The following is a 57,671-nucleotide window of genomic DNA, read 5'->3' as shown; positions in this document are numbered from 1 at the left end:
GCTGGCCGACAGCTACCGGCCGGCCCGGCAGGCGCCGCACCTGACCATGTCACCGCCCAGCAATGACGGCGCTGCCCTGCGCCTTGGCCAAGCCGTGGCCGCTGCCCAGGGTGAGGGCCTGGTGGCCAACTTCTTCTGGGCACCGGTTTCGGAACTGCGCCATGCCAGTGGCGAGCGTGAGCGCTTCCCGCACCTGGTCACCGACCGCGCCAAGCCGGGGGTGATCGCGGTGGGCCCGGACGGGCGACGCTTCGTCAACGAGTCCGATTCCTACCACCATTTCGTGCAGACCATGTTCGCCAAAGGCATCGCCAGCTGCTGGCTGGTCTGCGATGCCGAAGCGATGAACCGCTACGGCCTGGGCCTGGCGCGGCCAAAGCCGGTGGACAACCAGACATTGATCGACGCCGGCTACCTGTACCGCGCCGCAACAGCGCAGGCCCTGGCCGAGGCCATTGGCGTCGACCCACAGGTGTTCATGCAGACCCTGGAGCAGTTCAACGCCGACGCCCGCAACGGCATCGACCGCGCGTTCGGCAAAGGCGGCAACAGCTACAACCGCTACATGGGCGACCCGCAACACACGCCCAACCCATGCCTGGCGCCGCTGACCAGCGGCCCGTTCTACGCCATCCGCATCCACACCGGCGACCTTGGCTCAGCCCGCGGCCTGGTGACCAACGCCCAGGCCAACGTGCTGAACCGCGATGGCCAGCCGATTGCCGGGCTTTATGCAGTGGGCAACGACATGAACTCACTGATGAAAGGCACCTACCCCGGCCCCGGTATCACCTTGGGCCCCGCCCTCACCTTCGGCTGGCTCGCTGCCAACCACATCGCCGCGCGCCTGCAGGCGCCAACCACCCAAATGGAGACCCCAGCATGTACTACGAACTGAGAACCTACACCCTGGACCCACTGAAAATGGCCGACTGGCTGAGCCTGTACCAAAGCCACGCGCTGGAGGTGCAAAGCGAGCATCTCGGTAACCTGGTCGGCTTTTTCACCAGCGAGTTCGGCGAGGTCAACCAGGTGGTGCATATCTGGGGCTATGCCAGCCTCGACGAACGCATGGCACGCCGCGCAGCCATGGCAGCGGACCCGCGTTGGGCAGAGTTCTCAAGGCGCAATCGCGAGCTGGGCGCGGTGCTGCGCTTGCAGTCGCGAATGCTGCGGCCCACCGGCTTTTCACCGCTGCAGTAAAACTAAAACCTTCCTCCAATGCCTGAGCGGAACCCCACGATGCAACCCCTCGAATGTGACGTACTTGTCATCGGCTCCGGTGCCTCTGGCCTGGCTGCCGCCGTTACTGCCGCCCATCATGGCCAGCAGGTGATCGTCGCGGAAAAAGCCAGCCAACTGGGCGGCACCAGTGCCTGGTCGGGGGGCTGGCTGTGGATACCGCGCAACCCGCTGGCCATTGCCGAAGGCATCGTCGAGACCGACGATGCCCCGGAGCGCTACCTGCGCGGGCAAACCCACGTCAGCGAACTGGACCCGCGCCAGCGCGCCTTCCTGCATTATGGCCCGCAGATGGTGGCGTTCTTCCAGCAACACACCGCCGTGCAGTTCCAGTGCGGTAGCCGCATGCCCGACATGCGCGAGGGCGATGGCAGCACGCGCGGTGGTCGTTCGCTGTGCGCCCTGCCATACGACGGGCGCCTGCTCGGGCCCTGGCTGCACAAGCTGCGCCCACCGCTGGACATCGTCAGCCTGGCCGGCATGGGCATTGCCGGCGGCGCCGACATGGCCGCCTTCTTCAACGCCAAGCGCTCGCCCACGGCCGCGCTGCATGTAGGCAAACGCCTGCTGCGCCATGGCCGCGACCTGCTGCTGCACCGCCGCGGCCTGCAACTGGTCAATGGCAACGCCCTGGTGGCACGGCTGCTGCGCAGCGCCCTGGACCTGGGCGTGACGCTACTGACCGACAAGCCGGCCAGCCGCCTGCTGGTCGAAGGCCGGGTCAGCGGCGCACAGTTTGCCGACGGCCAGATGATCCACGCCCGCCGCGGTGTGGTGCTGGCCTGCGGTGGCTTTGCACATGATCGCCAGCGCATCGCGCACCTGATGCCGCATGCGCCGGACGGTACCCAGCATTACTCCGCAGCCCCCAGGGAAAACAGCGGCGACGGCCTGCGCCTGGGCGAACAGGCCGGTGGCATGGTCCAGGCGACTGCGACCCATGCAGGTGCCTGGGCACCTGTGTCGCGGGTGCCGCGCAGCGATGGCAGTTTCGGCCATTTCCCGCACTTGATCGATCGCGCCAAGCCCGGCTTCATCGCCGTGCGCGGCGATGGCCGGCGCTTCGTCAACGAGGCCGATTGCTACCACGACTTCATGAACGCACTGTTCGCCGCCACGCCAAAGGGTGAAGCGCCGGAAGCCTGGCTGATCTGCGACCATACCGCGCAACGTCGCTATGGTATCGGCTGGGCCAAGCCCTTCCCTTTCCCCACCCGTCACTATCAACGCTGCGGTTACCTGCACAGCGGTCGCACGCTGGAGGAACTGGCGCAGCGCTGCGGGATCGACATCGAGCAGTTGCAGCGCACGGTGGACGGCTTCAACCGCCATGCAACCCGGGGTGAAGACCCGCTTTTCCAGCGCGGTGTATCGGCCTACAACCGGGCGCAGGGCGAGCCGTCGCAAGCCCCCAATCCGTCGCTGCGGCCACTGCTGCACGGGCCGTTCCACGCAGTGAAACTGTTGCCGGGCAGCCTGGGTACCTTCGCCGGCCTGGGCACGGATGCCTCGGCCCGGGTACTGGACCGCAATGCGCGGCCGATCCCCGGGCTGTATGCGGTGGGCAACGACATGCACAGCGTGATGGGCGGGCATTACCCGAGTGGCGGTATCACACTGGGGCCGGGGATGACATTCGGTTATCTGGCTGGTAGAGCGTTGAGTACCTTGACCACCTGAATTCACGTTGCCCCTTGCCTCGCCCGCAGGCCCAACGCAACCGTTCGGTAACCGAACACTAGCCCCTCCCTTTAATTGACGCTGCCGCCTTCACTGCTCACCATGCACCGGCCTTGCGTGCCCCCTGCCTGGGAACCGGTCACGTACTCGTAGCACCGCAGCTGAATACAATTTCAAGAATCGAGCAGTTTATGAACCACTCCAAGATCACCCCCGCCGCCCCCCGGATGCCCCAGGGTTCGATCGGCGACAAGCTTCGCGGCGCCTTCGGCGTCGGCAAGACCCGTTGGGGCATGCTCGCCCTGGTGTTCTTCGCCACCACCCTGAACTACATCGACCGTGCCGCGCTCGGCATCATGCAGCCCGTCCTGGCCAAGGAAATGAGCTGGACGGCGATGGACTACGCCAACATCAACTTCTGGTTTCAGGTCGGCTACGCGGTCGGCTTCCTGCTGCAGGGCCGGCTGATCGACAAGGTCGGGGTGAAGCGCGCTTTCTTCTTCGCCGTGCTGCTGTGGAGCCTGGCCACCGGCGCTCACGGCCTGGCCACCTCGGCCGCTGGCTTCATGGTCTGCCGCTTCATCCTCGGCCTGACCGAGGCCGCCAACTACCCGGCCTGCGTGAAGACCGTGCGCTTGTGGTTCCCGGCTGGCGAGCGGGCCATCGCCACCGGCCTGTTCAATGCCGGCACCAACGTCGGCGCCATGGTCACACCGGCCCTGCTGCCGATGATTCTGGCCGTGTGGGGCTGGCAGGCCGCGTTCATCGCCATGGGCAGCCTGGGCCTGGTGTGGGTGGTGCTGTGGGTGTTGAAGTACTACAACCCTGAAGATCACCCGCGCGTGCGCCAGAGCGAGGTGGAGTACATCCAGCAGGATGACGAGCCCGAGCCAACCCGCTTGCCGTTCAGCCGTATCCTGCGCCTTCGTGGCACCTGGGCCTTCGCGGTGGCCTACGCGATTACCGCACCGGTGTTCTGGTTCTACCTGTACTGGCTGCCACCGTTCCTCAACCAGCAATACAGCCTGGGCATCAACGTGACCCAGATGGGCATCCCGCTGATCATCATCTGGCTGACGGCGGACTTCGGCAGCATCGGCGGCGGCATCCTGTCTTCCTGGCTGATCGGCCGTGGCGTGCGCGCGACCACCGCGCGGCTGGTGTCGATGCTGATCTTCGCCTGCACCATGGTCAGCGTCACCTTTGCCGCCAACGCCAGTGGCCTGTGGGTCGCGGTGGCGGCCATCTCGCTGGCGGTGGGCGCGCATCAGGCATGGACGGCGAATATCTGGAGCCTGGTGATGGACTACACGCCCAAGCACCTGGTGAGCACGGTGTTCGGTTTCGGCAGCATGTGCGCGGCGATTGGCGGGATGTTCATGACGCAGATCGTCGGTAGCGTGCTGACCGCTACCAATAACAACTATGCCGTGTTGTTCACCATGATCCCGGCGATGTACTTCCTGGCGCTGGTGTGGATGTACTTCATGGCACCACGCAAGATCGAGAGCGCCTGAACACGCCGGCCACTTTCCTCTACGGGGCCCTTGCGGGCCCTTTTTTTTGGCCAGTCAGCAAACAGCAGTTCTTGCCTGCCCGGCCTCATGGCCGGCAAGCCAGCATTGGTTCGGCGAGGTTCTGTAGGAGCAGCCTTGTGCTGCGAAGAGGCCGGGGCTGCCAAAGCCTGTCTATTGGCTGTACCGGCCTCTTCGCAGCACAAGGCTGCTCCTGCAAAGGACGCGTCAGACGAGCGATATTGGTTCTCTGCGCGACAGCGCAGCCCAAAGGGCTGGGCAATCTCCCACAGTTACCTGTGGGAGCGGGCGTGCCCGCGAACACGGGCGTTAGCCCGTGCCATGCGCCGCGTACTATCAATCAGACTCTGGCCAGCACTGCCATGGCCTTCTCCAGCGCCATGCGCGCACGCTGTTCGCCGCTCATGCCCTGTTCCAGCAACTGCCGCGTGGGGATCTCCAGGCTCAACGGCACACTTGGCGGCAAACCGCGCAGCAGGCCGACCAGATCGGCATCGCCCTCGCCCGGGAAGCGCCGCTCGTTGCGTGCCTGGCGCAGGATCTCGTCCATCTCGGCCGGCACCGGGCCGGCAACGTCGCACAGCTGGGCATAGCGCATGCGCTGCGGTGCCAGTTGCGCCAGATCGTCCAGCGAAGAACCGGAGCGGTTTAAGTGGAAGGCATCCACCAGCACACAGCCATTGGCGCGGTCGGCGTTGGCCACCACCCGCATGGCCTGGCGCAGATCACGCACATCAGTCCAGGGCATGAACTCCAGATGCGGATAAATGCCATACCCCGCCGCCAGGTCACACAACGCAGCAAAGCGCTCGGTCAGCCGCGCTTCATCCGGGTCGTTGCCAGCCACCAGCAGCTCCGTGCCGCCCAGCTCGGCGCCCACCGCCAGGATCGGCTCGAAATCGGCGACACAGGTTTCCGGCTTCAGCCTCAGGATCTCCAGGTCGAGCACCTTGATGCCCGTGTCGCGCAGGCGCGCCTGGGTCTGGCGGCGCAGGCCGGCATCGGCCACCAGCGGGAAATGCTGCTCCTGCTCGGTGGCGGGCACCAGGCGCAGGCCAACGTGGCTGTAACCGGCGCGGGCTGCTGCCTCGACCATGTCCGGCGGGGACAGCTCGAGTACCGTCAGCGCTGCCAGGGAGAAAATTCGATCAGTCATTATCGTCACCCGACAATTCAAGCAATGTGCTCGGGCGCACAGGCCCGGCCAGTTTCCGCGGCCTGGCGGATCGCCTGGACCAGCGCCAGGGTACGGCCACCATCGGCGGCATCGATCAGTGGCGCCTGCTCACCCCGGGCAACCCGCACGAAGTGTTGCAACTGCAAGGTCAATGCCTCGCCGGCGGGGATGCTTTCCTCGCTCTGCAACAACGGCGTGTGCCAGCCCGACCCGACCTTGGCGTAGTGCCAGCGCTTGAGTTGCGGAATGCTCAGGGCCCCCTGGGTGCCGGCCAGCAGGTAGCACGGTTGGCCATCCTGGCGCGGGTAGACCGGGCTTTCGCCGGAGTCCAGCTCCCAGCTCCACGGCGCGGCCACCGCGTCGGAGCCAGTCAGGCTGCCCAATGCTCCATTGGCGAACTGCAGTAGCACCGCGGCACTGTCCTCGTTGGCAAAACCGCGCACATCGTTGCGGGTGAATGCCTGCACCTGTACCACCTCGCCGCACAGGTGGCGCAGCAGGTCGAGGTCATGGATCAGGTTGGTCAGCAGGAAGCCAGCGCCCGGCTCGCGGCGCCAGGGGGTGTCGAAATAGCTGTCGGGCTTTTGCAACTGCCACAGCGCGGTGACGTTGATCAGTCGGCCCAGCTTGCCGTCGGCAATCACCTGGTGAGCCTTGGCGATCAGCGGGTTATGCCGGCGATGATGGCCGACCAACACCGGCACATCGTGGCGGCGCGAGGCTTCCACCAGCGCGCGGACTTCATCCAGGTGCACGCCCACCGGTTTTTCGACCAGCACCGGTACACCGGCCTCGACGCAGTCCAGGGCGGTGGCGACATGCAGGTTGTTCGGATTGGCGACGATCACTGCCTCGGGGCGCGCGTGCTCCAGCATCTGGCGGTGGTCGGCAAAACAGGGCACGCCGCATTCGGCGGCAAAGGCCTCGGCCTGCGGGCCCGGGTCGGCCACAGCGCACAGCTGGGCCTGCGGCACATTCAGCAAATGCTGGTAATGCTGGCGGCCCATGCTGCCGGCGCCAATCAAGGCAATACGAAGGGGTGCGTTCAACAGCCTGTCCTCTTGTCATTGTTGTCATGCGGATTCCGGAATCCGATTCCACAATCCACATTCGACAATTTAGAACCAGGTTCAGCTTTTAAGAAGAAGCCGCAGGACAGAGTGTGCGGTAATCGACCGGAAATGCACCTTCAGGCGAACAACTCACTGGCCCGGCTGGCCGCCGACAGTTCCTCTGCCGCCGCCAGCAACAGCGGCGCCAGTTCTGCCAGGCGGCTTTGCGCCAGGCGCGCACTGGGCCCGGCGATGCTCAGCACACCGATCACCTCGTCACTTTGCGGGCGGCGCACCACCGCAGCCAGGGCCGAGGTGCCAATGGCCGAGGTTTCCTCGACCCAGGCATAACCGCGCTCGCGAGCGCGGCGCAGGTAGCTGAGCAACTCGTCGGTGGAGCGTGGCGCATTCGGGCCGAACTGCGCCGGGTCGGCAATGCCCTGGCGCAATACCATCTGCAGCGCCTGCTCATCGTCCAGGCTGGCCAGCCAGGCATGCCCGGACGCGGTGTAGAACAGTGGCGCGTCGCGGCCCATGTCCGGGTCATAGCGCAGCCCGGAGCGGGCGCCCTGGGACTTGGCGATCCAGGTCTGGCGGGCACCGTCGATCACGCCAAGGCGCACCAGTTCGCCGCTGTCCTGGGCCAGGCGGTCGAGAATCGGCTGAATGATGTCGGCACCGCTGCTGGCCAGGTAGCGGAAGCCCAGCGCCACCAGCTTGGCCGACAGCTGGTAGCGGCTGTTATCCCGGTTCTGCCGCACATAGCCCAGCCGCACCAGTTCGGTGAGCATGCGATGGGTGGCGCTCTTGGGGATATCCAGGCGCTCGGCCAGGGTTTGCAACGGCAGCCCTTGCGGCTCACCGGTAAGGCTTTCTACAAGACTGAAGGCGCGTTCGATCTGACTACCAGCCATGACACAGGTCCCTGAAATTTCTGCGAATTCTAGAAAATGATTCCACACTGCCGATAGCCGCCGCAGCCAGGGCGGCACGAACCGTCCGGTTATCGCCCATTACTTGCCCGACATGGCCGCGACACACTTGCGGGCCGATTCGCTGCCATTAAGAATGTGGAACCTTGTTCCAATAACAATACAGGAATCCCGCAATGCTTTCCGCTCCCTACGAAACCGAATGCGATGTGCTGGTCATAGGTTCTGGTGCCGCCGGGCTGGCTGCGGCCGTGACGGCGGCCTGGCATGGGCAGAAGGTGATAGTGGTGGAGAAGGAGCCAGTGTTCGGCGGCGCCACCGCCTGGTCCGGTGGTTGGGCCTGGGTGCCGCGCAACCCGCTGGCACGCCGGGCCGGCATCGAGGAAGACATCGAGCAGCCGCGTACCTACCTGCGCAATGAACTGGGGGCGTATTACAACGCCGAACTCATCGACGCCTTCCTCGAAGCCTGCCCGCACATGGTGGCGTTTTTCGAAAAGCACACGGCGCTGCAGTTTGCCGACGGCAACAACATCCCCGACATGCATGGCGACACACCGGGCGCGGCCCAGGGCGGGCACCAGGTGATTGCCGCGCCCTATGACGCCCGCGAGGTGGGTGCGCTGCTGCCACGCCTGCGCAAGACCATGCGCGAAACCTCGTTCATGGGCATGCCGATAATGGCGGGTGCCGACCTTGCCGCGTTCCTCAACATGACCCGCTCGCCCAAGGCCTTGCTGCACGTGTGCAAACGCTTTGGCCGCCACCTGTACCACCTGGCCCGGTATGGCCGGGCGATGCACCTGGTCAACGGCGTGGCGCTGGTGGCCCGCCTGGCCAGGTCGGCACAAGACCTGGGCGTGCGCCTGCAGGAATCGGCGCCGGCCAAACGCCTGCTGGTCGAGGATGGCCAGGTGCGGGGCGCGCTGGTGGCTACACCGCAGGGCGAGCAACTGATCCGTGCCAAGGCCGTGGTGCTTGCGGCGGGTGGCTTCCCCAACGACAACGCCCGCCGCCAGCAACTGTTCCCGCGCGATGCCAGTGGCCATGACAACCTGGCCCTGCCCCCCAAGGGTTGTTCGGGTGACGGCCTGCGCCTGGGCGAGTCGGCCGGCGGTGTGGTCGCTACCGACCTGAAGTCACCGGTGGCCTGGGCGCCGGTTTCGCGCGTGCCGCACCGCGACGGCAGCGTCGGCCATTTCCCGCACATCATCGAACGCGGCAAACCGGGCATCATCGGCGTGCTGGCCAACGGCAAGCGTTTCGTCAACGAAGCGCATGGCTACTACGACTACGTGTCAGCGATGATCGCGGCGGTGCCGCAGGGCGAAGAGGTGTGTTCGTGGCTGGTCTGCGACCACCGTTTCCTGCGCCGCTACGGCCTGGGCCACGCCCGCCCGGCGCCACTGCCGGTGTGGCCGCACGTGCGTAGCGGCTATCTCAAGCGGGCTGCCACCCTCGAGCAGTTGGCCCAGGCCTGCGGCATCGACCCGGTAGGGTTGCGCGCCACGGTCAGCGACTTCAACAACCATGCCCGCAACGGCCAGGACCCGGCGTTCGGCCGAGGTTCCACACCGTTCAACCGCAAGCAGGGTGACCCGCAGCACAAGGGGCCAAACCCTTGCGTGGCGCCTATCGAACATGGGCCGTACTATGCGGTGAAGGTGCAGCCCGGCTGCTTTGGCACCTTTGCCGGGCTGCGCACCGACGGGAATGCCCGAGTGCTGGATGAAGCTGGGCAGCCGATTGCTGGCCTGTATGCGGCGGGTACCGACATGGCCAGCGTGTTTGGCGGCTGGTATCCGTCGGGTGGTATCAACCTGGGCCCGGCGCTGACCTTTGGCTATGTGGCCGGGCGGCATATTGCCGGGGCGCAGGGGTATGAATGAGGTGAGCGGGTCACTGATGGCTGTGCCCTGTGGGAGTGCTGAAACATCTCGAGTGCCTGAGCCGGCCCTTTCGCGGGTAAACCCGCTCCTACAGGTACTGTGCAAGTCTTGAAGACTGTGGTGATCCTGTAGGAGCGGGTTCACCCGCGAAGAGGCCAGCCCTGGCGACACTTCAATAAAGCCTTACTGCAAAGTGCTGGGCCCATTGGCCTACAAGGAAGGGGCTGAATCTGATTTTTCGCTCAAGCCGGGCAACGCATCTGCCCCAGCCAGTACGCCACGTCCACCTCGTCGATCTGCTCGGCACGCAGGAACCGCTCGGCATACTGGCGGTACACCCCACTGCTGAGGAACAGCTCCAGCAACTGGCCGTCGATGTGCCCGCCGCGGGCCATGCCCACCAGGATCTTCACCGACTCGGACAAGGTCTTCGGCGCCTTGTAGGGCCGGTCGGCCGCGGTCAGCGCCTCGAAGATGTCGGCAATGGCCATCACCCGCTCGGCAATGCCCAGGTCCTGCTTGCCCAGCCTGCGCGGGTAGCCGCTGCCGTCCATTTTCTCGTGGTGGTTGCCAGCGATGTCCGGAACCCGCTTGAGCTGGCGAGGGAACGGCAAGGAACTGAGCATGATGATGGTCTGCACGATGTGTTCGTTGATCTTGAAGCGTTCCTCGTCATTCAGCGTGCCGCGGCGGATCGCCAGGTTGTACAGCTCGCCGTAATTGCTGGCACAGGCCGGCAGGCGCATGTCGAAGCCCCAGCGGTTGCGCGGGTCGTCCTTGGCCACCGGCGGCTTGCGGGGGCCCCAGGGTACGCAATGCTCGGGGCGGTCGGCCAGCAGTGGCTCGTCAACCGGTAGCGCAGGTGGAGGCACGTCGGCAAAGCGCTCCAGCTCATCACGGGAGATGCCCAGGCGGTTGTCGAAATGGCGCTGCCAAAGGCGCTGGCCAATCTGCTGCAGGCGCTCGATGTCGGCGTCCTGCATGAACTCGCCGCCGATGTTGGCCTGGGCGACGAAGGCGAAGTCGTCCTGCAGCTGCGCCTGGCTGCGCACCAGGGTGGCTTGCAGCGCCTGCTGGTCGCCACCGCTGGCCAGGCCTTGCCAATAGGCCATCTCGGCATCCCGCCAGAGCACCTCGAAACGCATGCGCACCTCGTGGATACGGTTGTACAAGGTTTCCAGCTTGGTCGCCTTGTCCACCACATACTCGGGGCTGGTGACCTTGCCACAGTCGTGCAGCCAGGCCGCGACGTGGAATTCGTAGCGTTCAGCCGCGGTCATGTTGAAACTGGCATACGGGCCGGTTTCGGCCGCCACCGCCTGGTCCAGCAGCATCTGCGCCAGTTGTGGCACCCGCTCGCAATGGCCACCGGTATAGGGGCTCTTGGCATCGATGGCATCGGCCAGCAACTTGATCATGGCATCCAGCAGGCGTTGCTGGGCTTCGGCCAGCTGGCGCGTCTCGATGGCCACCGCCGCCACCCCGGACAGTTCCGCGACAAAGCTGCGCAACGGCTGGCCTGCCTGCTCGTGTACATGTCCATCGCCCAGTTGCAGGATCAATATGCCCAGCAGCGCCTGGCTGCGGTCATTCAGCACCAAGGCCAGGGTGCCCTCATGCAGGCCGAGGGCCTGGCTCACTGCCGTGGCCAGGTGCTGCTGGGCAGTTTCATCCACGGCCAGCTCGCCAGGGTACTGCTCGCCATGGCAGGCAGCGGCCAGGCGCAGCAAGGCGTGTTCGGCATCGAACAGGTAAACCACGCCGGCACTGCCCCCGGCGGCTTCCACCAGATGGGTCAACACACCGTCGAGCATGCGTTCCAGGTCGCGCTCGCTGCTGAGTGTGAGGGTAATCGCCTGAAAGCTGCGGATGGTGCCGGACATGCGGCTAAGCACGCGGCTCAGCTCGCGCACTTCGGATACCCGCGAGCGCACCCCGACTTCGCGGCTGAAATCAAAGCCGGCCAGGCCTTGTACCTGTTCAGCCAGCAACCGCAACGGGCGGCCGATACGCCGGCCAAGCACACCACCCAGCACCAGCAGCACGCTTATCAGGGCAGCGGTCCAGAGCAACTGTTCGAGCAGTACCTTGCGTGCATCGGCCAGCAACTCATGGCCTGGCACGGCAATCAGCACCTGCAGGTCCTGCCCGGCCAGGTTGGTCAGTTGCACACGCATGCCATACCAGGTCTGCCCGTCCACCTGATAAGGCTGCGGCCGGGTGCCTTGCGGCAGGTCGGCGTAAAGGTGCTCCAGGCTGGGAATGCCCAGTTCGGCGATGCGCGACAAGCGCACGGCCTGCCCTTCGTGCACGATTACCCGCTGCAGGTCCGGGTAGGCCACCACGCTGCCCTGGTCGTCGATCACGACGATCTCGGTGCCGGGGGTCATGCGCAGGCCCTGAGTCTCACTGGCCAGGTCGTCGACCGAAACGTCCATGCCGATCACCGCCCCGCCGTCGAGGCTGCGCTGGGCCATGGTCAGGCCGATCTCGCGGGTGGTGAAGAACACATAGGGGTGGGTCAGCACGGTGGTGGGCTGGGCACTGGCTTCGACAAACCATGGGCGCGTGCGCGGATCGTAGCGGTATTCAGGCTTGGCCTGGGCCTGTAGCAGGTTCAGCGAGCGGTCGTAGAAGCGCCATTCACCCTGCACCGCCCCGCCCTCACGGCTGACGCTCTGCACCAGAAATGCCGTGCCCGGCGGCGCAGCGAAACGCTGCAGCAACTGCGGGTCACGCAAGCGGCGCACCAGCAGGAACTCACCACTGGGGTAACCCATGTAGGCAGCACTTAGCATGCGGTTGGCGTCCAGCGTCTCGACCAGTTGCGGCAAGCGTTCCAGGCGCTGAGCCGGGGTTTGCGCGGCCGGGTTGTGGGCCAGCAGGCGGATACTGCTGTGCACGGGGTCGATCAGGCGCCGGGCGCGCTCGTCGATGGTCTTGCCTATTTGCTGGGCAGAATCACCCGCTGCGGCAACCAAGGTCTGACGAATGCCGTGATAGCCCTGCCAGGCCAGAGCGGCGCCGAGCAGCAACATGCCCAGCACGATGGCGAGTGCCACCAGCCACTGCAGTGAAATGCCACGTCCGGCGTTGCCAGCAGCACGACCATTCGACACGCAGCCCATCCCAGGTACTCCATGTATGGCACATTGCCTTGGCTGATACCCGCAGCAGTGTAGAGGGCGGACGGGCTTTTTGCCGGGCTAGAGAAGAAATTTAGTCTTGCATGGCTCTTCTAGCCAGTACCGGCCCTTGTAGGAGCGGCCTTGTGTCGCGATAGGGCTGCAAAGCAGCCCCGGCAATTTGTGCATCTGTGCTGAAACCCTGGGGCTGCTTTGCAGCCCTATCGCGACACAAGGCCGCTCCTACAGGTCCTGGGTATGCTTTCGGGGTATCAGGCGCGCAACTGGTACCAGGTGGTCTTGAGCTGCGAATACTTGTCGAACGAGTGCAGCGACAGGTCGCGGCCAAACCCGGACTGCCTGCCGCCGCCGAACGGCACCGTCACATCCAGCGCATCGACCGTGTTCACCGACACGGTGCCGGCCTTCAACGCCCGTGCCACGCGGTGCACCTGGTTGAAGTCATCGCTCCACACCGACGCCGCCAGCCCATAGATGCTGTCGTTGGCCAGGCGCACGGCCTGCTCTTCACTGTCGAAGGCACTGACCGCCAGCACCGGCCCGAATACCTCTTCCCGCGCCAGGCTCATACGGCCATCGACACCGGCAAAAATGGTTGGCTCGATGTAATTGTCCGAGCCGTCGATGGTCAGGCGCCGGCCACCACACACCAACCGCGCGCCATCCTGCCCGGCGCGGGCGATGGCGGCTTCGATCCGGCCAGCCTGACCGGCGTCGACAATTGCACCGGCACGGCTCGCCGGGTCCAGCGGGTTGCCTGGCAGCCACTGGCGGGCCTTGGCCTGCAGGCGCTCGATGAACTCGTCATGGATGGAGCGCTGCACGTACAGCCGCGAGTTGGCCGAGCACACTTCGCCCTGGTTGAAGAAGATGCCAAATGCCGCCTTTTCCGCAGCCAGGTCCAGGTCCTGGCAGTTTTCGAACACCAGGTTGGGGCTCTTGCCGCCGCACTCCAGCCATACCTGTTTGAGGTTGGACTGGGCCGAATACTGCATGAAGTACTTGCCCACCTGGGTGGAGCCGGTGAACACCAGGCAGTCCACGTCCGGGTGCAGGCCCAGTGCCTGCCCGGCCTGCTCGCCCAGGCCCGGCACCACGTTCAGCACGCCTTCCGGCACACCGGCCTGCAGCGCCAGCTGGGCCAGGCGCAGGGCCGAGAACGGTGATTGCTCGGCGGGCTTGAGCACCACGCTGTTGCCGGCAGCCAGCGCCGGGGCGAGCTTCCAGGCGGCCATGTCGAGCGGGAAGTTCCACGGCACCACGGCGGCGACCACGCCGAGGGCTTCGCGGGTGATGGTGGCCAACGCGTTGGGCGCGGTGGGTGCCACCTGGTCGTACAGCTTGTCCAGCGCCTCGCCATACCAGGCGAACACCTGCGCCGAGCCCGGCACGTCGATGTTGTAGGCGTCCATGACCGGCTTGCCCATGTTCAGCGAGTCCAGCAACGCCAGTTCTTCGCGATGGGCCAAGATCAGCTCGGCCAGGCGCAGCAGCACTTTCTTGCGCTCACCCGGGGCCATGCGCGGCCATGGGCCTTGTTCGAAAGCCCTGCGGGCGCTGGCGACGGCCAGGTCGACCTCGGCCTGACCGCAGGCGGTGACCTGGGCCAATACCTTGTTGGTGGCGGGGTTGATGGCGGCGAAGGTGGCGCCGTCCTGTGCGTTGACGGGCTTGCCGTCGATCAGTGCATTGGCCGGGAGGTAGAGGTCCGAGGCACGTTGTTGCCAGAATTCGAGGGTGTACATTTGTACTCCAGGCGACCGTCGTGCGGTCTTCTTGCGCAAGTAACAGGTACCACACAGTCCGCAAGCACGCCGCACTCCCTCTGTGGGAGCGGGCATGCCCGCGAACCAGGCGACACGGTGGATGGCACCGGCTTCGCCGGTGTTCGCGGGCTTGCCCGCTCCCACAGGGATCAGCGGTCTAGAGTTTGCCGACCAGGCGCGCCGTGCGGTCCACGGCAATGCGGGTCTTCTCTACCAACTCATCCAGCTCGCTGTGGTTGGCGATCAGTGCCGGCGCCATGATCATCCGGCCCAGGGTGGAGCGAATGATCACCCCTTCCTCGAAACCGAAGGTGCGGCACTGCCAGGCCAGGTCGTTCTCATTGGCAAAGCGCTTGCGCGTCGGCTTGTGCTCGGCGAACTGCAGCGCCGCCACCAACCCGGCACCCTGCACCTGGCCGATCAACGGGTGGTCGGCGAACACCTCGCGCAGGATGCGTTGCAGGTACGGCCCGGTGTCTTCCTTCACCTGGCGCACGATGCCTTCGTCACGCAGCGCCTTCAGGTTGGCGATGGCCACCGCCGCCGCCACCGGGTGGCCGGAATAGGTCAGGCCGTGGGCGAACACCCCGCCCCGCTCCACCAGCGCCTCGGCAATGCGCTTGCTCAGCACCAGGCCACCCATGGGCACATAGCCGCTGGTCAGGCCCTTGGCGATGGACAGGGTGTCGGGCTCGAAGCCGAAGTACTCGTGGGCGAACCATTCACCAGTGCGGCCAAAGCCGCCGATCACTTCATCGGCGCACAGCAGCACGTCGTACTGGCGGCAGATGCGCTGGATCTCGGGCCAGTAGCTTTCCGGCGGGAAGATCATGCCGCCCGCGCCCTGGAACGGCTCGGCGATAAAGCCGGCGACGTTCTCGGCCCCCAGTTCGAGGATCTTCTCCTCCAACTGCAGCGCGCAGCGGCGGCCGAACTCGGCCGGGGTCAGCTCGCCGCCCTCGGCGTACCAGTACGGTTCATCGATGTGCGCCACATCCGGGATCAACCCGCCCATTTCGTGCATGAACTTCATGCCACCCAGCGCCGTGGCGGCCAGGGTCGAGCCGTGGTAACCATTCCAGCGGCCGATCATGATCTTCTTGTTCGGCTGGCCAACCACCTGCCAGTAGCGGCGCACGGTACGGATCAGCACCTCGTTGGCCTCGGAGCCGGAGTTGGTGTAGATCGCGTGGCTGTAGTGCCCCGGCAACAGGCTGAACAGCAGCTCGGACAGTTCGATCACCGCCGGGTGGGTGGTGTGGAAGAACATGTTGTAGTAGGCCAACTGGTCCATCTGCGTGGCAGCTGCGGCTGTCAGGTCGCGGCGGCCGTAGCCGAGCTGGGTGCACCACAGGCCGGACATGCCGTCCAGGTAGCGCTTGCCCTCGCTGTCCCACAGGTGCAGGCGTTCGCCACCGACGATCACCCGCGGCCCTTCGGCGTTCAGCGCCTTCTGGTCGAGGAAGGCATGGATGTGGTGCGCAGCATCGGCTGCCTGGTAGTCACGGGTCTGGCGTTGCGGGGCGAAAGGCGCATTCATTGTTGGTTTTCCTTTGCGGTGGGGTTGCAGGGTGGCTTGCGCTCAGCGCAGCTTGCCCATGTAGCTTTCCAGCGGGTCCTTGCCCAGCACGCCCTGGGCATTGGCCAGCGCGTCGATGAACAGGGAGAACAGCTCGGACTGGGTGCCGATGTCGAGCTTGGCGTAGACGTTCTTGCGGTGTGACTTGATGGTGTCCTCCGACACCCCCAGGCGCTCGGCCAGCGACTTGGTCGAGTGGCCGCGCAGGATCAGCTGGGCGATACGGCATTCACGCTCGGTCAGCAGCGAGCTGCCGAAGTTGTTCAGCGCCGCGTGGATGCGCTGCTCGAGGATGTTCTCGAAGCGCCCGGCGCGGCTGTCCAGCCCGGCGAAATGCTTGCTGAGCACCGCCAGCACCCAGGGCGTGATACGCGCGAACAACGCACGGGTTTGCCCATCGAGCTTGTCGGTGAACGCCAGCGATACTGCCAGGCTCTGCCCGGGCGCGACCTGCAGGATGTAGTTGAGCTCATCCTCCAGGTGTGAGTGCCGGTAGAACGACTGGTAGTACTCGCTGACCTCGAAATGGTCGGGCGCCACTTCGAACAGGCCGTAGCAACCGGACTCGACCTGCTCCACACAGGCGCCGTAGAACGGGTCGAGCAGATAGAAGCCGGACAGGTAGCGGCTGACATTGCCCTCGGGCTGCCAGGGCGCCTTGTCGTCCTGCTCGAACAGCGCGCAGGGCATGCCGTCGTGCGGGTACAGGTACACCGTGGTCGCCTGGATCGGCCGGATCACGCCAAGCGCAGCAAACAGGGTGGCGGCAAAGCCCGGTCGGCCGATCGCCTCGGTGACCTTGGCCAGGTGCTCGAACCACTGTTGCGAAAGCAATTGATCAGTCACTTTGGGCCTGCCGTCTCAAGTAAAGGCACCGCTGCCAGTGCGGTGCGTCGTTGGCAAGATACTCCCATGGCACTGCAAACACCGAAATCACCCTTTGGGGTGAGCAGGCAAAGCCCCCTGCCGGCTCACCCCAAAGGGTGATTCCGGGTACCGGCGGGGTGTGGGAGCATCAACCCGCCCCAGCGCTGCGAGCCACCCGCTCGACCTCCTTGCACAACACCCACCGGTATCGAGCCCGCTCGCATACCGCGGCGTCCTGCATCCCTTTCCAGGAGTTAGCAATGCATACAACAACAAGTACAGCCCATAGCCCTGCACATAGCCCGTCGCAACCCACCGCCAGCAACGGCCGTTTCCGCAAGTCCATGGGGCTGCCCGCCCTGGTGCTGTTCGGCCTGGCCTACATGGTCCCCCTTGCAGTATTCACCACCTACGGGCTGGTCACCCAGATGACCAAGGGGCACCTGCCCATCGCCTACCTGCTGACCCTCGCCGCCATGCTGCTGACCGCCTACAGCTATGGCCGCATGGTCCAGGCCCACCCCTACTCCGGCTCGGTCTACACCTACACCCGCAAGGCCTTCGGCAGCCACATCGGTTTCATCACCGGCTGGACCCTGCTGCTCGACTACATCTTCCTGCCGCTGCTCAGCTACCTGCTGATCGGCATTTACATGTCGGAGTACTTCCCGGCCATCCACGCCTGGGTGTGGGTGGCGGGCTCCATTGCCCTGGTCACCTTCCTCAACCTGATCGGCATCGAGTCGATCACCCGGGTGAACTGGATCCTGGTGGTGGTGCAACTGGTGTTCATCATCGTGTTCGTCGCCCTGTCCATCCACAACCTCAGCGGGCAGGCGCAGCCGGTGTCGCTGCTGGCGCCGTTCCACCACGAAGGCTTCAGCGTGCCGTTGATCATGACCGGCGCCGCCGTGCTGTGCCTGTCGTTCCTGGGCTTCGATGCGGTCTCGACCATGGCCGAGGAAACCAGCAACCCCACCTACCGCATCCCCGTGGCGATCCTCGCCGTGTCGCTGATCGGCGGCATGTTGTTCCTGGTGGTGTCGTACTGCGCACAGATGGTGTTCCCTGACTGGGGCAGCTTCGCCGACCCGGACTCGGCGTCGGTGGACGTGATGCGCCGGGTTGGCGGCGAGCTGCTGGTGACCGCCTTCACCGCCACCTACGTGGCCGGCTGCTTCGCCTCGGCCATGGTGTCCCAGGCCAGCGTGTCGCGGGTGCTGTTCGCCATGGGCCGCGACGGTGCGTTGCCCCGCGCATTCGGCCAGTTGGTGACGAAAAAGCGCGTACCGGCCACGGCCATCCTGCTGGTCAGCCTGCTGTCGCTGATTGCCTTGGTGATCACCCTCGACACGGTGGCAAACATGATCAGCTTTGGCGCGCTGTTCGCCTTTTCGGCGGTGAACCTGGCCGTGGTCAAGCACTACCTCATCGACCAGAAGCTGCGTGGTGGTCGCAACTACTTGCTGTATGGCGCCATTCCCGGCCTGGGCTTCCTCAGCACGTTGTGGCTGTGGAGCAGCCTTACCAGCCTGTCGTTCACCATCGGTTTGTGCTGGATGGGCATGGGCCTTGTGGTGCTGCTGGGGCTGACCCGCGCGTTTCGGGTGAAGCTGCCTGAGTTGCAGATGGCCGAGTGACCCCGCTGTCGAGCATTTGCGCGGTCCCACAGGGGGCCGCACATACAGAGGCCAGCACAGGACCATCAGCCCTGTATACAATCCGCAAAAACCTTGCTTACAATGCCCTGCGCCTATGACATCGGTAATCGCCGATGCGTATTGCGACAGACTCAAGCCATGTCATCTACAAATGCTCCAACAACGCTACTGGTCAAAAACGCCGAACTTCTGGTCACCATGGACGGCGAACGCCGCGAGATCAAGAACGGCGGAATGTTCATCGAAGGCAACCTGATCCGCCAGGTCGGCCCCAGCGATACCCTGCCACAGCATGCCGACGTGGTGCTGGACATGGGCGGCAAGGTGGTCATGCCGGGCCTGGTAAACACCCACCACCACATGTACCAGAGCCTCACCCGCGTGGTGCCGGCGGCCCAGGACGGCGAGCTGTTCAACTGGTTGACCAACCTCTACCCGATCTGGGCACGCCTGACACCCGAGATGATCGCGGTGTCGACCCAGACCGCCATGGCCGAACTGATCCTGTCCGGCTGCACCACCTCCAGCGACCACCTGTACATCTACCCCAACGGCTGCAAGCTCGACGACAGCATCCATGCCGCCGACGAGATCGGCATGCGCTTCCACGCCGCGCGCGGCAGCATGAGCGTGGGCCGCAGCCAAGGCGGACTGCCGCCTGATTCGGTGGTGGAGAAGGAAGCCGACATCCTCAAGGAATCCCAGCGCCTGATCGAGGACTATCACGACGCCAGCCACGGCTCGATGCGCCGCATCGTGGTGGCGCCCTGCTCGCCGTTCTCGGTCAGCCGCGACCTGATGCGCGAAGCCGCCGTTCTGGCGCGCCAGTACGGGGTGTCGTTGCACACCCACCTGGCCGAGAACGTCAACGACATCGCCTACAGCCGCGAGAAGTTCGGCATGACCCCCGCCGAATATGCCGAGGACCTCGGCTGGGTCGGCCACGATGTGTGGCACGCCCACTGTGTGCAACTCGACCAGCACGGCATCGAACTGTTCGCCCGTACCGGTACCGGCGTCGCCCACTGCCCGTGCTCGAACATGCGCCTGGCCTCGGGCATCGCCCCGGTGCGCAAGATGCGCGACCACGGTGTGCCGGTGGGCCTTGGGGTCGACGGTTCGGCATCCAACGACGGCGCCAGCATGATCGGTGAAGTGCGCCAGGCCTTGCTGCTGCAACGGGTTGGCTTCGGCCCCGACGCGATGACTGCGCGCGAGGCGCTGGAAATTGCAACGCTCGGCGGCGCCAAGGTGCTCAACCGCAATGACATCGGCGCACTGGCGCCAGGCATGGTGGCCGATTTCGTCGCCTTCGACCTCGGCCACGTGGCCTATGCCGGTGGCCACCACGACCCGTTGGCGGCGCTGGTGTTCTGCACCCCGACCCAGGTGCACACCAGTGTCATCAATGGCCGTGTGGTGGTGAAGGACGGCCAGCTGGCCACGGTCGACCTGCCACGGGTGCTGGAGCGCCACAACCAGTTGGCACGCCAGCTGGTCAGCGGCGAGTAAGCAACCATTCGGGGCCGCCTTGGCGGCCCATCGCCGGCAACGCTGCCGTGTCTTGCGAAATCAGAGGACCATGAGCATCTCATGCCAGGCCATGCCGCCGTGGTCCGACGGCGACGGTTTCACGTACTGATACCCCAGCTTCTGGTACAGGGCCACATGCTGCTCCTTGCACATCAGGTGAATGGTCAGCTTGCCCGCCGCCTTCATGCGTGCGATGAATTCATCCATCAACTGCTTGGCGTAGCCTTTGCCCTGGTACGCCGGGTCAACCACCACCGACATGATCACCACGTTTGGCGCCGCCGGGTCGTGCCCGACCAACTCCTTGAATGCCTCATCGGACATCACCACTTCGTGGGCACAGCCGCTATTGATGAAACCGACGATCTCGCCCGCGTTTTCCAGCACCAGGAAGCCCTGCGGATACTGCGCGATGCGAGTGCGGATCTTCTCCAGCGTGGCCGCCTCGTCGCCTTCGTAGGCACCGATTTCGATGGCGTAACAGCGTTCGGCGTCGGCGGCTGTGGGGGTGCGAAACTGGGGGGCGCTCATGGCGGGTTTCCTTGGTAATGGGCAAAAACAACCGCCATGGTAAATGAGCGCCGCTACCACAGGTACAGCTTGTTTTGTGTTGTCATAGGCGCAAGGTGCCCTTTTTTGAAGCGCTGAAGTTCTACAAGTTGTTGCCGCTGCGAACTTTTTCCCGTTTACCGGTCTATGTGGGAGGCACAGAAAGGAAACGGAACGCGAGACTAGGTTCGCCCGACACCTGCTGGCCTGATGGCTCAATTGTTATCAGAGGTTGGCTTCGCTCATGAAAATACATGTCGCAAGGTTGATGCTGCTCGGCCTGTTCTCGTTCGCGGCGATGGGCACGGCATCGGCAACACAGATGAAGGCGCCCGCAGTGGCTGCCCCGGCGGTTCAATCACCGTTGCAGCCTGCCGGCAACCCCTGGTCCAGGGTGGCCAGTGTGGCCGATGAACAGCCAGCCACGTTGCTGGCCCACGATGACGACCGCTGGCATGACCACCGCAGCGACTGGCGCCGCGAACAGTGGCGGCGCGAGCAGGCCCGCCGTGATTGGGAGCGCCGGCGAGACTGGGAACGCCGACGCGACTGGGAACGGCGCCGCGACTGGGAGCACCGCCATGAGCGGGCCATGCACCACCGCTACAACGATGACTACCGCTACTATCGCCGTTGATCGTTGATCCGCAGTTGGCACGCTCGATGTGGGAGCGGCCTTGTGTCGCGAAAGGGCTGCGCAGCAGCCCCAGCATTGGTTGCCGTAATGCTGGAACCAGGGGGCCGCTCTGCGGCCCGATCGCGACACAAGGCCGCTCCTACAAGGTCCGCGCCAGCCAGTCAGGTGGGGGTATCCCCCGCAGCCTCGGCCTCCATCTTCAAACGGTCGGCCTTGCAAATGTACTTGGGCTTGCGCGGCGCCAGCTTGGCACTGGCCTTCTTGGCGTGCGCCTGCAGTAGCTGCTTGATCTTCTTGCGACGGTTCATTCTCACTCGACCTGTCAGTCCGGTTTGGCTGAATACATCATACCTTGCCTGGGCCAGCGTCTCGTTGACGTTATTTTCACGCTCGGCAGATTAGCGTCACGCCCTTTCCGGCCACGAGCACATCCGCTGGCCGCCAAGTACGACGAGGCATACGTGTCACACACTCCATCCCCCTCCTCGCCCAAGCGCGTGGATTGGGCCGGCCTGGGCTGGCTTTTGCTGTTCTTCTGGTACTTCTCGGGGGTGACCCAGGCGTTGCTGCTGTTCAGCGGTACCACCGGGTTCGCCGGTTTTCGCGATGCATTCTTCCTCAGCAGCCTGTGGCTGGCCCCGGTACTGCTGCTGCCGCGTTTCACTCGCGCCACGGCAGCGGTCATCGGCCTGGTGTTGTGGGCTGCTTCACTGGTGGGCCTGAGCTACTTCGGCATCTATCGCCAGGAGTTCTCGCAAAGCGTCATTTTCGTGATGTTCGAGTCCAACACCGCCGAGGCCGGTGAGTACTTCAGTCAGTACTTCAGCGCCTGGCTGGGCCTGGCATTGCTGTTGTACACGCTGGGGGCGGTGCTGCTGTGGAAGCGCGTACGCCCGGTCAGCCTGCCACTGCGCAGCCGCCTGCCGGTGGTCGCCTTGTTGCTGTTGGCCAACCTGGTGTACCCGTTCTACAAGCAGATGGTCACCCAGGAGCGCAGCTTCGCCGACGCGGCGGAGAAAGTGCAGCAACGCATGGAGCCCGCCGTGCCTTGGCAACTGCTGGTCGGCTACCGCCAGTACCGCCAGCAACTGGACAACATGCAGGAGCTGCTGGCCAAGAACGCCGCGCTGCCGCCCCTGCAGAACCTGCGTGACAGCAGTGGTGCAGCGCCACGCACGCTGGTGCTGGTACTGGGCGAATCCACCACTCGCGAACACATGCACCTGTATGGCTACAACCGCGACACCACGCCCAACCTCGATGCGCTGGCCGCCAGCGACAAGGGCCTGACGGTGTTCCGCAACGTGGTGTCGCCACGCCCGTATACCATCGAAGTGATGCAGCAGATCCTCACCTTCGGCGACGAGCAGAACCCGGACCGTTTCCTCACCGACCCGTCACTGATCAACCTGATGAAGCAGGCCGGCTACAAGACCTTCTGGATCACCAACCAGCAGACCATGACCAAGCGCAACACCATGCTGACCACCTTCTCGCAGCAGACGGACGTGCCGGTCTACCTGAACAACCAGCGCAACCAGAATGCCAGCCAATACGACGACGTGGTGCTGTCGCCGTTCGAGAAGGCACTGCAGGACCCAGCGCCAAACAAGTTCATCATCGTGCACCTGCTGGGTACGCACATGGACTATCGCTACCGCTACCCGGACGATTACGCGCACTTCAACGACCGCCAGGGGGTGCCCGGCAAGCTGACCGACGACCAGGTGCAAACCTACAACTTCTACGACAACGCGGTGCGCTACAACGACTACGTGGTGTCTAGCCTGATCAAGCGTTACTCGGCCAGTTCCCCCAATGGTTTCCTGCTGTACCTGTCCGACCATGGCGAAGATGTGTACAGCTCTGGCAACCACGACCGCCTGGGGCGCAACGAAGGCGCGCCGACCCGGCCGATGTACACCATCCCGTTCTTGCTGTGGACTTCGCCAAGCTGGCAGGCCGAGCACCCGCGCGACTTGCAGGCGATGGCCGATCGCCCCTACAGCAGCTCGCACCTGATCCATACCCTGTCCGACCTGGCCGGGCTGAGCTACGACCGTTACGAGCCGGCCAAGAGCCTGGTGAGCCCGCAGTTTCTGGTGGCGCCGCGCTGGATCGGCGACCCGTACCGCAAGGATGGCCTGCGCGACTTCGACCAGTTGCCAATGGACAAAACCGAGCGGGCACAGGAAACGGTCAGCAGTGGCAAGAAACAGAATGCTGGACGCCTGAACTGATCACCCTGCAGGAGCGCGAGACGCTCAGGATGCAGAACAGCTGCCCTGACGGGCACTCACCCGCACCGCCTCGGCCAGTTTGCGCAGATTGGCCTGGTGGGCATTGACCAGGCTGGCGATGCTGTTGTCTGCGGGCGTCTGTAGCGAGGTACGGCAGGTCAGTTCGGCCTCCCCCGAGCGCGTCAGGCGCCATACCGCCTCCAGCGAGGCGTAGCGCCCCGGCACGGTATCGAAGCGCTGCACGTCCACGCGCAGCAACCCCTTGCCGCCACCCACCGGCCCGCCCAACTGGTCCTGCAAGGCGCTGCGAAACTCATCCACCAGGTTGGCGCCCACCACTCCGTCTCGAGGATGGCCAGGCCGCTCTGCCCTTGCCGCACCACCAACTGCGGGCGGTCCACTTGCGGCGGCACGACCACCCTCGCCACCTGGATGCGCTGGCCACCGTCGCGTACAGGCTCGCTCGGTACCAGCGTGTGATAGTTGTTCGGGGTACTGCTGCAGCCCAACAGCACTGCCAGCAGGCCGGCGCCACATACATTGCGCAGTCGAAGCATCGGCTGTCTCCTCAGGGTTCCAGCTCGGCGGCAGTGGCCGCTTTCGGCCGGCCGCGTATCAGTGATTCGGGGTGCCGCCCCAGGTAATCGGCAAGGTCACGCAGCGAACGCGACATGCGCTCCAGTTCGTCCAGGGTTTCCCCCATCCGCTCGCGCTGCGGCGAGTCCTCGGAAATGGCCGAATTGGCCGTGCTCAGGGTCTTGTGCACTTCGTCCAGTGCCACCTTCACCTCCGGCAGCGTCTGGCCATTGAACTGCTTGAGGCTGGCACGCAGCTCTCGCAGGCTGCCGTCCAGGTTGCTGGCGATGCTCTCCAGCGGCAGTTTGCTGATGCGCTCCACCACCCGCTGCAGCTGTTCCTGGAGCTGCTCCAGGCTGCCGGGCAATGTGGGGATGGTGATTGGGTCTGCGGTCTTGTCGAAGGCCACCTTGGGGGCATCCGGGTAGAAGTCCAGGGAGATGAACATCTGCCCGGTGATCAGGTTGCCGCTGCGCGCCTGGGCCCGCAGGCCGTGCTCGACGAAGGTGCCGATCAACCGTCGCGCGCCGTCCATGTCACCTTCGGAATGCTTGAACACAGACAGCATCTTGCGGTGTACCGGCCCCAGCCGCTGCGGGTAGATCACCGCTTCGACCACCACCGGGAAGGTCTGGCGGGTGGCATCATAGTCGAGCTGCACCGATGTGACTCGGCCAAACTCGACCCCCTTGAACTCCACTGGGGCGCCTACCGACAAGCCGCGCATGGCCTGGTCGAAGCGCAACTGCAGGTACTGGGCCTGGCCACTGGGCGGTGCCAGGGCGGTATCGCGGTCGGCAAACAGCTGGAAGTGCGCCTGGTCGGCAGCAGGCTCGGCTTGCGGGGCGAAGTCGGGCGAGCCAAAGGCCAACCCGCCCACCAGGATCGATGACAGTGATTCGGTATCGATCTTCAGGCCGTTGGCACCGATCTGCATGTCGACGCCACTGGCGTTCCAGAAGCGGGTATCGGCGGTGACGAAGCTGTCGTAAGGGGCCTGCACGAACACGCCGATCTCCACGCCCTTGCCATCGCCCTGCAGGGCAAAGGACACCACTTCGCCCACCGGGATCTTGCGGTAGTAGATCGACGAGCCAATATCCAGCGAGCCCAGGTCACTTGCGGTCAGGACAAAGCGCTTGCCCTTTTCGTCGTAGGTGATCGGCGGTGGCAGCTCTAGGCCGACAAAGGACTTTTCCGGCACTTTCGATTCGCCGGAATCCGCCCCGATGAAACTGCCCGACAGCAGCGTGTCCACGCCGGACACGCCGCCCACGCCAATGCGTGGCCGCACCACCCAGAAGCGCGCCCCCTGGGTGGCGAACGCACGGGCGTCGTTGGACAGCTGGACCTTGGCGACCACGCTCTTCTTGTCGTCGGCCAGGTCCACCGTGGTGACTTCGCCGATCACCACGCTGCGGTACTTGACCTGGGTCTTGTGCGCCACCAGCCCTTCCCCGGTGTGGAAGGAAATGGCGATGACCGGGCCCTGCTGCATCCAGTTGCGCACCACCAGCGAAGCGCCGATCAGGATCGCCAGTATCGGCACGATCCATACCAGCGACACGCTCCAGCGCCGGGTGCGCACTTCAACCTGCCCCGCGCCCTCGCGCTTGTCAGTCTGTTGCACCATCAATGCGGCCTCCCTCGTTGGTACGGCTATCCCAGATCAGGCGTGGATCGAAGCTCATCGCAGAAAACATGGTCAGTACCACCACCATGCCGAAAAACAGGATGCCCACCCGCGGCTCGATGGTGCCCAGCCCGCGCAGTTGCACCAGCGCCGCCACCAGCGCCACCACCATCACATCGAGCATCGACCAGTAGCCGATAAGCTCGACGAAACGGTACAGCTGCGAGCGCTGCCGGCAGGCCCAGGTAGAACCGCGCTGGGCGGTGAACAGCAACAGGCCGAGCGAGAAGAACTTGATGGCCGGCACACCCACGCTGGCAATGAAGATGATCAGCGCGATGTCCCAGGCCCCTGCCTCCCAGAACTCCAGCACGCCGCCGCCGATGGTGCTTTCGCTGCCACTGCCGAGCATTTCGGTGTGCATCACCGGCAGCAGGTTGGCGGGAATGTAGAAAACCAGCGCCGCCAGCAGAAACGCCCAGCCACGGCTGATTGCATTGGCCTTGCGCCGGTGGATGGCGGCACCACAGCGCTCGCAGGTGTGCTTGTCGCTGCCCAGTTCGCAGGCCTGACCGCAGCCATGGCACAGGCACAGGCCCAGGTCGTCGGCGTTGGCCGGGATATTCATACCTGCTCCCAAAGGCCGCGGATGTCCTTGCCGGCGATATGGATGATCAGCATGCTCAGCGCGGCCAGCGCCAGCAGGCCGATGCCAGGTATCACATCGAGAAACCCCGCCAGCTTGATCACCGCCACCATCGCCCCCAGCAGGCATACCTCCAGCATGCTCCAAGGCCGCAGGCCCTCCAGGCTGCGCATGCACAGGGCAAAACCGGGTGCGCGCTGGCCGGCCAGGGCGAAACCCAACACCCAGCACAAGAGCGTAATCTGCAGCACCGGCGCAAAGATGATCGACAGGGCCATGACCAGGGCGATGAAGGTGATGCTGCCGTGGCTGAGGATCTGTACCGAGTCCCATAATGTCGCGGAATGGGTGAGCCCTTGCATGCCGATGGTCATCACCGGGTAGGCGTTGGCGAACACCAGCAGGATGCCACCCGTCACACTCAGGGCCAGGCGTTGCTGCACCGTCAGCGAGGTATGCCGGTACAGTACGCCGCCACAGCGCTGGCAAACGGCGCGCTGGTGCTTGAGCAGCGGCGCACGGTGGTACACCGTGTCACAGTACTCACAGATGATCAGTTGCTGGCTCTGGCTCATGGGGTTTCCACAGGTAGCCCGGATTCACGCCGTGATACGCAGGCGAACCACGTTTGATATCCGGTTTAGACCATCCCGGCAAAACTGCCATCATCGGCAGCAAAGAGAACTATCCTGTGAAACGGGATCCCCACCCGCTGGAGGTTTGCCATGCGTACGTTCACGTGGAGTTGCCTGCTGGTGCTGCTGTGCGCGGCATCGGCAGCCCAGGCGCAGTCGGTGGTGCCGCTCAAGGGCCAGAGCAGCCAGCAGATGCAACTGGATATCAATGATTGCAATACTGTCGCGACCAATGCCGCGAACAGTGCCGCGACCTCCAGCGACCCCCATGTCGGTGGCCGGGTACGCGGTGCCGCCGCCGGCGCGGTTGCCGGTGCGGCAGGCGCGCAGGTGCGCGGCAACCAGCACGACGAGCTGTATGACCGGGTCGGTGACGATGCCAAGGAGCAATACCGACAGAACCGCGCCGGCGAAGTGGCCGCCGCCGGTGCTGCGGTTGGTGGCATGCGCCAGCGTCAGGACCGCCGTCAGGACCGGCGCGGCCAGGACGAAGCGAAAGCCCAGGCTCATGCCAGTGCCTACGCCGGCTGCCTGCAAGGTCGCGGCTATCAGGTCAACCCCTGATCAGCAGGCACGCCATGCCTCGGCAGCAAGATGCATGGCGTGCCCGTTTCAGAACTTGGCCAGTTCTTCCCGGCAAAACTCGACGAACAACTGCGCCGGCTTGGTCAGTTGCACCCGTTTCAACCACGCAGCCGCCAGCCCTGACAGCGCCACTGGCTCGGCGATATCCAGCATGGCCAGGCGTTGCCCGTCGTAGGTGTACTCCGAATGCGGCCGCGTCACCAGCAGCGAAAAGCCAAAGCCCTGCCCGACCATGCCGCGTACCATCTCGATCGACGGCGAACTGAAGACGATATTGGGCGTCAGGCCCATTTCGTTGAACAGGCTGACGAAGTAGGTACGGCTGGGGGCAACGTCCAGCAGGATCATCGGCTCCGGGCACAGATCGCGCAGCGACACCTGGGCCTGCCCGGCGAAGCGGTGGTTCTCCGGGAGCAGCACATAGGGCTTCTGCGGCGGCATCAGCGGCTCGGCCTCGATGGTGCCGTCCAGGTCATGGTCGTAGAGGAACGCCAGGTCGAAGGTACCGGCAGTCAGACCCTGGATCAGGTCCTGCTGCTCGCCGTCGCGCAGGCGGATATCCACCCCCGGGTAACGCTGGCGAAAGCCGGCGATCAGGCGCGGCAGGTACAGCGGTGCCACGGTTTCGAAGCAGCCGATGTCGATTTGCCCGGCCACGGTGTCGTTGTCGGCCAGGGCGTTCTGCTCGAACTCGTGGGCCATCTGCAGCAGCGACTTGGTCTTGGCATAGAAGCGCTTGCCGCTGGGCGTCAGAGACACACCCTGGGCGTGGTGGCGGATGAACAGCTGCACGCCGAAGCTTTCTTCCAGGCTCTTGATGGCCGTGGAGATGGACGGCTGGGCAATGTACAGCTGGCGTGAAGCCTCGGCCACGCTGCCGGCCTCGACGGTGGTGACGAAGTACTTGAGTTGTCGCAATGTGTAGGCCGCCACGGGCACCTCTCTGACGCCGGTCTGGGCGCGCTGGGATCATGCCTGTCACTTTACCCTCGGCAGCGGCTGGGTGGGGGCCGGGTGATGAAGGATTTACCTATGGCTTGAGCAGGTTTTTACGAGGGGCGCGATGCGCCCCCCCCCTTTGCTTCACTCGAAATCGATATTGGCGATTACACAGTCATCACCAATCAGCTTGTACCCTGGCCTGCAGGGCATGCCGACTACTGGCCCTATACCGCGCTTGCGCCTGGACAACGTTGCCTGCGGTTCTGCATTTTCCAGCTGTTCGCGGTCGAGCGTGTCGTCTGGCTTGTTAACGGGTTCTTCTTGCATGGGGTTCACTCCTTGGTTTGGGTGGTATCGCCCGATCAACGCTACAACCCCCATTGCCACCAACCCATCTGGAACTTTGACCGTGAAGAGAAATGCTGTCGGATCGCGTTGCAGGGTTAGCAGTGAACCCGGTGCCCTGGCCAAATGCCGCTGATTGTCTTTACTGGTACTCAACGACTCCAGGCATACGGTGTGCGTTCATGAAGATCATAGTCACCAGCATCCTCGTCGACGACCAGGCCAAGGCCCTGGCTTTCTACCACTACGTACTCGGTTTCGAGCCCAAGCACGACATCCCCATGGGCCGACACCGCTGGCTGACCCTCACCTCCCCCAACGACCCCAACGGCGTCGAGCTGCTGCTCGAGCCCGACGCGCACCCGGCCGCCAAGGTCTACAAGGCCGCGCTCAAGCAGGACGGCATCCCCGCCACCTCGTTCGGCGTGCGGGACATCCAGGCCGAATATACCCGGCTGTGCGCAGCGGGCGTGCAGTTCACCCAAACGCCTACTGCCATGGGGCCGGTCACCGTAGCGGTGTTCGATGACACTTGCGGCAACCTGATCCAGATCGCCCAGAAACACTAGCCAGCGTTCAGGGCTCCACGGGCAGGCGCAAGGTCGCGCGCAATCCGTGTGGCGTCTGGTTGCGCAACTGCACGCTGCCACCCAGGCGGGTCATGATGGTGCTGACGATCGACAACCCCAGCCCGGCGCCATTGGTCGAGCCCTTGCTGTAGAAACGCTCGAACACCCGCTGCTGGTCAACCACCGCTATGCCCGGCCCTTCGTCGTCGACGCTGACCAGCAGGGCCTGGCCTTCGCGCTGCAGTGTCACGGTGACGCGACCGCCTGCAGGCGAATGGTCCACGGCATTGGCCACCAGGTTCTGCAAGGCAATACCCAGCGCGCCAGCGTCGGTGTGCAAATGGTAGTCGCCGGCGGCGATGTCCAGCGAAGGCTCCAGCCCGCGCTCCAGTATCCAGGGGGTAAGCTCTGCCAGAGTCTCGGCCACCACGCCCTCCAGGTCCACCCGCGGCCAGTCACGCCGGCCTGGTCGCGGCTCCAGGCGGGCCAGGGTCAACAGCTGGTTGACCACCCGGGCAAGGCGGTCGACACCGCCCATCAGGAACTGCAGGGCCTTGTCCCGCTCGGCAGCGCTGTCTGCATTCAGGGCGTTCTGCGCATGCAGGCGCAGGATGGCCAAGGGCGTGCGCATCTCGTGGGCAGCGTCGGCGATGAAACGGTGCTCGCGGCGCAGCAGGTCGTCGATCTGCCCGAGCAGGCGGTTGATCGCCGCCTGCATCGGCTCCAGCTCCTTAGGCAACGGCACCAGCTGCAACGGCTCGAGCGACTCGGCGTGACGGGCGCGGATCACCCTGGCCATGTTCTGCAGCGGCCGCAGCCCCCAGCCGATGGCCGCCCACACCAGCAAGGCCAGGGCCAGGCTGCCGAACAGGAATGGCAACAGCGTGTGCTGCACGATGCGTTCGATCAGGTCGTCACGCACGTCGTTGCGCTCGCCCACCCAGATCACCCAGTGTTTTTCCGGCACCGGCAAGACAAAACTGCGCCAACGGCGCCCATCCACCACCACATCGGCAAAACCCGGCACCCGCGGCGCCTGCCCCAGCTGCGGGGCGCTGGGCGTGTGTACCAGCAGCCCGCCGTCGTCGGCCCATACCTGGAAGGCCAGCTTGCTCTCGTAGCGGTGCCCCACCTTGTGGTGCCCGGCCTTGCTCAAGGCCTCGTCGAAGGCGCGGTACAACTCGTCACGGCTCTGCTCTTGCACCGGCAGGCTCATGATGCCCTGCAGCAGCCGGGCGTTCTGCGCCAGGTGGGCATCGTACACTTCGTTAATTTCGTGGCGGCTGTCGTGATAGTTATACAGCGCCAGCAACCCGCTGCCGACCAGCAACAGCAGCATCACCCGCCACAAGGTGCGTTGGCGCAACGAGCTCATGACTTGCGTTCCACCAGGTAGCCAATCCCGCGCACGGTGCGGATCAGGCCGTTGAACAGCTTCTTGCGCAGGTGGTAGATGTTCACTTCCAGGGTGTTGCTCTCCGGCTCTTCATCCCAGCCATACAGCAACTGGGTCAGGCGTTCGCGGGTGAACACCTTGCCCGGCTGAGCCAGCAGTTCGTGCAGAAGCAGGTATTCCTTGGGCGTGAGTACCACCGGCTGGCCCAGGTAGTGCACCTGCTGGCTGACCGGATCCAGGCATACCCCGGCATGCTCTATCAGCACGCGGGCGCGGCCGCTACTGCGCCGCAGCAAGGCCCGCAAGCGGGCCTTGAGTTCGTTGAGGTCGAAGGGTTTGACCAGGTAGTCGTCGGCGCCGGCATCCAGCCCGGCAATGCGGTCATCGGTGGCGTCGCGGGCGGTCAGCACCAGCACCGGCAGGGTCTTCCCGGCCGCACGCAGGCGCCGCAGCAACTCGATACCATCCAGGCGCGGCAAGCCCAGGTCGAGGATGGCCAGGTCGAACTCTTCGTGGCACAGGGCATGCAAGGCACTGGCGCCATCCTGCAACCAGTCGAGGGTATAGCCCTCGCGGCGCAGGCCGTCACAAATCCCCTCCCCCAACGCGGCGTCGTCTTCTACCAGCAGCAAGCGCATGCTTAATCCTGTTTGTCCTTGATCGCTTTGAGTAAAGCATCGATTTCACCACGCCGGCCCTGGTCGGCCAACTCTCTCCCGGGCCGGGGCGGTGCCTGCAATGCCTTTTGCAGGGCGGCGCGGGCTTCGTCGTAGCGGTTTTGCCGGTACAGGTGGTCGGCCCAGAAATAGTTGCTGTCGATACCGTCGGGGTTGATCGCCAGCGCCTGGCGCAGCATGGCCTCGGCCTTGGCCTGGTCGCCGAAGCTCAATGGCCAGCCGGGCACCTGGTCGTACAGCGCGCCCAGGCTGGTGTAGGCCGAGCCTTGCAGCGCCTTGGGGTCCATGGCCAGGGCCTTTTCCAGGCTGGCGCGGGCGGCCTTGACCTTGCCCAACGCGCCCAACCCACCGGTGGCGCCGGCCCAGCTGCTGTTGACGATGCCGTCCCAGATCAGCGGCTCGGCCGAGCCCGGATGCTGGTGCACCAACGCCGCCGACTGTGCCGCCAGGGCCTCGAATGCCCCGGCACGCTGGGCTTCGGGCAGGTTATAGCGAACCACCGCCCAGCGCTGCTGGATGGCGTTGAGTTGCTGGGTACCGTTCTGGTCGAGGGCCCAGGTGAACGGGGCGATGGCCAGCAGGCTGGCCAGTATCAGACGTTTCATTTGCTCGACTCCTTGCTGTGCCAGTTGCTGTAGCGACGGATCAGCGGCAATTGCTTGCGCAGGGCGCGGTCGACCACGCCTGGCAGCATGCCGTTAAGGCGCACGAAGAGTTTCTCCGGCCAACCCAGGTACAGTTCGCTGCGCTCGGCCTGCACCGCGTCGAGCACCGCCCGGGCGACATCCTGCGGGTCATCGACGCCTACCTTCAACGCCTGATTAAGGGCCTGCGCGGCGCTACTGTTCATCGTCGTGCGGGTAGTGCGCGGTGCGGCATACAACACGTTCACCGAGGTGTCGGCAAGCTCGCGGCGCAATGCCTCGGAGAACCCGCGCAAGGCAAACTTGCTGGCGCAGTAGGTGGCATAGCCTGGGTAGCCGATGGAGCCGTAGATCGACCCCACGTTCACCACCAGCGCACTGGGCTGGGCGCGCAGCAGCGGCAGGCACAGGCGGGTGAGCTGCACGGCGGCCTTGATGTTGAGGTCGAACAACTCGTCGAGGGCGGCCTCGTCCATCTGTTCGAGCAAGGCGAAGCGGTTGACCCCGGCGGCGTTGATCAACAGATTGCAACTACCCATCGCCCGCGCCGCCTCCAGCACATCACGGCGGCCTTCGGCGCAGCGCAGGTCGGCCTGCTGCCAGCGCAATTGCCCGGGGTAGCGCGCCATCAGTTCGGTCAGCTTGCCCTGCTGCCGGCTGACCGCCAGTACGCGAGCACCGGCACTGCATAGCTGGGCCGCCAACTCCAGGCCGATGCCACCGCTGGCACCGGTGAGCACCGCCACGCAATCAGGCAAGCGCATGCTTTACCTCCTGCTGCGCGGTACGCGGCAGCCCTTCGAACATGGCGGTATACAGGCGATACACCACTTTGGCAGCGTGGATTACCGCCTGCTGGTCTTCTGGCTGGTCCAGACGGTTCATCAGGCCACGGTAGGTGGCCATGTGGTCCTGGTCCAGGGCGCCGTGGGAACTCAGGTAGCTGAACGCCTTGTCCTGCAGGCCGAGGCTGCTCTGCAGGGTACCGGCAGCCTGGGTGGCCAGGGCAATGCTGGTGCCTTCGAGCACGTTGACCATACCGAACAGCCCGACCGGGTTGCCACGGGCAATCTGGTCGTAGAGAAATGCCACCATCAGCTCGATGGGCAATGCCGGCCGGCCGCCGGCCACCTGGTGCGGGTCGCCACCGCAGGCGGCGATGTCATCGAGAATCCAGCGCTCATGGCCGTACTCCTCGTCGATGTACTCGCACACTGCGCCGCGCAGCCACTCCAGCCGCGCCGGCAAACGGGCCCCGCAGGCCATCATCAATGGCACGGTGTGCCGCACGTGGTGGTAGGCCTGGGTGAGAAAGGCCACATAGGCCTCGAGGCTGGCCTTGCCGGCCAGCGCGTCGCGGATGACCGGGACACTGAACAATGCCGTACGCTCGTCGGCGGTTTCCTGCTGCAGCATGTCGAAGAAAAGCATGGCAAACCTCGTAGATCATTGAAGGTCGGATAACAGGGACTGGTAACACCGCAGGATCTGTTCGCGGCGTGGCCGGCCGTTGGCGGTCAGGGTTTGCCCGGCGGCACTCAAAGGTTCGGGCAGACGCCGCCAGGCATGCACCCGGGCATAGTCCGGCAGGCCGGCATTGGCCTGGCGGATGGCCTGTTCCAGGGTGTGGTCGTCAGCCTGCGGGTCCGGCGGCCAGATCAACGCCAGGTTGTGTGCCAGGCCTTCGCCGTGGACGAACGCCTGGGCGATCACCCCGCCCTGGGTCAGTTCGGCCTCGACCCATTCGGGGTTGACGTTGCGCCCGAAGCTGGTGCTGTACTGGTGCTTCTTGCGCCCGGCCAGGTACAGGAAGCCGTCGCTGTCGAAGTGGCCCAGGTCACCGGTCGACAACCACGGCTCGCTGAAGGGTGGTTCGCCCAGGTAGCCGAGCAACGCCGAACCGGCCACCTGCACTTCGCCATCTTCGGCAATGCGCACCTGCACATGCGGCAGCGGCCGCCCGACACTGCCCGCACGATGCGCCCCGGGGCGGTTGAGGCATACCACCGAAGCGCATTCGGACAAGCCATAGCCCTCGAACACCGGTAGCCCGATGGCCTGGGACCGGGCCAGCAGGCTCGGCGCCACCCGCGCGCCGCCCACCGCCACGAAGCGCAACGGGCCGACCCGCATCAGGCCGCGCTCGATGGCGGTGACCAGCCCAAGCAGCAGTTGCGGCACCAGGATCAGGCTTTCGGCACCACTCAAGGCGATGGCGCCCAGCAATTGCTTGAAGTCGACCTGACTGGCACCGCGAAAACCCAGTTGCGCCTGCGGATACAGGGCAATGCTCGCCCCGGCCAGCAGGGCCGCGTACAGGCCCAGGTTTTCCAGCAGCACCGCCAGAGGCAATACCGCCAGGTACTTGCCTGGCGCCGTGGGCCGGCTGGCAGCCTCCAGCTCACGCGCTACCCGCAGCATGGCCTCGGCGCTCAGGCATACGCCCTTGGGTGCACCGGTACTGCCGGAGGTGTAGGTAATCTTCGCGGTACCCGGTGGCAAGGGTGCGGCCGCTGGCGGCTGCCGGCTCCAGAAGCGCTCACCGGCAGAGAAGCCGCTGGCGTGCAAGTCGTCAGCGAAGGCCTCGTCGGCCAGCGCCAGCACAGCCCCGCTCTGTGCCAGGCAGTGGCGGCGCTGGGCGCTGCTGAAGAACGCCGGCAGAATAACGATGGGGCGCGCCGCAAACAGCGCCGCCAGGTCCCAGAACAGCGCCTCGGGACCGTTCTCCAGGGCCAGGGCAAAAGTGCCCGGTGGCTGCGCGCTCAGCCAGGCCTGGCGTTGCTCGACCTCGTCCAGCAATTGTTGATAGGTGAACGGCCCGCCAAGGCCCAGCAACGCCGGTTGCGCCCCTCGGTGGCGGGCATGCAGTTGCAACACTTCCCTGAACAGCTGGCATTCACGCGGCATGGCCGGCCTCCTGCACGCTCGCGGGCAAGCCCAGCCGCTCGAAAACGCCGCCGCGGGCCAGGGCTGCATGGCCGTAGCCGATGTTGCCGACGAACACTTGCGGGTGCTGCGCGTAGTAACTGCCCCAACTGTCGGCATCGCCGTTCAGCCGGCCAGGGTCGGCCACAGCCAGCGCCGTCGGCACCAGGCCCAGGCGATGAAAGCTGTTGACCAGGGTCGCGGCACCGGTGAAGGCCACCCACTGCAAACCGCGGGCAGCCAGCAACCAGGTCACGGCAATGATCATGATCCGCGCGCTGCCGGCGCTGAGCGCGGCCAGGTTGCCCACTTCGACCAGCTGTGCACGGCTCACCGAGCTGCCAGACAGCCGGGTCACGGCCACTTCCAGCGGCTCATCCAGATAACGCTCGAGGAAGGTCGGCCCACTGCTGGCCAGGCGTATGCCGGCGGCGGCCATCAGGCGCCCGTGGCTGTCATGCAGGCCGAGCAGTTCGGGCAGGTAGTGCTGCACGTCGGCGTGGTGCGCGCAGGCAAAGCGGGCGTGAATGAACTGTTCCAGCTCGTCGCGCCCGGGCTCCCCCGAGCGTTTCAGCGTCATGCGGGCAAGGCGCTCGCCGTGGCTGCCGATAGCCAGTGGAAACAGGCTGGCGCTGTCTGCCTGAGTCATGGCGGTCCCCCTTTCAAGTCAGGTGTTGGGGGCAGTATCAGGGGGCAATCTGAAGCCAATCTGAAGTGCTACATTTGCCATTGCCCTCACGCGCACCAACAAGGAAAACAGATGCGCCACGAATTCAGCGAAGTGCTCAACGACCTGGTCGACTACTTTCTGCTCGGCGATATCCAGTTGCTCGAGCGCTTCAAGCAACAACATGAATTGCCCGACGACCTTGCCCATGCCTTCACCCACGGCGACAGCGGCGACCAAGCCGTGCGCGAAGGGGTCGTGCTGCCACTGGCCGGGGTCGATAACCTGCCCTACCGCATCCTGTTCACCCTGGACAACCATACCCCGGCCCTGCGTGAACCCGGCAGCCGCCTGAAGCACCGCCGCAATGGCTATGTGCTGCAGGTCGAGCACGGTGCGCTGATGCTGTACACCTGGCGCATCCTGCAGCACTTCACGCCCAAGACACTGGGTGACCTGATGGCGCGTTACCAGGTGCCGGGGCGGCCGATCATCGAGCTGGACAATGGCTGGTATGACGTGGAGGTGCTGGCGGGTGCACTGGTGCGGGACGGGCTGTACGAGCCAGCGTTCGAGTTCGTGTTGAAGAAGCGCTGGAGCCGCGGCGAGGCTGCTGGGGTGGATACCGGGTATGCCTTTGGGTTGCGTGGGTATTTCGACTGATGGGTTGACTGTGCCGGCCTCTTCGCGGGCTTGCCCGCGAAGAGGCCGGCACAGTCAGCCTCAACCTTCAAGTGTGGTTGATATCGCGGTCCTTGGTCTCCGGCAGGAAGAAGATCCCCAGCACCGCCGTCATCACTGCAATCACGATCGGGTACCACAAGCCGTAATAGATATCCCCGGTCGCCGCCACCATGGCAAACGCCACGGTCGGCAGGAAGCCGCCGAACCAGCCGTTGCCGATGTGGTAAGGCAGCGACATCGAGGTGTAACGGATGCGTGCCGGGAACAGCTCCACCAGCCAGGCCGCGATCGGCCCGTAGACCATGGTCACGTAGATCACCAGAATGGTCAGCAGCAACAGCACCATCGGGTAGTGGATCTTCGCCGGGTCGGCCTTTTCCGGGTAGCCGGCTTCCTTCAACGCCCCGGTCAAGGTCGCGATAAAGGCATCGCTCTGTGCCTTGAAGTCCGCTGCCGCCAGGCTGCGTCCATCAAAGCTTGGCAGCACCCGTTCACCAATGCGGATCTGCGCCACGCTGCCAGGTTCTGCCGCTTCGTTGGTATAGGGGATGGCCCGCTTGGCCAGCAGGCTCTTGGCGATATCGCACGAACTGGTGAATTTGGCCTTGCCCACCGGGTCGAACTGGAACGCGCACTGGGCAGGGTCTGCCATCACCACCACCGGGTTCTGCTCCTGGGCGACGAACACGTCCGGGTTGCCGTACTGGGTCAGTGCCTTGAAGATCGGGAAGTAGGTCAGCGCGGCGATGATGCAACCGGCCATGATGATTTTCTTGCGGCCGATGCGGTCGGACAGGCTGCCGAAGAAGATGAAGAACGGTGTGCCGATCAATAGCGAACCGGCAATCAGCAGGTTGGCGGTCTGCGGCTCGATCTTGAGCATCTGCAACAGGAAGAACAGCGCATAGAACTGCCCGGTGTACCACACCACGGCCTGGCCGGCGGTGCCACCGAGCAGCGCCATGACCACCACCTTGAGGTTGTCCCAGCGGGCGAACGACTCGGTCAGTGGCGCCTTGGACGCCTTGCCCTCGGCCTTCATCTTCATGAACACCGGCGACTCGTTGAGTTGCATGCGGATGTACACCGAAATCGCCAGCAGCAGTATCGACAGCAGGAATGGCACTCGCCAGCCCCAGGCCTCGAACACCTCGTTACCCATGGCCGTGCGGCAGGCCATGATCACCAGCAGCGAGAGGAACAGCCCCAGGGTGGCCGTGGTCTGGATCCAGGCGGTGAAAAAGCCGCGCCGGCCCTTGGGTGCATGTTCGGCCACGTAGGTGGCCGCACCGCCGTACTCGCCACCCAGTGCCAGGCCCTGCAGCAGGCGCAGGCTGATGAGGATGATTGGCGCTGCCACGCCGATCGTGGCATAGCTGGGCAACAGGCCCACCACAGCGGTGGACAAGCCCATGATGACGATGGTGATGAGGAAGGTGTACTTGCGCCCGATCATGTCGCCCAGGCGACCGAACACGATGGCGCCGAATGGCCGCACGGCAAAGCCGGCGGCAAAGGCCAGCAAGGCGAAGATGAACGAGGTGGTTTCATTGACCCCGGCAAAGAAGTGCTTGGCGATGATCGCCGCCAGAGAGCCGTAAAGGTAGAAGTCGTACCATTCGAATACCGTGCCCAGGGACGAGGCGAAGATGACCTTGCGCTCCTCCCGGGTGATACCGCGTTGGGGCGCGCTGCCCGTGGATGTGCTGTCGAGAACCGCCATGGGGTGCCTCCGTCTTGTCGTCATGCAGGCCGGGAGCACCTCATATTTTTTTCACCGTCGCACCCAGGCCCTGGGGGGCTTGCTTTGGATATGCGAAGCACGACGAGGCGGGCCGCCTCGGATCGCAGCAAGGTAGATGAAGCATAATAGGCTTTGCCGGGATATCCACCTGAACTTTGCGCGATCTCTACCGCGCGCGAGTGTGCAGGTTGCTCATGAAGCCTCCGTTGCCGGTACCGGCCCTTTCAGCTCGACCTGGTTGCCATCGGGGTCGTAGCAGTAAAGCGACAGCCCCTCGCCTTCGGCGCCATAGCGTTTTTCGGCAGGTTCGACTTTAACCCCCGCAGCTTGCAGGTAGGCCGTAAGTGCCGCCTCGTCGAATGGCTCGATGCGCAGGCAGAAATGGTGCAGGTTGCGCCCCTCGGCCCCCGGCGCCGCACCACCTGGCTGGCCCAGGGGACCGTCCAGGGTCACCAGGTCGATCATCGCCGTGCCCGTGGCCAGGTGGACCATTCCCAGGTCTTCGCGCACGCGGCTGACCGTGCAGCCGAGCAGTTGGGTGTAGAAAGCGACGCTGCGCTCCAGGTCGCTGACCCGCAGGACGAGGTGGTCGATATGCTTGATGACGAATGGTCGCATGCCAAGGCTCCTTGTGGCCGCTGGATTCCTATGGGAGCGGGCGTGCCCGCGAATCAGGCGTTGCGGTGAATGGCACGGGCTTCGCCCGCTCTCATGGAACTGCACATAACTCATTGAATTAGCAGGGACCCTGTGGGAGCGGCTTTAGCCGCGAACACCGGCGCAGCCGGTGCCATGCACCGCGTTGGATTCTTCGCGGCTAAAGCCGCTCCCACAGGGTACGAGGATCGCTTGCGAATTCAGTTATCTGCGCGACAGCGCAGCCCAAAGAGCTGGACAACCTCCCACAAGGGATCACGCAAGCCCGATGAGATTCACCACCATAGCCCACGTGCGCATGGCATGACCATATGCAGTTATTCGTTTACCAACCGTTGCAGAACGCCCCCTTCATGGCGGGTGAGGATGCGCAGCAGTTGATCGACCAGCGCCCGGTCCGGCGCATCCAGGTGGAAGTGGTGCCCGCCCGGATGCCAGGAGATCTTCGCCTGGCTGGGCAAGGCCGCCTGGCGCCGGGTAAAGGCTTCGCCGGTGAATGCCCCCTGGCGCCCGAACAGCAGGTACAACGGGCAACGGATCTGGCTGAGCAGGTCGCAGGCTTCGCGCTCGGTCAGCGGCATGGGTTCGGGCAGCACCAGGCGTGGGTCGTGGCGCCAGCAATAGCCCTCGCCCAGTTGCAGCAGGTCACGCAGCGCCAGCAGCCGTGCTGCCTCTTCCGACAGCTCGGTGTCCAGGCGCTCGCGGCGTTGTTCCAACGCCGTGTCCAGGTCCTCGAAACGGTCGACGTCCGGCTCGGCAAAACCCTGCAGCTGGCTGCGCTGCACCATGCGCTTGAGCCGGTAGGCCCGGGCCAGGTGCTGCACGCGGTCATCCTCGGCCACCGTGAACGGTGCGCCCATGCCGTCGAGGAAGGTCATGCTGGCAATACCGCTGGTCATGGCCGCCAGCAGCGATGCCACCCCGGTACCCATGCCATGGGCCAGCACATGGAATTGCGACAGGCCCAGGCTGTCGGTCACTGCCAGCATGTCCTCGGCATGTTCCCACAGGTAGTAGCCACTGTCGTGGCGGCGATGGTCCGAGCGGCCGTGGCCAACCAGGTCGGGGGCGACCACGAAGCAGCCGTCGAGCATCGGTGCCAGGCGTTCGAACGAGGCGGCATTGTCCAGCCAGCCATGCAGAGCCAGCACCGGGATGCCGTCCTCCGCCCCCCAGGTGCGTACCGCTATTTCAATACCGTCGAGGTCCAGCAGGTGATCCTTGGGACTGCACAGCGAATGCATCGTAGTTCTCCCTGATAGAACGCCGGCCCATGGCCAGGCATCACATGACGCCGGCCCATACCCCACGTGCCGGCGTCATCCACACGACATGCCTACCCCATGCCTTGCTTCACCATCTCCCAACAACCCTGCCCGCGCTGCTCCCCTACCGACGCTCTCGTGCACAGGACCGACCTGTGCATTCAACTAAATACCACCGCATGCCGAGGCGAAACCTGTCGACTGGCCCCTCCATCGACCACGGAGACTTCAGCATGCCCAGCACACCCATGCCTTTCCATCAGGCCCAGATTGTCCGTAACCTGCCTGACTGGTGCCGAACGATGCACCCTGACCATACCCGCCGCGTCGTACAGAGCATCCGCAAGGACTACCTCGACGAAAACGGTTCGCCTTACGCCTGGTACACCGCAGCCAGCGATGAAGACAAGGCGCGTTTACGGCAGCTGATCAGCGCCCGCGATGCCGAGTTCAAAGCTCTGCGGGCCTTGCTCGAAGACTTCAGGCAGATCAGCGAATTCTGCAAGCCTTTGCTCGAGAGCCGGTTGGGCCCGGATGTCAAAGCGGACAAGGCCCAGTACCTGCACCAGCCGTTCAAGGTGTACACCACGCTGGTGAATGTCCCCGGCCTCGATTTCTCACTCGGCGGTGACGATACGTACATCAAGCGCCCCGAAGGATCACCACAGAAGCGCACGCTGCTGGAGGCCGCCCTGCACAATTTCGAAGGAACCGACGAAGTGGGCCCGTTCGACACCCTGACCCTTGGCCCGGACGACGACGCCTCACTTCCAGGGCTCGAGCCCGAAGCGTTCGTGAACCTTTGCCGAAGCCTGGACCTCGGCCAGCAGTATCAAGACCACCTGCAGGGCATTTATGAAGGCTCCAGAAAGGCCGCGATCGAACAGCAGTGGATCGATGCAAGCCAGCAGGCACTGAAAACCGAGGCAATGATCGCCTACCTCAAGGGCCTGTTGACGCTCAAAGGCCACAATGCTCTGGTACAGCTATGCGACAACGAAAGCACGCCGCGTTACGGCGAACACAAGCTTCGCTGCTGGCGCTTCAGCCTGTTCGGCATCCCGCTTCATGGCGTACTGCTGATAGGCCCTGATGAAGCCGACCAGACCAACCCCTGCATGCTCTACATTCCCCACGATTCCGAACACCCGGTGAGGGAGTTTGCTTCCTTGCAAAAGGCCGGCTCGCTCATGCGTCAACGCCTGCTGCAAACCACGTTTCGCCAGCACTTGATCAGCTTCGCTGACCAGGACAACCAGATCGAGCTCAGCCGCAAGCTCGAAAATGCCCTGTTCGAGCATGGCACCTCCACGCGCAAACCCAAGGACAAGCCTGAGCTGCACTTCAAGCGAACCCGCCTGGCCTTTCCCATCTGGCAAGTGCTTTACAGGGACCACAAGCGCCGCATCAAGGCGAATGCCAGAACGATCGCAGTACCGACCGCAGATGCCGACGCCAAGGCACGCAAGGTACGGCTGCAGCACTGGCTGGACGCAGGCATGAACGTACTGAACGTGGCCGCCTTCTTCGTGCCTGGGCTGGATGCCGCGATGCTTGGAGTATTTGCCTACGACCTCATGGATTCGGTATTCACCGGGTTCGAAGCCTGGGAAGAAGGCGATACCCAGGAAGCGCTGCAACAACTCGAGTCACTGGCCATCAATGCCGCCGTGATCGCCGGTTTTGCCGTCGGCAGCAGCGCGGTCAAGGCATCAGGGTTCGTCGATGCGCTGGAAAGCGTCTGGAAAGGTGGCCGCGAACGGCTTTGGCACCCAGACATGGGCCCTTACAGCACTTCGAGCTCGTTGCCGGTGGGTGTGCAGAAAAATGCCCAAGGGCTCTACATCATCGATGGCAAAACCCACGTTTGGCTTCAAGGCAAACTGTATGAGGTGTTCGAAACCGACGGACAGTGGCATGTGCGCCACCCGGACGCCCCCGATGCCTACACTCCGGCCTTGCGCTACCTCGGCGACCAGCGCTGGCAGTTGGCCCACGACAACCCACTCGAATGGGACGATGCGCAGTTGCTCGAGGGGCTGGGCCGGTTCGGCCAGGGGCTGGATGCATCGGAGCAACTTGCCGCATTGCGCATTACCGAAGTCGACGCAGACACCTTGCGTCGCAGCCAGGTCACCGGCTCGCAGCCGCCGGCTCTGCTGGCCGATACCTTGCTGCGCCTGCGACTGGCTGACGACGTGGAGGGCATCATCACCCGAGTACGTCATGGCCAGCCTTTGGCTGCACATATGAACTTCGCGCTGCCGGAACTGGTACAGCTGCCTGGCTGGCCCGCGAACTACAGGCTGAAGGTCTTCACCGGTGCCGAAAAGTGGGGGGACGCAGTCTACTTCGGTGCGGAGCCAAAAGCCGACACGCTGCAGATCGAGATCGGCCGCGAAGAGCTTGACGATGGCGAACTGAGCAAGATTGTCCTGGCGGGGATGGATGAAGATGTCATAGAGCAGCTACTACCCGATACGCCAGTAGAGCAGCGCCCGGGCGCCCTTAACGAGCTATTGGCCAACCGCCTGTCAGCACGTCGTCGCGAAGTCTTCGCGAGCATGCTGGAAAGCCATCGCGCACCGCTTGGCGACGAAGCGCAGACCTTGGGCCGCCAGTTCCCCGGTTTGCCTGACAATGCCCTGGAAGAACTCGTCGCGAATGCCGACAGCACCGAACGCGAACGCCTGAAGAACGGGCGCGTGCCCTTGCGCGTGGCTGAAGAAGCCCGCTACCTGCAAGCTCGTGCCCGCCTCGATCGTGCCTTGACCGGCCTGTACCGAGCAGACCTGGCCAATGCCGACAGCCAACTGCTGCGTGATGCATTGGTAGCCGAACAGCCGCAGGCGAGTGAAGCCGAGCTGTTCGCCAGCGCCCTCGCCGACCGCTCGGGCTGCGCGGTGCTGCTCGGCCAGCAGCCAATCAGGCCTGGTTTTCGCTCACCCATGCGCCTGGCACATGGGCGAATCGGTTACCCGCTCAGTGGCCGAGGAGCAGGCCCTTTCGGCGAAAGCGCCGCGACACGCCGGCTCAAGTCACTTTTCCCCTCACTGAACAGCAACGAGATCAGCGCCTTGAGAGCCGAACTGAGCCAGACCGGTGACCTGGGCACGGCAATGCGGCAACTGCAGGCAGAGTGGCAAGATCTGAAACGCTATCTGGAAACGTGGTACCTGACCGCACGCAACATCAGCCAGCGCTTCGAGCGACAACAATGCGCCGACCGCCTCAAAGCCGCCTGGCGACGGGAGGGTCCCGGCAACCTGGGCACACTCGTGCTGGAGCGAATGCAGTTAGGCGAGTTGCCAGCGATCACAGCCAGCCTGCCCCACATCCGTGAACTCAAGCTGGACGAGCTGCAACTGCAACGACTGGACAGGGCGTTCCTGTCACGCTTCCCCAACCTGCAAGTGCTGGAAGTTACCAACAACCGTACAATCGACGCGCAAGCACTGTTCGAGGCACTTGAATCGGTGCCCAGGCTGCGCACGCTGGATCTGACCAACAACACCCTTACTACCCTCTCACCCACCGCACAACGTGTGCTGGCGGCGATGCCAGACCTGCGCCAACTGAATTTGCGCCGCAACCAGCTGACACTGGATGAAGCGACATTGACTTTCCTCTGCGGCCGGCCATTGGATGTCCTGAGGCTGGGGCACAATCGCATCACGCTCGATGAAAACCTCTCCACGCGCTTTCAGGACATGATCCATCCGCAGCAACTGGACCTGGACTTCAACCCGCTGCAGCACGCGCCTGATGTACGCTACATGGCGCGGCTGCAGCGCCTGAACCTATCCAATGCTCAGTTGCAGGCATTTCCTACTGGCCTGACCACGTTGATGAATCAGCCACAGTACCAGTTGCGCTACCTGGACCTCTCATCCAACCGTATTCACCATGTTCCAGACCTCGAAGGTATCCTGCGCAGCCCCTATGCGCGGGACGTCGCCGCCCGCTTGCCCGAGCGCCGCTGGCTCTTCAACTACAACGATCTGGAGACCGAGTCGGCCAGGCGCCTGGGAGCCAGCGGCGTCAGTATCTTCGAGCACACGCCCGAAAGACAGGAGTGGCAAGGGTTCTGGCGCAATGTCGCGACAGACCCTCAAAAGCAGCTGTGGTCCGACCTGTTCGACCAGAACGACAATGGCGACCTGCAAGCGGTATTGGAGCCCCTGACCTACTCCTTGGTAGCGCGAAGGGATCCGGATGGCCTGCGTGCCCGAGTGTGGGCACTGTTGAAGCAGGCCCACGAGGATACAGCGCTGCGCGAGCGGTTGAACGAGGTGGCGCATACCTTCCCACCCACTTGCGGTGATGCCGGCGCAGATGCATTCAGCGCCCTGGAAGTGGAGTTGCTGGCCAGCCAGGCCTCAGGGCGGGCACGGGACACGGCCAAGCCGCTGCTCGACCTTTACCGCAAGCTGTATCGTCGCGAAAAAGTCAACGAACTGGCGGACCGCATCAGCACGCATCGCATCGTGCGCAGGGCGGCGCTAGGTGGAGATGCCGGTCAGTTACCGGACCTTGACGTGCTGGATGTCCCTGCGGCAATCCCTGATGCGGTCCTGGCCAGAGAACGGGTCGACGATATCGAAGTTCGCCTGGCACTGCGCCAGTCCTTGGCCGAAGAGCTCGATTTCCCCGAACCTAGCAGCGGCATGATTTATCGCCATTTCGCCAACATAAACCAGCAAATCGTCGACAACGTCCGGGCTGCCGTGCTCGAACTCGATGCCGATTCCACCACCCGACAGCAGTGGACGAGCAAACAGCCGGTCTGGGCTGACTACCTCAAGCGCCATTATGCCAGCCAGTTCGAAGCCATTACCGACTTCTGGCGCCCGGGCCTCGATTACCTGTTCTATTGCCTGGATGAAACTCAGGAGCCGGTCACGCACCTGGACGACGCGATATTACGTGCATTGGCCCCGGAAATGCCTGACCCTGCACTGGACGAAAACGGCACGCTACGTCGGGTTCCTCTCAATGAGCAAGCCTATGTCAGGGCTACGAAAGCCTTGACCGAGGCACAGCAGGAGGTGGAAGCCGGGCTACTGCTGAGCCTTACCCGGCAAGCGGACGTCCTCGATGCCTGAAGGCTGATCAATGACCTCGCAGGTCTTCGAAGAAGGCCTGCCGCCCATCCACCTGGCTCGACGCACGCGGCGCTGCCGCCGCCTCTGCGTTGGCCGCCTCCACATGCCAATAGCAGTGCCTGACCGCGCGGGTTACCGCCACATAGGCCAGGCGCTGCACCTCTTCCTTCTGCGCGGTATCGAACGGTTGGGCATCACCGGCCTTGCCCAGCCCGGCCTGGCGATACACCTGGTTCTTGTAGGGCGAACTGGTCAGGTACTGGCAGTCGCCCAGCATGAACACTGCATCGGCCTGCAAGCCCTTGGCACTGTGGTAGGTCAACTGGCGCAGCCGGCGCTGCTCGGCCGGCAACGCCGCCTCGGCGTGCAGCACGCCTTGCAGGTGCTCGTTCATCAGCGCCCTGTCGCTGCCCTTGCGGTACAGCATCATCACCGTCTCGCCACGCTGGTAGTGCTCGATCAGCGTTTCACCCAGGGCTGCCTCGTCACGGTCGAACACCTTGACCGGCGAGCCTGGCAACTCGGCCGCCGGCCCGCTGGCCCGGGCTTTCTTGCCGGCAATTGCCGGGGTGCCCTTGACCAAGTGTTCGGCCGCGTCGATCACCTGCTGCTGGCAACGGTAGTTGTCGACCAGCATCACCCGGGTGTTGGCCGGCGACGGGAAGGCCTTGGTGAATTCCATGAAGTACTTGGGCGAACTGCCACGCCAGCCGTAGATCGACTGCCAGTCGTCGCCCACACACAGCAGCGACGAATGCTGCGCATGGCGCCCGATGTGCATCGCCGGGCCGCGACGACGGATCTCGGCGAGGCTGGCCCGCAACCAGCTGACGATCTGCGGCGACACATCCTGGAACTCGTCGATCATCAGGTGCGCCAGCGGCCGCAGCAACGGGTCGGGCAGCAGTTGCAGGTTTTCCGGGTTGTTCTCGCCGAACAAGGCGAACATGCGGTTGTAGCTCATCACCGGCGGCGACTGGTCCAGCAGGTGGGCCTCCAGGGCCTTCCAGTACAGGGCCAGGGCCTCGAAAAACAGCGCATCGCTGTCGCCGGAGGGGAAGCTCATCGCCGCCACGGCAGTGTTCACTTCCAGGCCGAGGTTCTCGATGAAATTCGCCGCGCCGACAAAGGCATCGAGCAGTGGCGCCGGGGCCAGTTCGCCCTTGACCTTGTATTCGAAGCCGGGGCCGGCCACGGCATCACCGGCCAGCGAGGCTGCCAGGCGCCGGGCCATGGCGTAGTTGTCGAGCCAGATCAGCGGCTGGTCGCAAAATGCCTGCAACAGGGTGCGCTTGACCGCCCACTCGGCACGCACCGCCAGCTTGGCGCCGGGGCGCTGGTACTGCGCGCTTTCCGCCGGGTCGAAGCCCAGCACGAGCAAAGGCCCCTGGCCGGCCAGACGACCATGCACATGGAAGCGGCTGCCACGGATCTCAATGGTTTCGCGGCAGGGTTCGATGCCCTTGATCGGCCAGGCGCCGGCGGCGAACCACAGGTCTTCGATCACGTCGCACAGCTCTTCGTCGCGCTGGGCAGCCAGCTGGGTTACCTGGGCGCGCTTCTGCACATCGGGGTTGTTCGGGTCCAGCGGCTTCAGTTGCAGTGCTTCGCTGCGCAACAGGCCGACCAGCTCGGCAAAGCGCGGGCTCTCGCCCAGCAGCGTGCTGTAGCACTGGTTCAGCTGCTGGCGCTGGGCATCGTTCAGGCGCAGGTCGAACGGGTTGCTCTCGGCCTCGGCTTCACGCCCGGCCGGCATCTCGTTGCCCAGCGTTTCGAACGCGCGCACCTGGCCAAAGCCCGGCAGGCTGCGCACCAGCGGCAGGATGCGCGAATGGAACGTGCGCACAAGCTCGCGGGCCTGCGGCGGTTGCAGGTTGATCTGCCACAGGGCGAAAACCTGCAGCAGGCGCTTGATGAAGTCCTTGCGCGACTCGCGGGTGAAGGTGACCACGGTCATCGCATCCAGCTCGTAGCCCAGGTAGTGGCGCAACAGCAGGATGCGCAGCACCAGCGAGGTGGACTTGCCCGCCCCGGCCCCTGCCACCACGCAGGTGGACGGTGTGTCACTGAAAATCAGCTTCCATTGCGCGGCACTGGGTTGCGCCTCGGCGGGCAGACGCTGGGCGACATCGGCCTTGAAACGCTTTTTCAGCTCGGCAGTCAGCGGCAGGCGCCAGTCATCGAACAGGTTGTCATCCCGGCCCGGTACGGCGGCGGTGTCTGGCCGGGTGTCGCGGATCACCAGCACCTGGCGCCCGGCCTCGTAACCTTCCACCCGCCCGCGTTCGAACCCTTCACGCACGCCATCGGCATGGCCACTGCGCTGGCCGCTGGCGTGGCCGAGGAACCAGGAGTCGCGGTGCTGGGCCTGCAGGCGGGTCAGGCCACGCCCCAGCAGGCGGGCCGCCAGGCGGCGAAACCAAGGCAGTTGTGCAGGAGGGGTAAGGTCGGCGGGGGCCTGGGGTTGCTCGTGGGCCACGGTCACTCCGTTGAAAAACAAAATCAGCGGGCATGTTCGCCGCATCGACAAAAAATCGCCAGCGAATGCTTGCAGATCAGTGGATTAGGCGATGAAGCGAATAAAACACTCGATCGTATTAAATCAATTTTACTGATTGTTTTAAGCCGATATTTACGCTTATTTTCGATGCTTCTTTGACGCATCATGGCCTCATTCCACTGATTCAAGGAGCACGACCATGCTGCAACTGCGACCGTTCGAAAGCCTCGGCCACGCCAACCACGGCTGGCTCGACGCCCACCACCATTTCTCGTTTGCCGAGTACTACGACCCGGCGCGCATGCACTGGGGCAACCTGCGGGTGTGGAACGACGACCTGATCGCTGCTGGCAGCGGCTTCCCGCCGCACCCGCACCGCGACATGGAAATCATCACCTATGTGCGTGAAGGCGCGATCAGTCACCAGGACAGCCTGGGTAACAAAGGCCGTACCGAAGCCGGTGACGTGCAGGTGATGAGCGCCGGCACTGGCATCGTGCATAGCGAGTACAACCTGGAAGACGTCGACACGCGTATTTTCCAGATCTGGATCGTGCCGGAGCGCACCGGCGAAGCACCGCAATGGGGTACCCGGCCGTTCCCCAAAGGTGAGCGTGGCGAAGGCTTCGTAACCCTGGCCAGCGGCCGTCCGGGCGATGAGGACAGCCTGCAGATCCGCACCGATGCGCGGTTGGTGGCTGCCACCCTGCGGGCCGGTGAAACTGCCGAGTACCGCTTCGATACCGCTCGCCGGGGTTACCTGGTGCCAGCCAAGGGGCTGGTGGAGGTCAACGGGCTGCGTGCCAAGGCGCGCGATGGCGTGGCGATCGAGCAGGAGGAGGTGCTGCGGGTGACCGCCATCGAGGACAGCGAGATCGTGCTGGTGGATGTGGCCTGAGGCTTTCGTCTTGCGACGCGTTCTCTGTAGGAGCAGCCTTGTGTTGCTATCGGGCTGCGCAGCAGCCCCTCGATTTCAGCTGCGCTGCACATATTGCCGGGGCTGCTTTGCAGCCCTTTCGCGACACAAGGCCGCTCCCACAGAACTGCACATGACTCATTGAATTAGCAGGGACTCTGTGGGAGCGGCTTTAGCCGCGAACACCGGCGCAGCCGGTGCCATGCACCGCGTTGTATTCTTCGCGGCTAAAGCCGCTCCCACAGGGTACGCGGACCGCTTGCGAATTCAGTTCTCTACGTGACAGCGCAGCCCGAATGCATGCCCGCATGATGACTGCATGCACTAGCCTCGTGAGGCCACTTCGGCCAGCACCTCGGCCGAGGTAGTGACCTGGCGGAAGTGATGCTTCCAAAGGTCGATGCCCAGCTTGCCCGACCTGTCCAGCGAAGACCCTACAGTCATGTCCGTGACCAGGGTGGGCATCAGCCCCGCATCGAACAGGGCAAAACCGGCGGCCAGCACGCAAGTTTCGGTCTGCAGCCCACATACCAGCACCCTCTCCACGCCCAGTTGCCGGATGTACTCGATAGCCTCTGCGCTCTGCCCGTAGCCATGCTTGACGAACACCTGGTCAGCTTCGACCAGGCTCTCGTCCTCCGCCGCCGGGTGCCAGCCAAGCTGGCGCTCGAACGGCGTGACCTGTTCGTCGTGCAACTCGACCGAGGCAATGGTGGGGATGTTCGCCGACAACCGGCGCAGGCCATCGACCAGCCACTCGGGCGGGCTGAAGGTGGACTGGACATCGACAATGAGCAAAACCTGGCGCATGGGCGGATTCCGGGCATGGGCAAAGGCGCGGAGTATAACGCGATCGCCTGTGGCAAAGGCCTCAATGCCACGCTGCCTGGTTGTCCCCCTGGCGGAAGAATGCCCTCAGGTGCTCGACGAAACACGACACCTTGGCCGACAGGTTCAGGCGTTCCAGGTACACCGCATAGATATCCGCAGGCGGCGTCTGGTAATCGCCAAGCACCTCCACCAGGCGCCCGCTGCGCAGGTGATCGGCCAGGTTCCACTCGGCCCGCAACAGAATGCCCTGCCCGTCCAGCGCCCAGTTCAGGGCGACCTCGCCATCATTGGTGCTGAGGCTGCCATGCACCTTCACCGATTCGCTCTGCTTGCCGCGGCTCAGCCGCCAGATACCGAACGCGGCGTCATTCTGGCGTAACACGATGCAGTTGTGGCTGGCCAGGTCCTTCGGCGCTTCGGGGGTACCGTGGGCTTCCAGATAACCGGGCGACGCACACAATCGGCGGCGGTTGGCTGCGATCTTGCGGGCGATCAGCCGCGAGTCGGGCAGCTCGCCAAAGCGGATGGCCACGTCGATGGCGTCGTTCGGCAGGGCAATGGGGCGGTCGGTCAGGTGCAGTTGCACCTCCACTTCGGGATAGCGCTTGGCAAACGACGACACCGCCGGCCCCACATGGGTACGGCCAAAGCCCAGCGGCGCATTGACCCGCAGCAAGCCCTTGGGCTCGGCACGGCTGCTGGACACCTGCCGCTCCATTTCCTCGATCTCGCCCAATATGCGCTTGGCATTCACCAGGTAAGTCTCGCCCTCGGCGGTAAGGCTGATGCTGCGTGTGGTGCGGTTTAGCAGGCGCACGCCCAGGCGCTGTTCCAGCTGCGCCAGGCGCTTGGAGACCGCTGGCGGGGTCAGGTTCAGCTCGCGAGCGGTGCCCGCCAGGCTACCCACCCTGATCAGCTGGGTGAAGAACGCCAGCTCCGATACCGGATTCATAATTAACCTGAGGGAAACAATGAGTTGAATTTCATTGTATTACAGCATTTTTGAAAAACCATTACCTTTTGCCCTGCGTGATTAACCACAAGAAAGCTGGGCTCTTCGGCCGCCAAGGCCAGGTGTGACCTGCACCCTCACGAGCAGCCCGGCCGCCAGATAAATCCGACTCACAACAATAATTCGGAGACGGCAATGGCCAAGCGATTGTTCGGCAAGCTCTACGTACAGGTATTGATCGGCGTAACCCTCGGGGCGCTGATCGGGGTGTTCTGGCCGCAGGTTGGCGCTGATCTGAAGCCCGTCGGTGATGCCTTCATCAAACTGATCAAGATGGTCTTCGCCCCGATCATCTTCGCCACGGTGGTGCTGGGCATCGCCAAGATGGAAAACATGAAGGAACTCGGTCGCGTCGGCGTACGCGCGCTGATCTACTTCGAAGTGCTGTCCACCTTTGCCCTGGTGCTTGGGCTGGTGGTGGTCAATATCGTGCAGCCCGGCCAGGGCATGAACGTCGACCCCGCCACCCTCGATGCCAAAAGTATCTCCACCTACACCGCCGCGGCAGCCGGCAACAGCGGCGGCTTCATCGACTTCCTGCTGCATGTGATACCCGGCAGCGTGACCGATGCCTTCGCCAAGAACGAGATCCTGCCGATCCTGCTGTTCAGCACGCTGTTCGGCATCGCCCTCTCCCACCTGGGCCCGCGCGGCAAGCCGATGGTGGATGTGCTGGAAGCGTTCTCCCACGGCATGTTCTTCATCGTCGGCATGATCATGCGCGTGGCACCGCTGGCCGCCTGCGGGGCCATGGCCTTCACCGTGGGCAAGTACGGGCTGGGCTCGATCGTTTCGCTGGGCAAGCTGATGGCGACCATGTACCTGACCTGCTTCCTGTTCGTGGTGGTGGTGCTGGGCGCCATTGCCCGGCTGTGCGGCTTCAACCTGTGGAAGTTCCTCAAGTACCTCAAGGAAGAACTGTTCACGGTGCTGGGTACCAGCTCATCCGAGTCGGTAGTGCCACAACTGATGAACAAGCTGGAAAAGGTTGGCGTGTCCAAGCCTGTGGTCGGCCTGGTGATCCCTTCGGGCCTCACCTTCAACCCGGACGGCCAGTGCATCTACTACACCATGGCCGCCATCTTCATCGCCCAGGCCACCAACACACCGTTGACCCTGATGGACCAACTGATCGTGCTGGGTGTGCTGCTGCTCACCTCCAAAGGCTCTGCCGGCGTAACCGGCTCGGGCTTCATCACCCTGGCCGCGACCCTGGCGACCATGGACAACATCCCGGTGGCCGGCATGGTCCTGCTGCTGGGCGTGGACCGCTTCATGTCCGAAGCCCGGGCCATTACCAACACCATCGGCAACGCGGTCGGCACCGTGGCCATCGCCAACTGGGTGGGTGCGCTGGACAAGCAGCGTATGGCCAAGGCCCTGGACGGCCAGTTGCCGACCGAACCCGAACCCGAGGCCGCGGCTCCGCACCCCGCCCTTGCACGCATGGAGGCCGGCACCCCCGCACCCTGACCTTTCGAAAACCAGCAAAAAGAACCCGCCTTGTGATGCAGTGAGGAAATAATCATGGACAAAGAAACAGCCGTGTCATCGCTTACCGACGTGATGGCCAAGTTCACCGCCTATATCGGCAAGCGCCTGCCCCGCGACGTCAAGGAAAAAACCGCCAAGTTGCGTGCCGCCGAAACCAACCCGCTGGCCATCGCCGTGTACGACTCGATGGCCGATAACCAGGAATACGCCGACAAGCTCAACCGGCCCAGCTGCCAGGACACCGGCGTCATCCAGTACTTCGTCTCGGCAGGCGCGCGCTTCCCGCTGCTGGGCGAGATGGAAGGCATCCTCGAGAACGCCACCAGGGAAGCCACCATCCAGGGGCCGCTGCGCCACAATGCGGTGGAAACCTTCATCGAGAAGAACACCGGCACCAATACCGGCTCGAAAATCCCGTGGCTGGACTGGGAAATCATTCCCGATGCCGACTACGCCATCGTCGACGTGTACATGGCCGGCGGTGGCTGCACCCTGCCGGGTTCGGCCAAGGTACTGATGCCAGGGCAAGGCTATGAAGGGGTGACCGAGTTCGTCTTCGATGTCATTACCTCACGCGGTGTCAACGCCTGCCCGCCACTGCTGGTGGGTGTAGGGGTGTCGACCTCGGTGGAGACGGCGGCACGCCTGTCGAAGAAGGCCATCCTGCGCGAAGTGGACTCCAGCCACCCCAACGAAAGCGCGGCGATGATGGAAAAGTTGCTGGAGGAAGGCCTCAACGAAATCGGTATCGGCCCGCAGGGGCTGACCGGCAACAGCAGCGTGATGGGCGTGAACATCGAGTCTTCGGCCCGCCACCCGTCCACCATCGGTGTGGCGGTATCCACCGGCTGCTGGGCGCACCGCCGCGGCAAGATCCGCATCAACGCCGACCTGTCCTACGACATCCTCTCGCACGAAGGGGTAGTACTGTGAAGAAGATCCTGAGCACACCAATCAGCGACGAAGACCTGGCCAACCTCAACGTGGGCGATGTGGTCTACCTCACCGGCCAACTGGTGACCTGCCGTGACGTTGCCCACCGCCGGCTCATCGAGCTGGGCCGCGAGCTGCCGGTCGACTTGCGTGGCGGCGCGATTTTCCACGCAGGCCCCATCGTCAGGAAGAAGGATGATGGCAGCTTCGAGATGGTCTCCATTGGCCCGACCACCAGCATGCGCATGGAAAAGTTCGAGAAGCAGTTCATCGAGCAGACCGGCGTCAAGCTGATCGTCGGCAAGGGCGGCATGGGCCCGGAGACCACGACCGGTTGCCTGGAGAACAAGGCAGTGCATGCAGTGTTCCCGGGCGGTTGCGCGGTGCTGGCGGCGACCCAGGTGGAAGAGATCGAGCGTGCGGAATGGCAGGACCTGGGCATGCCGGAGACCCTGTGGGTGAACCGCGTGCGCGAGTTCGGCCCGTTGATCATCTCCATCGACACCAAGGGCAACAACCTGTTCGAGCAGAACAAGGCCCGGTTCAACGAACGCAAGGGGGCGGTGATCGAGAAAATCAACAGCCAGGTGCGGTTCATTAAGTAAGCGCGTGCGACATCGGCCGCTATGCGGCCCAATCGCAGGCTAGCCCGCTCCCACAGGGGTATCACCAAGCCTGAGGGCAGTGATATCCCTGTGGGAGCGGGCTTGCCCGCGAATGGGCCGCAGAGCGGCCCTTGCTGCGTCCTCCCAGGCCCTCAACCTGCCAGGTTGAAGTCCGCTACGGTCACCGTGGTTGCATCCGCCACCCCCACCAGGCGGATGGAGTCGGTAGCACCGATGCTGACCAGCGTGTCATTGCCGACATCGGCGATGGTGACGTTGGCGGCAAAGGTGGCCGCGGTAATGTTGAGGGCAGCGATATCCAGCCGGTCCTGGCCACCCTGCGGGACTGCATCGAAGTTGATGATCAGGTCATTGCCGAAGCCGGCAGCGAACTGGAAGACATCATTGCCATCGGTGGCCATCATCGTGTCGTTGCCGGCACCGCCCACGACGGTATCGTTACCCGCCCCACCGTTGAGGAAGTCATTGCCGGCACCGCCCTGCAAGGTGTCATTGCCAACGTCACCAAACAGCGTGTCGTTGCCATCGCCACCCTGCAGCACATCGACGCCGTTGCCGCCGTCAAGGTTGTCATCGCCGGCACCACCCTGCAGGTTATCGTTGCCGGTATCGCCGAACAGCGAGTCGTTGCCGGCACCGCCGTCGAGGGTGTCGTCGCCAGCGCCACCGTTCAGGGTGTCGGTGCCCAGGCCACCGAGCAACTGGTCGTTGCCGCCATCGCCGTTGAGGGTGTCGTTACCTGCCGCGCCGGTAATGATGTTGGCCAGGCCATTGCCGGTACCGGTGAAGTTGCCCGCCCCTATATAGGTCAGGTTCTCGACGTTGGCCCCCAGCGTGTAGCTGACCGCCGTGGCACGCACGGTATCCGTACCGGCAGCCGTAGCCTCGACTACCACATCCCCGGCGTTGTCCACCACATAGGTGTCGTTGCCCAGGCTACCGACCAGGCGGTCGATACCGGCACCGCCATCGAGCAGGTCATTGCCAGCACCACCGGTGATGGTGTTGGCCAGCGTGTTGCCGGTACCCGTGAAGTTGCCTGCCCCGGTAAAGGTCAGGTTTTCGACGTTGGCACCCAGGGTGTAGCTGGCAAGGGTGGTCTGCACCAGGTCGACACCGCCGTTCAGCGCCTCGCTCACGGTATCGCCGAGGTTGTCGACCACGAAGGTATCGTCGCCTGCACCGCCAACCATGGCATCCGCACCAAGCCCGCCGTTGAGGGTGTCGTTGCCGGCACCGCCGTCGAGGCTGTCGGGGTCGTTACCCCCATTGAGGATGTCGTTACCATCACCGCCGAACAGTTGGTCGGCGCCGCCAAGGCCGTTGAGCACATCGTTGCCGCCCAGCCCCGACAGCGTGTCGTTGCCCGCACCACCGGTCAGGGTGTTGGCCCCGGCAGTACCGACCAGCACCACGCCTGGCGGCGGCACCACCGCCGCAGTCGCTGCCGAGGTCAGCGTTTCCAGGGTGCCGAAGGCGTCGGTGTAGCTCACGACCACCCGCAACTGCCGGTTACCCTGTTCGAAGCCCGGAGTGAAGGTTGCAGCAGTGGCACCCGCGATGTTGCTGAAGGTGCCGCCAATGTTCTGCTGCCACTGGAAGCTGAACGCACCCAGCCCATCCAGGTCGGCGATACTGCCGGTGAGCGCGGTCAGCGTCTGGCCCTGGTCTGGCGTGGTGTCGCTGATCAGCACCGCACCGGTGGGCGCATCGTTGACGTTGGCCACCGGGTCGAGGATGTCGGAGGCGATGCTCTCCTGCACACCGAAGTCATCCACGTAGCTGACCACCACCCGCATGTTCTGCCCCACCTGGTTCTGGGTAAGGAGGAAGGTGCTGTTGATGGCGCCAGCAATGTCGACCCAGCCGGTACCCCGGTTGGACTGCCACTGGAAGGTGAACCGCGGGTTGCTCAGGCCGTCGGCATCGACAATGGTTGCCGGGTTGGCGGTGAGCGTCTGGTTCTGCACCAGCAGCCCGGTCACGGTAGGCCCGGCGGTCGGCGCATTGTTCGGCGCCGAATCGACGATTTCCAGCGTGCCCTTGGTGTCCTGGTACACCGCGCGTACGCGGATGTTCAGCCCCGCCACATCGTCGGTGACCCGGTAGGTGGTACCGACAGCTCGCGAAACCTCGCCGGCAGCAACGAAGGTGATGTCTTCATAGACCCCCGAACCTGGCAGGGTCTCTACTTGCCAGTAGTACGCCACGGGGCCGGTGATCGCACCGGTCAGGTTGGTTGCGCTGACATTGTCCGCATCATGTACCGCCAGCGGGGTAACCCGCAGCAGCTGGCCGCTTACCGGTGTGTCGTCACGCACACCGGTGGCCGCGTCAAGGATCACCAGGCTGCCGGTGGGGCCGGCGTTGACGGCGGTACCCACACCGGAAGCTTGCGAACTATCCGAGAACTGCAGGCGCTCGATGCCGGTCAGGCGGTCGACACCATCACGCCCGGCCACCGAGTCGGTGACGATCACCGAGTTGCCATCGACCACCACGCTGTAGTCGCTGGCCACCCCCGAGTACACCGCCGTGTCGTAGCTGTCGGTGCCGTTGAGGATTTCGCGAACGATCACCAGCTGGCCCGGGTTGTAGGTGCCTTTGAGCATCAGCGGCACCATCGGCTCCATGCTGTCGAAGCTGGCGATTTCCGGGCCGGTGCCGTCGCTGTTGGCGCGCACGCTGATGCGCACGTTCAGCCACTTGTCACCGTCGAGGATGTCGTCGCCGCCACGGCCTTCGATCAGGTCGCTACCACTGCCACCGAGGATGATGTTGCCACCATCGTAGAACGTTGCACCGGCGGCCAGCAGGCTGGACAGGCCGTTGATCAGGCTGATGTTGGTCAGTACGCTGCCGTTGGCGCCATTGGTCGGCAAGGTGGCAGAGGTTTCGCTGTCACCACGCAGGAAGTCGCCATGAGCCGACCCCGACAGGCCTTCCATGATGTCGAAGCGCACCAGCGCAGACGCGCCCGAACCCGGCACCGGCGGCACATTGAAGAAGCGGTCGCTGAAGTCGACAGTCACGCCCTGGGCCAGGCCCTTGAAGGTTGCCCAGTCGTAGCCGGAACCACCGATGTAGCGGTCACCGAAGCCCAGGCTGCCGACCATGATGTCGTCACCGCCTTCACCGTTGAACTTGTCGTTCTCGTTGCCACCGATGAACACGTCGTTGCCGATGACCGGGTCGTTGCCGAGCGGGTCGAAGTTGTCGCCAGGCGCACCGTCCGAGGTGCCCTTCTCGATCCAGTCGTCACCTTCGTTGCCCATGTCCTGTTCGTTGGCCTTGCTGCCCAGGATGAAGTCGTTGCCCTGGCCGCCAATGGCTTCGGAGGCGTCCTCACCGGTAACGATGAAGTCGTTGCCGAAACCGCCGATGATCAGGTTGATGCCATTACCACCGTGCAGCACATCGTTGCCGTCGCCGCCCTGGATGTTGTCGTCACCACCCATGTCGCTGATGATGTCGTCGCCGGCACCACCACGCAGCTGGTCGTTACCGTCGCCACCCTCGATGCGGTCGTTGCCGCCATCGCCCCAGACCGTGTCGTCACCCTCGCTGGAAACCAGGATGTCGTCACCGTTGGTGCCACCCAGCACGATATGCTGGTCACCGGCATAGCGGATGTAGTTGGTGTCCGGGCCTACTGTCAGCAGGCTGTCGCGGAACACCACCTGCTCGCCGTTTTCGCCCAGTGGGTCGGCATTGCCCAGGCCTTCGTTGAACTGCTTGCTCTGGTCCACTTCCAGGTAGAAGCCAACGTCGGAGAACACCAGGCCCGGCAAGTGGGTGACCGAGGTGTTGGCCATGATCAGCTTGGCGAACGAGTTGCTTTCCAGCTCGGCGTTCATCGACAGGCCGGCGGTGCGCTCCAGGTAGTAGAAGCGGTCGCCGTCCTGCAGTTTCTCCATCTGGTTTTCGAACACGAAGTTGAACGTGCTGCCCAGCATGCCGCCGAACGGGGTTTTCGCCTCCGCCAGGCCACCGATCCACAGGTCGATGGCATCGACACCGGTCACGGTCACTGCCCGCAGGTCATCGACGGTGCCGAGCACGCCATCCTTGCCAGGCAGGGTGACGTTGGCGTAGGCGCCGGTGCTGTTGAGGAAGTCCAGGCGATCGGCTGGCGCGCCGTCGCCGCCGAACACCAGGGCCATGGCCGCCGCGCGTTTC

General features: G+C 64.3%; 45 protein-coding genes and 1 pseudogene (2 of these 46 cut by a window edge). 17 read left to right on the top strand and 29 right to left on the bottom strand.

The genetic code is table 11. The features are described 5' to 3' along the window. The 4 genes from WM94_RS08615 to WM94_RS08600 form a co-directional block, all read left to right on the top strand. Positions 1-898: the 3' portion of an FAD-dependent oxidoreductase gene (locus tag WM94_RS08615; protein WP_061550968.1), read on the top strand. 836 nt of this gene lie to the left of the window's left edge; only the last 898 of its 1,734 coding nucleotides appear in the window; its start codon lies beyond the left edge, outside the window; it ends in the stop codon at positions 896-898. Further along, the gene (locus WM94_RS08610) at positions 883-1,203 is read left to right on the top strand and encodes an NIPSNAP family protein (RefSeq protein ID WP_013972108.1); all 321 of its coding nucleotides are present in this window, start codon (positions 883-885) and stop codon (positions 1,201-1,203) included. Before WM94_RS08615 ends, WM94_RS08610 begins: the two co-directional genes overlap by 16 nt. 39 nt (positions 1,204-1,242) lie before the next feature. Next, positions 1,243-2,922: an FAD-dependent oxidoreductase gene (locus WM94_RS08605; RefSeq protein ID WP_061550967.1), complete on the top strand. Its 1,680-nt coding sequence runs from the start codon at positions 1,243-1,245 to the stop codon at positions 2,920-2,922. 191 nt (positions 2,923-3,113) lie between these two features. After that, positions 3,114-4,439: an MFS transporter gene (locus tag WM94_RS08600; RefSeq protein ID WP_061550966.1), complete on the top strand. Its 1,326-nt coding sequence runs from the start codon at positions 3,114-3,116 to the stop codon at positions 4,437-4,439. Between the two features lie 358 nt (positions 4,440-4,797). Here the strand turns inward: WM94_RS08600 and WM94_RS08595 are convergent, their stop codons facing one another. From WM94_RS08595 to WM94_RS08585, 3 genes are all read right to left on the bottom strand, one after another. Continuing rightward, positions 4,798-5,613 (bottom strand): sugar phosphate isomerase/epimerase, encoded by an 816-nt coding sequence (locus WM94_RS08595; RefSeq protein ID WP_061550965.1) that lies wholly within the window; start codon positions 5,611-5,613, stop codon positions 4,798-4,800. A 17-nt stretch (positions 5,614-5,630) separates the two neighbouring features. Further along, positions 5,631-6,683 (bottom strand): Gfo/Idh/MocA family protein, encoded by a 1,053-nt coding sequence (locus tag WM94_RS08590; protein ID WP_082810538.1) that lies wholly within the window; start codon positions 6,681-6,683, stop codon positions 5,631-5,633. Positions 6,684-6,823: 140 nt separating this feature from the next. Continuing rightward, complete coding sequence (locus tag WM94_RS08585; protein ID WP_023662480.1) at positions 6,824-7,600, bottom strand: IclR family transcriptional regulator; 777 nt, start codon at positions 7,598-7,600, stop codon at positions 6,824-6,826. 194 nt (positions 7,601-7,794) lie between these two features. Between WM94_RS08585 and WM94_RS08580 the strand changes: the two genes are divergently transcribed. Further along, positions 7,795-9,507: an FAD-dependent oxidoreductase gene (locus tag WM94_RS08580; RefSeq protein ID WP_061550964.1), complete on the top strand. Its 1,713-nt coding sequence runs from the start codon at positions 7,795-7,797 to the stop codon at positions 9,505-9,507. A 242-nt stretch (positions 9,508-9,749) separates the two neighbouring features. Here the strand turns inward: WM94_RS08580 and WM94_RS08575 are convergent, their stop codons facing one another. The 4 genes from WM94_RS08575 to WM94_RS08560 all read right to left on the bottom strand — a co-directional run bounded on the left by WM94_RS08575 (position 9,750) and on the right by WM94_RS08560 (position 16,844). Beyond that, positions 9,750-12,635 (bottom strand): HD domain-containing phosphohydrolase, encoded by a 2,886-nt coding sequence (locus WM94_RS08575; protein ID WP_061550963.1) that lies wholly within the window; start codon positions 12,633-12,635, stop codon positions 9,750-9,752. A gap of 269 nt (positions 12,636-12,904) precedes the next feature. Then, positions 12,905-14,398, bottom strand: a complete 1,494-nt coding sequence (locus tag WM94_RS08570) for an aldehyde dehydrogenase (protein WP_054571866.1) — start codon at positions 14,396-14,398, stop codon at positions 12,905-12,907. Between the two features lie 178 nt (positions 14,399-14,576). Beyond that, positions 14,577-15,959, bottom strand: coding sequence for an aspartate aminotransferase family protein (locus WM94_RS08565; RefSeq protein ID WP_038409318.1), 1,383 nt, complete (start codon positions 15,957-15,959; stop codon positions 14,577-14,579). 42 nt (positions 15,960-16,001) lie between these two features. Further along, on the bottom strand, positions 16,002-16,844 hold the full coding sequence (locus WM94_RS08560) for a helix-turn-helix transcriptional regulator (protein WP_061550962.1): 843 nt from the start codon (positions 16,842-16,844) through the stop codon (positions 16,002-16,004). A 281-nt stretch (positions 16,845-17,125) separates the two neighbouring features. Between WM94_RS08560 and WM94_RS08555 the strand changes: the two genes are divergently transcribed. Together WM94_RS08555 and WM94_RS08550 are read left to right on the top strand one after the other, a co-directional pair. Next, positions 17,126-18,505 (top strand): APC family permease, encoded by a 1,380-nt coding sequence (locus WM94_RS08555; protein ID WP_054571868.1) that lies wholly within the window; start codon positions 17,126-17,128, stop codon positions 18,503-18,505. A 159-nt stretch (positions 18,506-18,664) separates the two neighbouring features. Next, positions 18,665-20,038: an 8-oxoguanine deaminase gene (locus WM94_RS08550; protein WP_061550961.1), complete on the top strand. Its 1,374-nt coding sequence runs from the start codon at positions 18,665-18,667 to the stop codon at positions 20,036-20,038. Positions 20,039-20,098: 60 nt separating this feature from the next. Here WM94_RS08550 and WM94_RS08545 read toward each other — a convergent pair whose 3' ends face one another. Further along, entirely contained in the window at positions 20,099-20,590 is a 492-nt protein-coding gene (locus WM94_RS08545) for a GNAT family N-acetyltransferase (protein WP_061550960.1), read from the bottom strand. Between the two features lie 286 nt (positions 20,591-20,876). On the opposite strand from WM94_RS08545, the gene WM94_RS08540 reads away from it, so the two are divergent. Beyond that, positions 20,877-21,245, top strand: a complete 369-nt coding sequence (locus tag WM94_RS08540; RefSeq protein ID WP_013972093.1) for a hypothetical protein — start codon at positions 20,877-20,879, stop codon at positions 21,243-21,245. Between the two features lie 161 nt (positions 21,246-21,406). Here the strand turns inward: WM94_RS08540 and WM94_RS28870 are convergent, their stop codons facing one another. Further along, entirely contained in the window at positions 21,407-21,553 is a 147-nt protein-coding gene (locus tag WM94_RS28870) for a DUF2986 domain-containing protein (protein WP_023662626.1), read from the bottom strand. Between the two features lie 153 nt (positions 21,554-21,706). Between WM94_RS28870 and WM94_RS08535 the strand changes: the two genes are divergently transcribed. After that, on the top strand, positions 21,707-23,485 hold the full coding sequence (locus WM94_RS08535) for a phosphoethanolamine transferase CptA (RefSeq protein ID WP_082810536.1): 1,779 nt from the start codon (positions 21,707-21,709) through the stop codon (positions 23,483-23,485). 24 nt (positions 23,486-23,509) lie between these two features. Here WM94_RS08535 and WM94_RS08530 read toward each other — a convergent pair. The 4 genes and pseudogenes from WM94_RS08530 to WM94_RS08515 form a co-directional block, all read right to left on the bottom strand. Then, positions 23,510-24,042, bottom strand: a pseudogene (locus tag WM94_RS08530) (membrane integrity-associated transporter subunit PqiC). 11 nt (positions 24,043-24,053) lie between these two features. After that, positions 24,054-25,694, bottom strand: coding sequence for an intermembrane transport protein PqiB (locus WM94_RS08525; protein WP_061550958.1), 1,641 nt, complete (start codon positions 25,692-25,694; stop codon positions 24,054-24,056). Further along, positions 25,678-26,322 (bottom strand): paraquat-inducible protein A, encoded by a 645-nt coding sequence (locus tag WM94_RS08520; protein ID WP_061550957.1) that lies wholly within the window; start codon positions 26,320-26,322, stop codon positions 25,678-25,680. Before WM94_RS08520 ends, WM94_RS08525 begins: the two co-directional genes overlap by 17 nt. Further along, on the bottom strand, positions 26,319-26,915 hold the full coding sequence (locus WM94_RS08515; RefSeq protein ID WP_013972087.1) for a paraquat-inducible protein A: 597 nt from the start codon (positions 26,913-26,915) through the stop codon (positions 26,319-26,321). Before WM94_RS08515 ends, WM94_RS08520 begins: the two co-directional genes overlap by 4 nt. Positions 26,916-27,065: 150 nt before the next feature. Between WM94_RS08515 and WM94_RS08510 the strand changes: the two genes are divergently transcribed. Next, positions 27,066-27,539, top strand: a complete 474-nt coding sequence (locus WM94_RS08510; RefSeq protein ID WP_003259312.1) for a YMGG-like glycine zipper-containing protein — start codon at positions 27,066-27,068, stop codon at positions 27,537-27,539. 48 nt (positions 27,540-27,587) lie between these two features. On the opposite strand, the gene WM94_RS08505 is transcribed toward WM94_RS08510, so the two are convergent. Beyond that, entirely contained in the window at positions 27,588-28,493 is a 906-nt protein-coding gene (locus WM94_RS08505) for a LysR family transcriptional regulator (RefSeq protein ID WP_013972086.1), read from the bottom strand. A gap of 150 nt (positions 28,494-28,643) precedes the next feature. Then, complete coding sequence (locus WM94_RS08500; protein WP_061550956.1) at positions 28,644-28,829, bottom strand: hypothetical protein; 186 nt, start codon at positions 28,827-28,829, stop codon at positions 28,644-28,646. 200 nt (positions 28,830-29,029) lie between these two features. On the opposite strand from WM94_RS08500, the gene WM94_RS08495 reads away from it, so the two are divergent. Next, entirely contained in the window at positions 29,030-29,416 is a 387-nt protein-coding gene (locus WM94_RS08495) for a VOC family protein (protein ID WP_061550955.1), read from the top strand. Positions 29,417-29,423: 7 nt separating this feature from the next. On the opposite strand, the gene WM94_RS08490 is transcribed toward WM94_RS08495, so the two are convergent. Genes WM94_RS08490 through WM94_RS08460 form a run of 7 tightly spaced genes read right to left on the bottom strand, consistent with a single transcriptional unit; the run spans position 29,424 to position 35,707 of the window. Next, complete coding sequence (locus tag WM94_RS08490; protein WP_061550954.1) at positions 29,424-30,791, bottom strand: sensor histidine kinase; 1,368 nt, start codon at positions 30,789-30,791, stop codon at positions 29,424-29,426. Beyond that, positions 30,788-31,450, bottom strand: coding sequence for a response regulator (locus tag WM94_RS08485; RefSeq protein ID WP_003259308.1), 663 nt, complete (start codon positions 31,448-31,450; stop codon positions 30,788-30,790). The genes WM94_RS08490 and WM94_RS08485 overlap by 4 nt, the downstream gene beginning before the upstream one ends. 2 nt (positions 31,451-31,452) lie before the next feature. Further along, a complete protein-coding gene (locus WM94_RS08480) occupies positions 31,453-32,094 on the bottom strand; it encodes a tetratricopeptide repeat protein (RefSeq protein WP_024086786.1) in 642 nt (213 codons plus the stop codon). Beyond that, on the bottom strand, positions 32,091-32,897 hold the full coding sequence (locus WM94_RS08475; protein ID WP_013972081.1) for an SDR family oxidoreductase: 807 nt from the start codon (positions 32,895-32,897) through the stop codon (positions 32,091-32,093). The genes WM94_RS08480 and WM94_RS08475 overlap by 4 nt, the downstream gene beginning before the upstream one ends. Beyond that, a complete protein-coding gene (locus WM94_RS08470) occupies positions 32,884-33,564 on the bottom strand; it encodes a TenA family transcriptional regulator (RefSeq protein ID WP_061550953.1) in 681 nt (226 codons plus the stop codon). The genes WM94_RS08475 and WM94_RS08470 overlap by 14 nt, the downstream gene beginning before the upstream one ends. Positions 33,565-33,579: 15 nt before the next feature. Continuing rightward, complete coding sequence (locus WM94_RS08465) at positions 33,580-35,040, bottom strand: AMP-binding protein (RefSeq protein ID WP_061550952.1); 1,461 nt, start codon at positions 35,038-35,040, stop codon at positions 33,580-33,582. Beyond that, the gene (locus tag WM94_RS08460; RefSeq protein WP_061550951.1) at positions 35,030-35,707 is read right to left on the bottom strand and encodes a thermostable hemolysin; all 678 of its coding nucleotides are present in this window, start codon (positions 35,705-35,707) and stop codon (positions 35,030-35,032) included. The genes WM94_RS08465 and WM94_RS08460 overlap by 11 nt, the downstream gene beginning before the upstream one ends. A gap of 111 nt (positions 35,708-35,818) precedes the next feature. On the opposite strand from WM94_RS08460, the gene WM94_RS08455 reads away from it, so the two are divergent. Next, entirely contained in the window at positions 35,819-36,388 is a 570-nt protein-coding gene (locus WM94_RS08455) for a hypothetical protein (RefSeq protein ID WP_013972078.1), read from the top strand. A 67-nt stretch (positions 36,389-36,455) separates the two neighbouring features. Here WM94_RS08455 and WM94_RS08450 read toward each other — a convergent pair whose 3' ends face one another. From WM94_RS08450 to WM94_RS08440, 3 genes are all read right to left on the bottom strand, one after another. Further along, complete coding sequence (locus WM94_RS08450) at positions 36,456-38,132, bottom strand: MFS transporter (RefSeq protein ID WP_061550950.1); 1,677 nt, start codon at positions 38,130-38,132, stop codon at positions 36,456-36,458. Positions 38,133-38,345: 213 nt separating this feature from the next. Continuing rightward, positions 38,346-38,771 carry a VOC family protein gene (locus WM94_RS08445; RefSeq protein ID WP_061550949.1) on the bottom strand — a complete coding sequence of 142 codons (426 nt, stop codon included), beginning with the start codon at positions 38,769-38,771 and terminating at the stop codon, positions 38,346-38,348. Positions 38,772-39,127: 356 nt separating this feature from the next. After that, positions 39,128-40,054, bottom strand: a complete 927-nt coding sequence (locus tag WM94_RS08440; RefSeq protein ID WP_061550948.1) for an alpha/beta fold hydrolase — start codon at positions 40,052-40,054, stop codon at positions 39,128-39,130. 254 nt (positions 40,055-40,308) lie between these two features. On the opposite strand from WM94_RS08440, the gene WM94_RS08435 reads away from it, so the two are divergent. Further along, a complete protein-coding gene (locus tag WM94_RS08435) occupies positions 40,309-45,180 on the top strand; it encodes an NEL-type E3 ubiquitin ligase domain-containing protein (RefSeq protein ID WP_371264019.1) in 4,872 nt (1,623 codons plus the stop codon). Positions 45,181-45,187: 7 nt separating this feature from the next. On the opposite strand, the gene WM94_RS08430 is transcribed toward WM94_RS08435, so the two are convergent. Beyond that, entirely contained in the window at positions 45,188-47,704 is a 2,517-nt protein-coding gene (locus tag WM94_RS08430) for a UvrD-helicase domain-containing protein (protein WP_061302471.1), read from the bottom strand. 175 nt (positions 47,705-47,879) lie between these two features. On the opposite strand from WM94_RS08430, the gene WM94_RS08425 reads away from it, so the two are divergent. Next, positions 47,880-48,578, top strand: coding sequence for a pirin family protein (locus tag WM94_RS08425; RefSeq protein ID WP_061550946.1), 699 nt, complete (start codon positions 47,880-47,882; stop codon positions 48,576-48,578). A 342-nt stretch (positions 48,579-48,920) separates the two neighbouring features. On the opposite strand, the gene WM94_RS08420 is transcribed toward WM94_RS08425, so the two are convergent. Next, positions 48,921-49,406, bottom strand: a complete 486-nt coding sequence (locus WM94_RS08420) for an isochorismatase family protein (RefSeq protein ID WP_061302472.1) — start codon at positions 49,404-49,406, stop codon at positions 48,921-48,923. A gap of 61 nt (positions 49,407-49,467) precedes the next feature. Continuing rightward, on the bottom strand, positions 49,468-50,379 hold the full coding sequence (locus WM94_RS08415; RefSeq protein ID WP_061550945.1) for a LysR substrate-binding domain-containing protein: 912 nt from the start codon (positions 50,377-50,379) through the stop codon (positions 49,468-49,470). A 195-nt stretch (positions 50,380-50,574) separates the two neighbouring features. Here WM94_RS08415 and WM94_RS08410 point away from each other — a divergent pair, with 195 nt between their 5' ends. The 3 genes from WM94_RS08410 to ttdB are packed head-to-tail and all read left to right on the top strand — an operon-like array spanning position 50,575 to position 53,471. Next, complete coding sequence (locus WM94_RS08410; protein ID WP_061550944.1) at positions 50,575-51,912, top strand: dicarboxylate/amino acid:cation symporter; 1,338 nt, start codon at positions 50,575-50,577, stop codon at positions 51,910-51,912. Between the two features lie 54 nt (positions 51,913-51,966). Beyond that, positions 51,967-52,866 (top strand): L(+)-tartrate dehydratase subunit alpha, encoded by a 900-nt coding sequence (gene ttdA, locus WM94_RS08405; RefSeq protein ID WP_013972067.1) that lies wholly within the window; start codon positions 51,967-51,969, stop codon positions 52,864-52,866. Further along, positions 52,863-53,471, top strand: a complete 609-nt coding sequence (gene ttdB / locus WM94_RS08400) for a L(+)-tartrate dehydratase subunit beta (RefSeq protein WP_003259286.1) — start codon at positions 52,863-52,865, stop codon at positions 53,469-53,471. The genes ttdA and ttdB overlap by 4 nt, the downstream gene beginning before the upstream one ends. 152 nt (positions 53,472-53,623) lie before the next feature. On the opposite strand, the gene WM94_RS08395 is transcribed toward ttdB, so the two are convergent. After that, positions 53,624-57,671 carry the final stretch of a peroxidase family protein gene (locus tag WM94_RS08395; RefSeq protein WP_061550943.1) on the bottom strand. It continues 6,710 nt past the right edge of the window, so 4,048 of the gene's 10,758 nt are visible here — the last part of the coding sequence; its start codon lies beyond the right edge, outside the window — the gene reads right to left on this strand; the stop codon is at positions 53,624-53,626.

Source organism: Pseudomonas sp. ABFPK (assembly GCF_001586765.1).
In the GTDB taxonomy this organism is placed as follows: domain Bacteria; phylum Pseudomonadota; class Gammaproteobacteria; order Pseudomonadales; family Pseudomonadaceae; genus Aquipseudomonas; species Aquipseudomonas asiatica.
Note: the sequence above shows the minus strand (reverse complement) of the source record. Positions and strands in the feature narration are given on the sequence as shown.

What these genes read in the sequence shown, in the direction of transcription:
- WM94_RS08435 (WP_371264019.1), top strand. Translation starts at nt 40,309, where the DNA reads ATGCCCAGCACACCCATGCCTTTCCATCAGGCCCAGATTGTCCGTAAC.
- WM94_RS28870 (WP_023662626.1), bottom strand. Translation starts at nt 21,553, where the DNA reads ATGAACCGTCGCAAGAAGATCAAGCAGCTACTGCAGGCGCACGCCAAG.
- WM94_RS08455 (WP_013972078.1), top strand. Translation starts at nt 35,819, where the DNA reads ATGCGCCACGAATTCAGCGAAGTGCTCAACGACCTGGTCGACTACTTT.
- WM94_RS08475 (WP_013972081.1), bottom strand. Translation starts at nt 32,897, where the DNA reads ATGCGCTTGCCTGATTGCGTGGCGGTGCTCACCGGTGCCAGCGGTGGC.
- WM94_RS08440 (WP_061550948.1), bottom strand. Translation starts at nt 40,054, where the DNA reads ATGCATTCGCTGTGCAGTCCCAAGGATCACCTGCTGGACCTCGACGGT.
- WM94_RS08495 (WP_061550955.1), top strand. Translation starts at nt 29,030, where the DNA reads ATGAAGATCATAGTCACCAGCATCCTCGTCGACGACCAGGCCAAGGCC.
- WM94_RS08600 (WP_061550966.1), top strand. Translation starts at nt 3,114, where the DNA reads ATGAACCACTCCAAGATCACCCCCGCCGCCCCCCGGATGCCCCAGGGT.
- WM94_RS08610 (WP_013972108.1), top strand. Translation starts at nt 883, where the DNA reads ATGTACTACGAACTGAGAACCTACACCCTGGACCCACTGAAAATGGCC.
- WM94_RS08515 (WP_013972087.1), bottom strand. Translation starts at nt 26,915, where the DNA reads ATGAGCCAGAGCCAGCAACTGATCATCTGTGAGTACTGTGACACGGTG.
- WM94_RS08485 (WP_003259308.1), bottom strand. Translation starts at nt 31,450, where the DNA reads ATGCGCTTGCTGCTGGTAGAAGACGACGCCGCGTTGGGGGAGGGGATT.
- WM94_RS08550 (WP_061550961.1), top strand. Translation starts at nt 18,665, where the DNA reads ATGTCATCTACAAATGCTCCAACAACGCTACTGGTCAAAAACGCCGAA.
- WM94_RS08510 (WP_003259312.1), top strand. Translation starts at nt 27,066, where the DNA reads ATGCGTACGTTCACGTGGAGTTGCCTGCTGGTGCTGCTGTGCGCGGCA.
- WM94_RS08480 (WP_024086786.1), bottom strand. Translation starts at nt 32,094, where the DNA reads ATGAAACGTCTGATACTGGCCAGCCTGCTGGCCATCGCCCCGTTCACC.
- WM94_RS08430 (WP_061302471.1), bottom strand. Translation starts at nt 47,704, where the DNA reads ATGCGGCGAACATGCCCGCTGATTTTGTTTTTCAACGGAGTGACCGTG.
- WM94_RS08570 (WP_054571866.1), bottom strand. Translation starts at nt 14,398, where the DNA reads ATGTACACCCTCGAATTCTGGCAACAACGTGCCTCGGACCTCTACCTC.
- WM94_RS08500 (WP_061550956.1), bottom strand. Translation starts at nt 28,829, where the DNA reads ATGCAAGAAGAACCCGTTAACAAGCCAGACGACACGCTCGACCGCGAA.
- WM94_RS08415 (WP_061550945.1), bottom strand. Translation starts at nt 50,379, where the DNA reads ATGAATCCGGTATCGGAGCTGGCGTTCTTCACCCAGCTGATCAGGGTG.
- WM94_RS08585 (WP_023662480.1), bottom strand. Translation starts at nt 7,600, where the DNA reads ATGGCTGGTAGTCAGATCGAACGCGCCTTCAGTCTTGTAGAAAGCCTT.
- WM94_RS08410 (WP_061550944.1), top strand. Translation starts at nt 50,575, where the DNA reads ATGGCCAAGCGATTGTTCGGCAAGCTCTACGTACAGGTATTGATCGGC.
- ttdA (WP_013972067.1), top strand. Translation starts at nt 51,967, where the DNA reads ATGGACAAAGAAACAGCCGTGTCATCGCTTACCGACGTGATGGCCAAG.
- WM94_RS08470 (WP_061550953.1), bottom strand. Translation starts at nt 33,564, where the DNA reads ATGCTTTTCTTCGACATGCTGCAGCAGGAAACCGCCGACGAGCGTACG.
- WM94_RS08450 (WP_061550950.1), bottom strand. Translation starts at nt 38,132, where the DNA reads ATGGCGGTTCTCGACAGCACATCCACGGGCAGCGCGCCCCAACGCGGT.
- WM94_RS08525 (WP_061550958.1), bottom strand. Translation starts at nt 25,694, where the DNA reads ATGGTGCAACAGACTGACAAGCGCGAGGGCGCGGGGCAGGTTGAAGTG.
- WM94_RS08425 (WP_061550946.1), top strand. Translation starts at nt 47,880, where the DNA reads ATGCTGCAACTGCGACCGTTCGAAAGCCTCGGCCACGCCAACCACGGC.
- WM94_RS08555 (WP_054571868.1), top strand. Translation starts at nt 17,126, where the DNA reads ATGCATACAACAACAAGTACAGCCCATAGCCCTGCACATAGCCCGTCG.
- WM94_RS08490 (WP_061550954.1), bottom strand. Translation starts at nt 30,791, where the DNA reads ATGAGCTCGTTGCGCCAACGCACCTTGTGGCGGGTGATGCTGCTGTTG.
- WM94_RS08545 (WP_061550960.1), bottom strand. Translation starts at nt 20,590, where the DNA reads ATGAGCGCCCCCCAGTTTCGCACCCCCACAGCCGCCGACGCCGAACGC.
- WM94_RS08580 (WP_061550964.1), top strand. Translation starts at nt 7,795, where the DNA reads ATGCTTTCCGCTCCCTACGAAACCGAATGCGATGTGCTGGTCATAGGT.
- WM94_RS08465 (WP_061550952.1), bottom strand. Translation starts at nt 35,040, where the DNA reads ATGCCGCGTGAATGCCAGCTGTTCAGGGAAGTGTTGCAACTGCATGCC.
- WM94_RS08595 (WP_061550965.1), bottom strand. Translation starts at nt 5,613, where the DNA reads ATGACTGATCGAATTTTCTCCCTGGCAGCGCTGACGGTACTCGAGCTG.
- WM94_RS08460 (WP_061550951.1), bottom strand. Translation starts at nt 35,707, where the DNA reads ATGACTCAGGCAGACAGCGCCAGCCTGTTTCCACTGGCTATCGGCAGC.
- WM94_RS08575 (WP_061550963.1), bottom strand. Translation starts at nt 12,635, where the DNA reads ATGGGCTGCGTGTCGAATGGTCGTGCTGCTGGCAACGCCGGACGTGGC.
- WM94_RS08565 (WP_038409318.1), bottom strand. Translation starts at nt 15,959, where the DNA reads ATGAATGCGCCTTTCGCCCCGCAACGCCAGACCCGTGACTACCAGGCA.
- WM94_RS08540 (WP_013972093.1), top strand. Translation starts at nt 20,877, where the DNA reads ATGCTGCTCGGCCTGTTCTCGTTCGCGGCGATGGGCACGGCATCGGCA.
- WM94_RS08420 (WP_061302472.1), bottom strand. Translation starts at nt 49,406, where the DNA reads ATGCGCCAGGTTTTGCTCATTGTCGATGTCCAGTCCACCTTCAGCCCG.
- WM94_RS08605 (WP_061550967.1), top strand. Translation starts at nt 1,243, where the DNA reads ATGCAACCCCTCGAATGTGACGTACTTGTCATCGGCTCCGGTGCCTCT.
- WM94_RS08520 (WP_061550957.1), bottom strand. Translation starts at nt 26,322, where the DNA reads ATGAATATCCCGGCCAACGCCGACGACCTGGGCCTGTGCCTGTGCCAT.
- WM94_RS08445 (WP_061550949.1), bottom strand. Translation starts at nt 38,771, where the DNA reads ATGCGACCATTCGTCATCAAGCATATCGACCACCTCGTCCTGCGGGTC.